Consider the following 55183-nt stretch of genomic DNA (forward strand, 5'->3'; position numbering starts at 1 on the left):
ATTTTGCCGATGTCGACATCTGCCTGATGTCCGCGGGCGGAACGGTCTCGAAGGAATGGTCGCCGAAGATCGGCGCCGCCGGTGCCGTGGTGATCGACAACTCCTCGGCCTGGCGCATGGATCCGGACGTGCCGCTGATCGTGCCGGAGGTGAATGCCGATGCCACCGCCGGCTTCAACAAGAAGAACATCATCGCCAATCCGAACTGCTCGACCGCGCAGCTCGTCGTCGCGCTGAAGCCGTTGCACGACAAGGCGACCATCAAGCGGGTGGTGGTGTCGACCTATCAGTCGGTGTCGGGCGCCGGCAAGGACGCGATGGACGAGTTGTTCTCGCAGACGAAGGCCGTCTACACCAACGACGAACTGGTCAATAACAAGTTTCCCAAGCGCATCGCCTTCAACGTCATTCCGCAGATCGACGTCTTCATGGAAGACGGCTTCACCAAGGAAGAGTGGAAGATGATGGCGGAGACCAAGAAGATCCTGGATCCGAAGATCAAGCTCACCGCGACCTGCGTGCGCGTGCCGGTGTTCGTCGGCCACTCCGAAGCCGTCAATGTCGAGTTCGAGAACCCGATCACCGCGGACGAGGCCCGCAACATCCTGCGCAACGCGCCGGGCTGCCTCGTGATCGACAAGCACGAGCCGGGCGGCTACGTGACGCCCTACGAGGCCGCCGGCGAGGACGCCACCTATATCAGCCGCATCCGCGAGGACGGCACGGTCGAGAACGGCCTCGCCTTCTGGTGCGTCTCCGACAACCTCCGCAAGGGCGCCGCGCTGAACGCGATCCAGATCGCCGAAGTCCTGATCAACCGCAAACTGATCACCGCCAAGAAGAAGGCCGCCTGATAAAGTCACCGGTGCGCCCCCTCTCCCGCAAGCGTCCGGCCATCGCATATGACAATCGAAGTGTTGTGATCATCTGTCTCTAAGTCGTCATGGCCGGGCTTGTCCCGGCCATCCACGCGGTTCGGCGCGCTGAGAACGACGTGGATGCCCGGGACAAGCCCGGGCATGACGGAGTAACTAATCAGAAGGGTCATTCGCCGGGACAGTCCTGGTAGGACGACCGAGCGGTTTCTGGGTGGGGTCGAAATTGGCTGAGAGCAGCAAGACCGAGCCGGCGGCGGGGCAAGTACCCGTGACGGCCAAGCACGCACCCGGTCCGCTCGAGCGCGGGCTCGAAGGCTTCCTGTTCAAGAGCCGCTGGCTGATGGCGCCGTTCTATGTCGGCCTCATCGTCAGCCTCGTGGTGCTCTTGTTCAAGTTCGCGCTGCTGCTGTGGGAGAGCGTGGTCCATCTGCCCACCGCCAAGGAGAGCGACATCATCCTCGGCGTGCTCAGCCTGATCGACGTCTGCCTGACCGGCAATCTCGTGCTGATCGTGGTGTTCTCCGGCTACGAGAACTTCGTCTCGCGCATCGATCCCGGCGGCCATCCGGACTGGCCGGAATGGATGACCAAGGTCGATTTCGCCGGGCTGAAGCAGAAGTTGCTGGCCTCGATCGTCGCGATCTCGGCGATCCAGCTGCTTAAGGCGTTCATGAATCTCGACGCCGGCTACGACTCGGTCAAGCTCGGCTGGCTGGTCGGCGTGCACATGACCTTCGTGGTGTCGACGGTTATGCTGGCGCTCTCAGACCGGTGGTCGGGAGATCATTGATGAGGGGCGAGTAGCGAAGGGTGACGACCGTCGACCAGCGTCTCGCTCCTCCCGCCTCGCTACGCGACGGTCCGCGCGCTCTTGAATTCCTTGCTCGCCTTGTCGAGCACGAACAGCGATCCCTCGGACACACCGAAATAGGCGCCGTGCAATTGCAGGTCGCCGGCCTCGACGCGGCTGCGCACGAACGGGAAGGTCATCAGGTTCTCGAGGCTGCGGAACACCGCCGCCTTCTCGATCCGGGTGACGAAGTCCTGAAAGCTCTCATGGTCGCGTTGCTCGACGACCTCGCCCGGCTTGATGAACATCGACATCCAGCGGCCGATGAAGTCGCCCGGCGACAGCGGCGCCGCCTTGTCGACGAAGGCGCGGATGCCGCCGCATTGGGCATGGCCGAGGATCACGATGTGCTTCACCTTCAGCACCGTGACGGCATATTCCAGCGCGGCCGACACGCCGTGGGCGTTGGCGTCGGGCTGATAGATCGGCACGAGGTTGGCGATGTTCCGGAGCACGAACAATTCGCCGGGGCCGACGTCGAAGATCACCTCGGGCGAGACGCGGGAATCGCAGCAGCCGATCACCATCACTTCGGGCGACTGGCCGCGTTCGGACAGCTCCAGATAGCGGCTCTGTTCGGTGGGGAGCCGCTGGGTGGTGAAGGCGCGATAGCCTTCGAGCAGACGTTGCGGAAACGAGATCATGGGCCCTGCCTTAAACACACGTGGCCTGCGGGAACAAGCCTTCCGGCCCGGTGGCCGAAATGGTATCGCGGGCCGGCTCAATAAACCAAGGGAAACGCCGAAATGATCCGCCCCCGCCGCAGTCTCCTGTTCATGCCCGGCTCCAATGCCCGCGCGCTGGAGAAGGGACGGAACCTGCCGGCCGATGGGCTGATTTTGGATCTTGAGGATTCCGTGGCGCCCGACGCCAAGGCCGCCGCGCGTGAGCAGATCGCCAAGGCGGTCGCCGCCGACGGTTACGGCAAGCGCGAGCTGCTGATCCGCATCAACAGCCTTGATACGCCGTGGTGGAGCGATGACGTCGCGATGGCCGGCCAGACCGCGACCGACGGCATCCTGGTTCCCAAGGTCTCGACCGTCGATGATTTGCGCCTGGTGACGAGCCGCCTCGCCGAGGTCGGCGCCGATCCGGCGCTGAAAGTGTGGGCGATGATCGAGACCGCGCGCGCCGTGCTCGACGCCGACTTGCTGGCGGCCACCGTGCATGAGGAAGGCTCACGGCTCGCCGGCTTCGTGTTCGGGCCGAACGACATCTCGCGCGAGACCCGCATCCGCATGGTGCCGGGCCGCTCGACCATGCTGCCGATGATCAGCCACTGCATCCTGGCGACGCGCGCGCATGGGCTGGAAATTCTCGACGGGCCCTACAGCGACTTCGCCAACACCGACGGCTTCTCGGAAGAGTGCATCCAGGCCCGCGATCTCGGTTTCGACGGCAAGACGCTGATCCATCCCGGCCAGATCGACACCTGCAACGCGATCTTCACGCCGCCGACGGCCGAGGTCGCCGAGGCCCGCAAGATCCTCGCCGCCTTCGAGCTGCCGGAGAATGCCTCGCGCGGCGCGATCCAGATCGACGGCCGCATGGTCGAGCGGCTGCATGCCGAGATGGCCAGGCGCACGATCGCGATTGCCGACGCGATCGCCGAGATGGCGAAGTAGGAGGACCGGGCCTCAGCTCCGCTTGAGGCTGAGGATGTAGTTGACGAGGTCGCCGCGCTGCTCGGCCGTCAGGATGACGTTCGGCATCGTCGGGTGGCTGCTCTGGAGGAAAACCTTCAGCGCCAGCTCGGTGGTCGACGGCATGTTGGCCACCGCGACGAAATCCGGCGCCGTCGCGGTCTGGCTGCGTGCACCGCTCGCATCGATGGCGTGGCACTGGCTGCACCAGGCTTCCGCCAGCTTGCGGCCGGCCTGCACGCTGTCGGCGGCTGGCGTCGCGCCGTTGGCATAGTGCAGCCGGATGAGGAGCATCGCGGCGAGCGCGAGCACGATCGCGACGCCGACATGGAGCCAGGTGTGGCGGCGCAGGTTGGGCATGCTCATCGCTGTGCTCCGTCGAGAGGAGGGCGATCAGTGCTTGACGACTTCCGCGCCCAGCCGGTCGATGGTCGGTGCGTTGAGGCAGTATTCCTCGTAATGCTCGCTGGACGTCCCGTGCGCGAGATCGCGATGGCAGCGGATCTTGTCCTTGCACATCGCGCAGACCCGCTCCATGTCGCGCAGCACCAGCGGCTCGGCGCGCGCCAGTGCGGCCTCGTCGATGCCGAGCGCCTTGAGCATCAAGGGCAGCTCGTCGGCCGCATGCTCGCCATGGCGCACAAGTTCGTCGAGATCGCCAGGCGTGACCTGGAGGTCCATCGCGATGCGCGCGAAATCGCCGCGGTCGAGCTGCCTGAGCTCGCTCAGCTCACGCCGATGCTTCAGCCACTGCGCGAACGTGTCGATCAGGAATTGCACGCGCGGATAGGGCTTGGTCTGGGCGGTCATGGCTCGTCTCCGATGATTGGGAACACTCAATCACCAGGCCGGCCATCTGACGTTGCGGTAGATCAAGCAGCGCATCGGCCCTGCGGCAGCCGCAGGACTTCAGGCGCCGAAGCGGTCGACCGCCCAGCGGTAGAGGCTGCCGGGGATCGGCGCCTCGCCGCCGCGGCCCTTGGGCGAGATGTGCAGACCGATGATGCCGGGGTCGCCGATCAGGCCGGAGAAGTCGCTGGGGTCGAAGAACGCCTTCGGCTCGGCATGGACCGCATAGAAGCTGCGCTTCGGCAGCGCATGGCGGAGCGAGCCGTGGCGGCGTGCCAGCGCGGTCAGCGCCGCCGGCCCGAAGATCGCGACGCGGATGTCGGACAGCCGGTCGGAGCCGCCGCGCAGGCGGCGAGCTGCGAAGGTGATGCGGTGGCGCAGCGAGAGCCAGTTCGGAGTCAATTCGCCCTGCGCCATCAGCGCGTCGAACTCAGCGACGATCGGATCGTCCGGCGGCAGGTACAGCACCGAGTTGCCGAGCTGCCGTGGCCGCTCCCAGGCGAAATAGGGCAGCGCCGGATCGATCTCGACCGGGCGCAGCAGCAGCACGTCGGCATCGAGCCAGAGACCGGCGCGTTGCGCCATCAGCCGCATGCGGAAGAAGTCGCTGAACTGCAACGTCGTCCAGTCGCGCCAGCTGCCGTCGGGCTGCGCCGGCCGCAGCCGTTCGGAGAACGCATAGGGCAGGACCGCCTCGGCCGCTTCATTGCGGATGCCGTCGGGCAGGCCGGGCAGCGGATCGAAGCTGTAGACGGTAACCTTGTGGCCGGCGGCCAACTGCGAGCGCAGGCAGGTCTGGCGCAGCCGGTCGAGCGGTCCGCGCCAGAAGGTGACGACTTCGGGCAATACGCGCGTCAACGGCGGACCTGTGCTCGGGATGCTCTCGAAACAAGGCCCCGGACCGAGGTCCGGGGCCCGCGAACTCTGTTCGGTCAGACGGGGATCAGGCCCAGGCGCGCTCGGCCAGCTTGGCCTCGTAGCTGTCGATCGAGGCCTTCTTCTCGAGCGTCAGTCCGATATCGTCGAGCCCGTTGAGCAGGCAATGCTTGCGGAACGGATCGATCTCGAACTTGACGGTGCCGCCATCGGGGCCGCGGATTTCCTGGGCGGCGAGGTCGATCGTCAGGGTCGCGTTGGCGCCGCGCTCGGCGTCGTCGAACAGCTTGTCGAGATCGGCCTGCGACACGCGGATCGGCAGGATGCCGTTCTTGAAGCAGTTATTGTAGAAGATGTCGCCGAACGAGGTCGAGATCACGCAGCGGATGCCGAAATCGAGCAGCGCCCAGGGAGCGTGCTCGCGGCTCGAGCCGCAGCCGAAATTGTCGCCGGCGACCAAAATCTTCGAGTTGCGATAGGCCGGCTGGTTGAGCACGAAATCCGGATTCTCGCTGCCGTCGTCCTTGTAGCGCTGCTCCGAGAACAGGCCCTTGCCGAGGCCGGTGCGCTTGATGGTCTTCAGGTACTGCTTGGGGATGATCATGTCGGTGTCGACATTGATGATCTTCAGCGGCGCGGCGACGCCTTCCAGCGTAGTGAACTTGTCCATCGGGGAGCACCTTCGAGAATATCGGGCAGGCCGCTGTTTAGCCCGAACGGCGGGGCGGATAAAGTCAAATTGCCCGGAAAATCGGCCGTGCCGGTCAGTCGGCGGCGGCCTCGATCGCCTCCATGTCCTCGTCCGACATCCCGAAATGATGGCCGATCTCGTGGATCAGGACGTGGCGGACGATGTGGCCGAAGCTCTCATCGTGCTCGGCCCAGTAGTCCAGGATCGGGCGGCGGTACAGCCAGATCATGTTGGGCAGGCGCGGCAGGTCGTCATTGCTGCGGAATGGGAGCCCGGTGCCCTGGAACAGGCCGAGCAGGTCGAACTCGCTCTCCGCCTCCATCTCGTCGAGCACCTCCTCGGTCGGGAAGTCGTCGACCCGGATGATGACGCCCTCGCACATCCCACGGAAATGCGCGGGCAGACGCTCGAACATCTCGTGCGCCATGGCTTCCATGTCGGCGAGCGAGGGGGCTTTCAGATCGGTCCACATTGCCGCCTTCTAGCCCGGCTTTGATCATCTTGCATCCAGGTTCTATGCGATGTGTGGCCGCGCGCCGGTTGACGCAGGGGATGAAAACGGCGACCGTCGCAACGCGCGAATTGGGGGTTTGGGACACATGAGACAGACGTCGATGATGCTCGCCGGGACGGCGTTGGCAGCGATGGTCGCGATCTCCATTCCGGTGGCCGCGCGAGCGGAGCAGGGCGCGCGCCCCGCCGTCGAGCGCGAGGCAAGCACCGATGTCTCCGCGCAGCGCCGGCAGCGGCGGATCCAGATCTATCCGCGCTATGAAGGTCATTGGGAGCCGGACGTGGTGCCGCGTTACAATCCCGGTCCGAACGCCGTGCGGGTTTGCAATGCCAGCTATGTTCCGGAGCATCGCCCGAGCGGCACCGTGATCGTCCCGCATGTGAGCTGCGTCTGGCGCCGTGGCTGACAATCGTCTGCCGAGTCGATTCTACGAATCAAGCCTGATTCGCGCGGTCTGTTGCGTGTGACTCCGCCGACGCAGTGCGGATATGTCGCGCGGTGCGGCGGAACCGCGCGCGACATTTGCGCATTCTGCCCTCGCGCAGGTCTTCATCCCCCATTCACGTCGCTCGTTCGAGACTGACCTGCGTCGCGCTGCTGCGGCCGCCCTTCAGGAAGCTGACGCGGCGGATATGTGGTGCCCGACGTGAGGTCAGGCGATCGAAGGAGAAGTTCATGACTGTGACAAAGCTGTTGGGCATCGCGGCCATTGGTGCCGTTCTTGCGATGGCTGCGCCGGCCGAACGCGCGCAGGCGCTGTCGCTCATCAATCCCGGCGCCGCGACGGCGGTGCAGCAGGGCACGACGCAGGAGACGACCCAGGCGCATTGGCATGGCCGTCGCCATTGGCATCCTCGCCGTCACTACTGGCATCCTCGGCGTCATTGGCACCCGCATCGCCACCATTGGCGTGGGCACCACGGGCGTGGACACCACCGCTGGTGAGCGGATGGTCGCTGCTTTGCAGTCCATGATCGAAATCAAACAGGCCCGCGTCGCGGGCCTGTACCTTGATGGCGGGCTGGTAAGGGAGTCCGCCATGAAAACCTCCATCAGCAAAACCTGGCTTGGGATAGGCATCGTCACGCTGTCGATGCTGCTTGCAAGCTCGGCTGCGACTTCGCCGCCGTTGGCTGCGTCCTTCGGAGTAGATGCGAGCCACTCCGCGGCCGCAGCTGCGTTCGGCGCGCGCCAGCACGATCGTTCGTCGCGAGTTGCCCGATCGACCGCGCCGCCGCCGCGCTACTACGGACGCCCGATCGCGTACGCACCCGCTTATCCGCCGGGACCTTTCGTGCTGTTCACGCCCTTCCTCGACTGAGGCCGCCATCGCTGCGATGCGTTCGCTGAGCGCATGACCGCGCTCAGGTGCGAAACCCCTGCACGAGCAGCACGACCGACTGAGCGCCCGCTTCGCGATCCCTCGCGATCTCACGATATTCGGGTGACTCCGCCCAGGCACGAAAATCGTTCGCATCCGGAAACGACATCAGCACGACCTTGTCGCCGTCCCAATCGCCTTCGATCAAGACCGGTGCTTCGTCGGCCGCGAGCAGACGGCCGTTGAACTTTCGGAACACGTCGAAGAAGCGCGCCTGATAACGATCATAGGCAGCGCGGTCGGTCATCTTCAGTTGCACGACGACATAGACATTCATGCGCTGGTCCTCTGCCGCGACGCCACGCCGCAGATGCCCGCGCAGCGTGCATCATTCATGCCGCATTCACGTCGCTATCTCTACGTTCATGTTGGGGGTGCGCCAAGCCACCGATCGGACGACCAGCAAGGGCGCTGCATGGGTCCATCGCTATTTCACGGCATTCAGGGAGAAGGGACCATGATGAGGATGAAGGACCAGCATGCTGGTCTTGTTCGTCGCCTCAGTCTTGCGGCGGCGGCACTGTTTGTATTTGCGGGTGCGTCCGGCCGGCCGGCTTCGGCCATGTCGCCCGTGAGTCCCGGCGCTCGGCCTGTGACGCAGGCCGCGCCTGATGCGTTGACCATCCAGGTGCGTGGCGGCTTCGGTCATCATGGTGGCGGTGGCTTCCATGGTGGCGGAGGCGGCTTCCACGGTGGCGGTGGTTTTCATGGCGGTGGCGGTGGTTTCCACGGCGGAGGCGGCGGCTTTCATGGCTTCCGCGGTGGCGGAGGTGGTCACGTCTTCCACGGTGGCGGAGGTCATCACTTCGGAGGCGGCGGTCCGCGTCCCGTGTTCCACGGCGGAGGCCCGGTGTTCCATGGTGGCGGCGGTCCGCGGCCGGTCTTCCATGGCGGCGGCTACCATCATTATCCGCATTACGGCTATCGGCCGTACTACCACCATCATCGCCGGCACTTCTACGGCTATCGCAGCTACTACACCCCGACCTACACGACGGCCTACTACTACCCGTATCGCCGTTGCCGGATCGTCTACACCTATTACGGCCCGCGCCGCATCTGCCATCACCGGCACTGGCGTGGTCATCACTGGCGCCATCATCACCGTTGGCACCATCGTCACCACCGCCATCACTGGCGCTACTACTGACGAACTGACGGCCTGATCGAGACGACGAAGGACGCCGAACGGCGTCCTTCTGTCGTTTCAGCGGGATGAATTCGGCGCAGCGCTCAGAGCCAATCCTTGAACTGCCAGTTCTTCACCGTCAGCTTCCACGGCACAAGCGTCTCGATCCGCCATTTGGCAAACCGGCCGGGCGGCCAGTTCGACAGCCGGCGCTCCTCCTTCGGCTCTTCGGCCTTGGCGATGATCTTGGCGGGCGGCGTCTTGCGGCGCTGACGCGTCGCATCACGGATGAGGTCGACGTATTCCGGCTTCTCGGCCATCACGGGCTCCTCGGCACGTTCCTCCGCCGGCGCGGTGCGTCCGGCGGTAGGATTGTGCGTGAAGAGCTTTAAGGAGCTCTTGCCGATCAGCATCGACGTTGAGTCGAAATGAAAACGCGACGGCTTCTTTCGAAGCCGCCGCGTTCGTCTCAAGCTCAGTCGCCGTGCAGCTCTGCTGCGCCGGCGAAGACAGATCTCAGCGCCAGTCGCGCACGTCGACGAAGTGGCCGGCGATCGCGGCGGCCGCGGCCATCGCGGGCGACACCAGATGGGTGCGGCCCTTGAAGCCCTGGCGGCCCTCGAAGTTGCGGTTCGAGGTCGAGGCGCAGCGCTCTTCCGGCGCCAGCTTGTCCGGGTTCATGGCGAGGCACATCGAGCAGCCCGGCTCGCGCCATTCGAAGCCGGCCTTGATGAAGATCTTGTCCAGACCTTCAGCCTCGGCCTGTTCCTTCACGATGCCCGAGCCCGGCACGACCATCGCGTTGACATGACCGGAGACGGTCTTGCCCTCGGCGATCTTGGCGGCGGCGCGCAGATCCTCGATGCGGCCGTTGGTGCAGGAGCCGATGAAGACGCGGTCGAGCTTGATGTCGGTGATCTTCGTGCCCGCGGTCAGCCCCATGTATTTCAGCGCGCGATGCTTGGAGATGCGCTTGGCTTCGTCAGCGATCTTGTCCGGATCCGGCACCATGCCGGTCACCGAGATCACGTCCTCGGGCGAGGTGCCCCAGGTCACGATCGGCGGCAGCTTGGCGGCGTCGAGCCGCAGCTCGTGGTCGAAATGGGCTCCCTCATCGGAACGCAAGGTCTCCCAATAGCGCATCGCCGCATCCCAGGCCGCGCCCTGCGGCGCCTTGGGACGACCGCGCAGGAAGTCGTAGGCCTTCTCGTCCGGCGCGACCAGGCCGGCGCGGGCGCCGCCCTCGATCGACATGTTGCAAACGGTCATGCGGCCTTCCATCGACAGCGCGCGGATCGCCTCGCCGGCATATTCCAGCACGTAGCCGGTGCCGCCCGCGGTGCCGATCTCGCCGATGATGGCGAGGATGATGTCCTTGCCCGTCACGCCGTCCGGCAGCTTGCCGTCGACGGTGACGCGCATGTTCTTCGCCTTCTTCTGGATCAGCGTCTGCGTCGCCAGCACGTGCTCGACCTCGGAGGTGCCGATGCCGTGCGCCAGCGCGCCGAACGCGCCATGCGTCGAGGTGTGGCTGTCACCGCACACGATCGTGGTGCCGGGCAGCGTAAAACCCTGCTCCGGGCCGATGACGTGGACGATGCCCTGGCGGCGATCGAACTCGTTGTAGTACTCGATGCCGAAGTCCTTGGCGTTCTCGGCCAGCGTCTTGATCTGCTCAATGCTCTCCGGGTCCGGGTTCGGCTTGGAGCGGTCGGTGGTCGGCACGTTGTGGTCGACCACGGCCAGCGTCTTTTCCGGCGCATGCACCTTGCGGCCGGTCATGCGCAGGCCCTCGAAGGCCTGCGGCGACGTGACCTCGTGGACCAGGTGGCGGTCGATGTAGAGCAGGCAGGTGCCGTCCTCGGCTTCGTGCACCAGATGGTCGTTCCAGATCTTGTCGTACAGGGTGGTCGGCTTCGACATGAGCGAATGCTCCCGGGAATGAAGGTTTGAAACTGAGCGCGTGACCGGCACGCGCGAACAAGCAGGACGAGGCGCTGCGGCTTACAGCGCGCGCCTAAGCTCGGAGGTCGCCGACGTCGCGAACCGTCCGAAGAACCGCCCGGGCAGCCGGCTATGATCGTCGATGACGACGCGACGGCAGGCCATGCTGGTGCGATCTAGAACCATTTCAGGGAGATATATAGCACGCGAGCGGCGGAGTGCGAGATGCGTTTCTATCGGCCGTCATTGCGAGCGAAGCGAAGCAATCCAGAGTCCTTGCTCGGCCCTGGATTGCTTCGCTTCGCTCGCAATGACGGCAGGGCAGCACAAAACAAAAAAGCGCGGGGCCAGCCCGCGCTTTTCGTCAATCCATCGGAAGCAACGATTACTCGTTGACGGCGGTCTGGCGGTCCTGCTTCTCGACGATGCGGGCCGACTTGCCGCGCAGCTGGCGCAGGTAATACAGCTTGGCGCGACGCACCTTGCCGCGGCGCACGACCTTGATCGAGTCGATCATCGGGGACAGGATCGGGAACACGCGCTCCACGCCCTCGCCGTAGGAGATCTTGCGGACGGTGAAGCTCTCGTTGATGCCACCGCCGGAGCGGCCGATGCAAACGCCTTCATAGGCCTGCACGCGGGTGCGCTCGCCTTCGACCACCTTCACGTTGACGATCACGGTGTCGCCCGGGCCGAACTCCGGAATGGTCTTGTTGGCGGACAGCTTGTCGAACTGCTCTTTTTCGAGCTGCTGAATCAGGTTCACGGGTAAATCTCCATCGGCGGCGCGCCCAGCCGGGTCACGCGGGCTGCGCTTGTTCCTGCCGTCACTTGCGGAATTGGGCGCTCCTATAAGGCAAAGCGCGAGGCTTGTCACCCGTCTGTCGTGCTTTTTGGCGCTTTTTGGCTGGTCCTCGTTTGTTCTCTGGGCCGTCGCGCCTGCCATTCGGCCCATAAATCCGGCCTGCGCGCTTCCGTCAGGGCCTCGGCCTGCGCGCGACGCCACGCGGCGACCTTGGCGTGGTCGCCGGAGGTAAGCACATCCGGAATGGTACGGCCCTCGAAGACCTGCGGCCGGGTGTATTGCGGATATTCGAGGAGACCGTCGGAAAAGCTCTCGTCGGTCCCGGATTCGAGCTTGCCCATCACGCCCGGCAGCAGCCGGACGCAGGCGTCGATCAGCACCAGCGCCGCGACCTCGCCGCCCGACAGCACGTAGTCGCCGATCGACACCTCGATCAGCTCGCGGGCGTCGATGACGCGCTGGTCGATGCCCTCGAACCGGCCGCAGACGATCAGCGGTCCGGGGCCAGCGGCGAGCTCGCGCACGAAGGCCTGGGTCAATGGCCGACCGCGCGGGCTCATCAGCAGCTTCGGCCGCTCCGGTGCAGTGGCGGCGCCGTCGATGGCGGCTGCCAGCACATCGGCACGGAGCACCATGCCCGGGCCGCCGCCGGCCGGCGTGTCATCGACGCTGCGGTGCTTGTCGGTGGCCGAGGCCCGGATATCGCGCGCTTCCAGCGACCAAATGCCTGATGCCAGCGCGCGGCCGGCGAGGCTCACGCCGAGCGGCCCGGGAAACATCTCCGGAAACAGCGTCAGCACAGTCGCGCGCCACGGCGCGGTAGGAGAGGGCGAGGTGGTCATTGCGCTCTGTTACGGCAGCGGCGAAGCAAGATCGAGCCCCGATCAATGCGGCGCCGTTATCTCGCGGCCGATGCTCCACCACCGGAGTTGTCCCGGACAAGCCGTGACGCGCGTCAGCGCGTCGCGGCGCCGATCCGGGACCCATACCGCGCGATGTCGGAAAGTGGCACGCGGCCAGTTCCGCGCATGCCAATCAGCCGCGGTGGCTATGGATCCCCGCTTTCGCGGGGATGACGAGCTGAGTTTTGGGCGGCAGCATCGTCCCCAGCCGACGCCGATTCATCGGCCGAAGCTTGATCCTCGCCGTCAATCTCATCAGGCAACTCGATAATCACCCGCCCGCCCGCGAGATCCACCGTCGGCACCACGGCGTTGGTAAACGGCAGCATCAAGGTGCTGCCGGAGGGCGGGGCGATCTCGATGATGTCGCCGGCGCCGAAGTTATGGATGGCGAGCACGCGGCCGAGCGGTGCGCCCGCCGTGGTCTCGGCGGCAAGCCCGATCAGATCGGCGTGGTAGTATTCGTCATCATCCGTCTCGGGCAGCCGATCGCGCGGCACGTAGAGCTCGAGCCCGTTGAGGCGCTCGGCGGCATTGCGGTCGGTAACGCCCCTGAAGCTGGCGACGAGATGATCCTTGGCCTCGCGCGCCTTGGCGACCTCGAACGAGCGGCTGCCGTCCTTGGTCGTCAGCGGGCCGTAATGCAGCACGGCCAGCGGATCCTCGGTGAAGGTCCATAAGCGAACCTCGCCGCGCACGCCGTGCGCGGCGCCGATCCTGGCGACGCAGATCAGCTTGGACATCAGCAGGCCTCGTCCTTCGAGACGCGCGCAACGGCGCGCTCCTCAGGACGAGGAGCCAGATCCTCATGCTGAGGAGCACGGCGCAAGCCGTGCGTCTCGAAGCATGAGGCCACGATCGTCAACGGACCTTAGCCCTTCGCGGCGGCTTCGGCCTGCGCCTTGCGCTCCTTGCGCGGCACGGCCTTCTCGGGGTTGTTGCGGGCTTCGCGCTTCTTGACGCCGGCGGCATCGAGGAAGCGGGCGACGCGGTCGGACGGCTGCGCGCCCTTGGCGAGCCAGGCCTTCACCTTCTCCATGTCGAGCTTGAGGCGCGCCTCGTTGTCCTTCGCCATCAGCGGATTGAAGTAGCCGAGACGCTCGATGAAGCGGCCGTCGCGGGGGAAGCGCGAGTCGGCGACGACGACATGATAGACCGGGCGCTTCTTGGTGCCGGCACGGGCGAGACGAATGACGACGGACATGAAAGTTCTCCTGAGTGTCGATTGAAGTGTTGGGTGTCAGCTAGGCCGTCATTCCGGGGCACCGCGCAGCGGTGAGCCCGGAATCCATACGCACGATCGTGGTTATGGATTCCGGGCTCGCGCTGCGCGCGCCCCGGAATGACGGGGTGAGAGAGGGACGAAACGTCCTCATTTCTTCTTCCCCGGAGGGAGCCCAAGGCCCGGTAGCGTCGGCTTGCCGCTGAGCCCGGTGAGACCCGGCAGATTGGGCAAACCGCCGCGCAGTCCGGCGGGAAGATCCTTCGGCAAATTCGGCAGGCCGCCGGGCATGCCGCCCGGCATCTTGTCGGCGAGCGCCTTGAGCTGCTCGGGCGAGGGCATGCCGCCACCGCCGCCGAATCCCATCGCCTGGGCGATGCCGGCGAGCGGGCCGCGCTTGCCGGAGCCCATGGCCTTCATCACGTCGGCCATGTTCCGGTGCATCTTGAGCAGCTTGTTGACGTGCTCGACGCTCTGGCCGGAGCCGGCCGCGATGCGCTTCTTGCGGCTCGCCTTGAGCAGGTCGGGATGTTTGCGCTCCTCGCGCGTCATCGAATCGATGATTGCGACCTGGCGCTTGAGGATCTTGTCGTCGATCCCGGCCGCCGCGATCTGGTTCTTCATCTTGGAGATGCCGGGCATCATGCCCATGAGACCGCTGATGCCGCCCATCTGCGACATCTGCAACAGCTGCTCGCGCATGTCGTTGAGGTCGAACTGACCCTTGCGCATCTTCTCGGCGGCGCGCGCGGCCTTCTCGGCGTCGATGTTCGCCGCGGCCTTCTCTACCAGCGAGACGATGTCGCCCATGCCGAGGATGCGGCCGGCGATACGCGAGGGATAGAAGTCTTCCAGCGCGTCGGTCTTTTCGCCGGTGCCGAGCAGCTTGATCGGCTTGCCGGTGACCGCGCGCATCGACAGTGCGGCACCGCCGCGGCCGTCGCCGTCGATACGGGTCAGCGCGATGCCGGTGAGGCCGACGCGCTGGTCGAACGAGCGGGCGAGGTTGACGGCGTCCTGGCCGGTCAGCGAGTCCGCGACCAGCAGCACCTCGTGCGGGTTGGCGACCGCCTTGATCTCGGCGGCCTCCTTCATCATGTCCTCGTCGAGCGTGGTGCGGCCGGCGGTGTCGAGCAGCACCACGTCATAGCCGCCGAGCTTGGCGGCCTCGATGGCGCGGCGCGCGATCTGCGGCGGCATCTGGCCGGCGACGATGGGAAGGGTCGGAATGTCCAGGTCGCGGCCGAGCACCGCGAGCTGCTCCATGGCGGCCGGACGATAGACGTCGAGCGAGGCCATCAGCACCTTGCGCTTGTCGCGCTGGACCATGCGGCGCGCGAGCTTGGCCGTCGTGGTGGTCTTGCCGGAGCCCTGCAGGCCGACCATCATGATCGGCACCGGCGGCACGGCATTGAGGTCGATGGTCTGGCCCTCGTCGCCGAGCGTCTTGACCAGCTCGTCATGGACGATCTTCACGACCATCTGGCCGGGCGTGACCGACTTGACGACGGTGGCGCCGATCGCCTGCTCGCGCACGCGCTCGGTGAAGCTGCGGACAACCTCCAGCGCGACGTCGGCCTCGAGCAGCGCCCGGCGGACCTCGCGCATCGCGGCGTCGACATCGGCTTCCGAGAGCGAACCGCGCCCCGTCAGCCGATCGAGAATGCCGCCAAGCCTTTCCGACAGATTGTCGAACAATGCCGTTATCCTTTGCCCTTGTCGGGCGCCCGCTTCGTTGCCGCCCGTCATCGCCGCTTGCTGCGGCCCATGACGAGCATATAGACCTCGGCCCGTCGGCCGAAACCGTCAGTCCAAACACCTTTGCGCCCGAGGGCGCACAGCGCTGTCGGGCGTTGACCTCCGGCCTCCAGGACCGGGCGGTGGCTCGAAAAGACGAAACTTTCCGAAATTCGGCCGCGTTAAACCCCCCGCAGGTGGAAAAGTCAAGGAAACTTGCTTCCCGCGGGGCCGTTGCCGGACCCTAGGACGCTGCTTACCTCCTGCGCCAGTTGAGCTTTCCCGTGTCAGCTTTCCTTGCGAGGACACCCTTGCTGCGCCGTTCCAGGACCTATTCCGGCCCCGTCACCGACCATTTCGACGGCAAGCGCTTCTACGATCCCGACGGCGTTCCGCCCAAATCCCTCGGCCAGGTGCTGCGCTGGCAGTTCGACCGCAACGGCAAGCGCTCGAAATGGCCCGCGTGGGCGCCGAGCCCGCATGCCGATACCCCGCCGCACCGGATCGATGGCGAGACGGTGCGGCTGTCCTTCATCGGCCATGCCAGCTGGCTGGTCCAGACCGGCGGGCTCAACATCCTGATCGATCCCGTCTGGTCGGAGCGTGTCTCACCATTCTCCTTCGCCGGCCCGCGCCGGCACAACGACCCCGGCATCGCCTTCGAGGCGCTGCCGCATATCGACGTCGTGCTGGTGTCGCATGGGCACTACGATCATCTCGACATCCGCACGCTGTCGAAGCTGACCGCGCGCTTTTCGCCGCGCGTCGTGACGCCGCTGGGCAACGACCTGACGATGACCGATGCCGATGCGAAGATTCGCGCCGAGGCCTATGACTGGCACGACCGCGTGACGCTGAACGACGAGGTCGCGGTGACCCTGGTCCCGACGCGGCACTGGACGGCGCGCGGCATCTTCGATCGTAACAAGGCGCTGTGGGCGAGCTTCGTCCTGGAGACCCCGCGCGGCAAGCTCTACATCGTCTGTGATTCCGGCTACGGTACGGGCAAGCATTTCCGCCGCGTCGCCGAAGCGCATTCACCGATCAGACTGGCGATCCTGCCGATCGGCGCCTACGAGCCGCGCTGGTTCATGCGCGACCAGCACATGAACCCTGAGGATGCCGTGCAGGCGCTGCAGGATTGCGGGGCCGAAACCGCGCTGGCGCATCATCACGGCACGTTCCAACTGACGGACGAGGCGATCGATGCGCCCGTGCACGCCCTGCATGCCGCGCTCGATTCCGCCGGCATCCCGCGCGAGCGGTTCGGTGTACTCAAGCCGGGGCAGGTCGTGGAGATCTAACTACACCGTCGCAACACCAACGGTGTCGTCCCGGGCAAGTCCGGCGGCGCGAAGCGCCGGTGGACGCCGACCCGGGACCCATAACCACCGACCTCAGTTTGACGAAGGCTGGCAGCTCCATCTCGCGCGACAACATCCGCCGCGGAGTCTGGGTCCCGGCTCAAGGCTGGGACGACACCGAGCTTGTAGTATCGCCGTCGGCTCACATTCGCTTGCGAATGCGCCGAGCTCACGTAAGCGCGCCTTACTGCCCCGCCTTGATCGCCCAGGTCACGCTCACCGTGACCGACAGCGTCTCCTCGCCCTGCGCGACCGGCGTCGGTGCCCCCGCAGCCATCGGCGCCGCAAACGTCTTAGCGCGGAACACCGGCGTCGGTGCGCCGTCCTCGGCGATGTTGAGCGGCTGTCCGAGCGTGACGCCGGCGGCCTTGGCGTAGATTTCGGCCTTGCGGCGGGCGTCAGTGACGGCCTTCTCGCGCGCCTGGTCGAGCAGCTTGGACGGCTCGGCGACGCTGAAGAAGACGTTGCCGACATCATTGGCGCCAGCGGCCACCACCGTATCGATCACGTTCGCCACCTTGGCGACGTCGTGAAGCTTGATGGTGACGCGATTGCTCGCACGATAGCCGGTCACGGCCGGCTGGCCCGGCCGGTTCTGGGCATATTGCGGCTGCAGCGACAGCCGCGAGGTCTGCACATCCTTGTCGGCGATCCCCGCCGTCTTCAGCGCTTGCAACACCCTGGCCATCGCGGTGTTGTTGGCCTCGGCAGCCTCGCGCGCGGTCTTGGCGTCGGACGCGACGCCGGCGTCGATCTGCGCGAGATCCGGCGGCGCCGTCACGCTGCCTTCGCCGCTGACCGTGATCGCCGGCGTGTCCTGCCGGGCGATGTCATCCGCCAGCACCGGCAGATCGGTTGACGCTACGAGCGCGGCCACGAGCAGCGGTCTGATCATGATGGCCCTCACTTCAGCGGCACGTAGACGTTGATGACGAGCTTGTCCTCGGCCGTCTTGAGGGGATCGGTCAGGTACTCCTCGATGAAGGTGTCCTTGGCCTCCAGCCGGCGCTCGTCGAGATGGTTGGTGATCGCCTCGTAGGTGTTGTCCATGTTGTCGTAGGAGCCACGATGCACGAATTTCAGCGCCTTGCCCTCGGGCGACTGGCCGATGCTCATGCCCTTGCCGAGCGCCTTCGGCTCCTGCTCGATCGGGATCTCGGCGAAGAAGGTGAAGCCGTTGTCGTCGGTCGAGGTGTAGACGATCATGCCGTTGCCGGCGGGCTTGACGCCCTGCTTGTCCAAGGTGGTCGACAGCGCCTTGAACGAGTCGATCAGCGTATCGAACGCATTGTCCCAGTTCGCGGTGCCCTTGATCTGGACGACCTTCTTGGCCTCGAGCTTGATCTCGTCGCCGAAGGCGTCGGCGCTCTGCGCGGGGGCGGCGGCCGGCGGCGTCGTGGGAGCCGGCGCCTGGGCGGCGGCGGGCGACGATGACGGCGACGGGCTGGCGCTGGCGGCCGGCGACGGGCTGGCCGCGGGAGCCGGACTCGCGGATGCAGCGGGAGAGGCGGCGGGCGCCGGCATCGCGCTCGGGGCAGGGGCCGGCGAGGCCGCCGGAGCCGGGGAGGCCGACGGTGCCTGCGCCCGGGCCAGCGGGCCACCCAGCGCCAACGCGACCGAGCCCACGGCCAGAACGATGCGGAAAGTGCTGAGATTCATGCGACTATTCTCCAGTGCCGTGCTGCTCCTGCGCAGGGCGCGTGCCGGCGAACGGTGCGGTCCTAACATGCTCGGCGGCGCGGCGTCCCATGACAGATGCGTCATGTCCCCCTGCGGACTGGTCAATGCGGCGCCATTCGCCATATAAGACGGACACAATTTGGATATTTTCATGAGCCCGCTGGCCAACCACAGCTTCGTCAAGATGAACGGGATCGGCAACGAGATCGTCGTGCTGGACCTGCGCGACGTGAAGCATGTCGTCACGCCGGACGAGGCGCGGGCGGTTGCGTCCCGCGTTCCCTACGACCAGTTGATGGTGCTGCAGCGGCCGCGCTTCGACGGTACCGAGGCGTTCATCCGGATCTACAACAATGACGGCTCGGAGTCGGGCGCCTGCGGCAACGGCATGCGCTGCGTGGTGAGCCAGGTGTTCGGCAAGACCGGCCAGACCAGCGCGACGTTCGAGACCCGCGCGGGCCTTTTGAACTGCTGGCAGGGGCCGTCGGCCGAGCTCTACACCGTCGACATGGGCGCGCCGAAGTTCGGCTGGCAGGAGATCCCGCTGGCGGAGGAATTCCGCGACACCCGCTACATCGAGCTGCAGATCGGGCCGATCGACGCGCCGATCCTGCATTCGCCGTCGGTCGTCAGCATGGGCAATCCGCACGCGGTGTTCTGGGTCGACAATGACGTCAATTCCTACGACCTCGAACGCTTCGGGCCGCTGTTGGAAAACCACCCGATCTTCCCGGAGCGCGCCAACATCACCCTCGCCCAGATCGTCGACCGCGACCACATCACGATGCGCACCTGGGAGCGCGGCGCGGGGCTGACCAGGGCCTGCGGCTCGGCGGCGTGCGCGACGGCTGTCTCCGCCGCCCGGCTGAAGCGCGCCAACCGGCTCGTGCACATGACGCTGCCAGGCGGCGAGCTGACGATCGAGTGGCGCGAGCGCGACGATCACGTGCTGATGACGGGCCCCGCGACATTCGAGTTCGAGGGACGGTTCGAGCCAGAGCTGTTCGCCAGCGTCGCATGAGCGTCGATGTCGTCACCTTCGGCTGCCGGCTCAACGCGTTCGAATCCGAGCTGATCGCGCGCCACGCCGAGGCTGCGGGCGCGGACGATATCGTCGTCATCAACAGCTGCGCCGTGACCAACGAGGCCGTGGCGCAGGCGCGGCAATCGATCCGCAAATTGAAGCGCGAACGTCCCGCGGCGCGCATCGTCGTGACCGGCTGCGCGGCGCAGACGCAAAGCGCGATGTTCGCCGCGATGCCCGAGGTCGATCGCGTCATCGGCAATGACGACAAGCTGCAGCCGGAGGCGTGGCGCTCGACGGCGCAGGCGCTTGCCGCGCCGCGCTTCGGCATCGATGCGTCGGAGAAGGTCGCGGTGTCCGACATCATGGCTGTCAGGGAGATGGCGCCGCATCTCGTCGACGGATTCCAGCGCGGCCTGCCGCGCGTGTTCGTGCAGGTGCAGAACGGCTGCGACCATCGCTGCACCTTCTGCATCATCCCGTTCGGCCGCGGCAATTCACGCTCGGTGCCTATGGGGGCCGTGGTCGATCAGGTGCGGACGCTGGCCGAGCGCGGCCATGCCGAGATCGTGCTGACCGGGGTCGATCTCACGAGCTATGGCGCCGACTTGCCCGGCACGCCGAAGCTCGGCCGGCTGGTGAAGCGGATCCTGCGTCACGTGCCCGAGCTGAAACGGTTGCGCATCTCCTCGATCGATTCGATCGAGGCGGATTCCGATCTGCTCGATGCGCTCGCCGAGGATGCCAGGCTGATGCCGCATTTGCATCTGTCATTGCAGGCCGGCGATGACCTGATCCTGAAGCGGATGAAGCGAAGGCACGCCCGCGCCGACGCGATCGCGTTCTGCAATCAGGTGCGGAAATTGCGGCCGGACATCGCGCTGGGCGCCGATCTGATCGCCGGCTTTCCGACCGAAACGGAGGAGATGTTTTCCCGCTCGCTCGACCTGGTCGAGGAGTGCGGCCTGACCTTCCTCCACGTTTTTCCCTATTCGCCGCGCCCCGGCACTCCGGCGGCGCGCATGCCGCAGGTGGATGGCGCCGTCATCCGCGACCGCGCGCGGCGGCTGCGCGCGGCAGGAGAAGCGGCATTGCGGCGGCGGCTGGATGCCGAGATCGGCCGCGAGCGTGAGGTGCTGATCGAGAGCGCGACGCAGGGCAGGACGGAGCATTATCTGCCGGTGTCAGTCACGGGTGCCGAGCCGGGCTCCGTGCAGCGGCTGGTAGTCGCCGGCCATGATGGCGAGAAGCTGTCAGCCCCACCCTCGGTGTCATCGCCCGGCTTGACCGGGCGATCCAGTACGCCGCGGCCTTTCGGTCAGCAATAACCGCCTCTGGAATACTGGATCGCCCGGTCGAGCCGGGCGATGACAGCTGTGGTGTGGGCGAGAGTGCAGGGTCTCACATGCGCCTGAGCCACGTCACTCCCCGTTCCAGCCGCAAAGTCTCAGCCGCTCGTGCATGTGCAGCGGTGCCGGCGCCACGACGTGAATCGGCGGTTTGTTCTTCGATAGCGGAATCGAAATCTCGCGCGCATGCAGGTGCAGCCGCGGCTCGCCGAAGCGCGGGCCGTTGCCGTAGATGTTGTCGCCGAAGATCGGCCAGCCGGAGGCGGCGGAGTGCACGCGGAGCTGGTGGGTGCGGCCGGTGATGGGTTCCATGGCGAGCCAGGTGAGCCGGACGCCGTGAGTCGGAGTCACGCTCTGTCCGCCCGACAGGTGCGCTCCCTCCCCCCTTGCGGGGGAGGGCTGGGGAGGGGGGTGGCTCCGGGCGAGACTGCCTGCGGGGACCCCCACCCCCGACCCCTCCCCGCAAGGGGGAGGGGAGGCGGTGCCGCAAGAAGGAGCGGAGTGTGGGGACGCACTGGCAGGCGCGTACGACCGCCCCAGCACCCGCCATTTCGTCACCGCCGGCTGCCCGTTCGGGTCCGGCTTCTGCCACCAGCCGCGCTCCGCATTCAGCTTGGCCAGCGGCAGCTCGATCACGCCCTCGTCAGCCTCGGGGCCGCCCTCGACCACCGCCCAATACGTCTTCGAAATCTTGCCGTGCTTGAACAAAAGCCCGAGCGAGGCCGTTGCCTTGCGATGGCGGCCGAGCACGAGGCAGCCGGAGGTGTCCTTGTCCAGCCGATGCGCCAGCACCGGCGGGCGCGGCAGGCCGAAGCGCAGGGCATCGAACGAGGCTTCGAGGTTCGGTCCGCCCTTCGGTCCCTTGTGTACGGGAATGCCGGCCGGCTTGTCGATCACCAGCATCAGCCCGTCGCGGTGGAGCACGCGGGCGAGCATCTCCTCATCGGTGGGTTGGTTAATGTCCATGGAAACCGTATTGCGGGTGCAAGGCTTTCGTTTGCGGGAGGAAAGGGCTAACACCACGCCATGAACGATACCACCTCCGAAACACCCAAGCGGTCGTGGTGGCGGCGGCTGTCGGACGGCCTGAAGCGCACCTCCGGCGCGCTCGGCACCGCCGTGGCCGATCTCGTCACCAAGCGCAAGCTCGACCGTGCGATGCTCGACGACATCGAGGACGTACTGCTGCGCGCCGATCTCGGCACCAGCGTAGCGGCGCGGATCGCCGAGGCCGTCGGCGCCGGCCGCTACGACAAGGCGATCAGCGCCGACGAGGTCAAGACCGTGGTCGCGGCCGAGGTCGAGAAGGTGCTGTCGCCGGTGGCGAAGCCGCTGATCGTCGAGGCCGGACACAAGCCGTTCGTCATTCTCGTCGTCGGCGTCAACGGCTCCGGCAAGACCACGACCATCGGCAAGCTCGCGCAGAAATTCGCCTCCGAAGGCAGGCAGGTGATGCTGGCCGCGGGCGACACCTTTCGCGCCGCCGCGATCGAGCAGCTCAAGGTCTGGGGCGAGCGCACCAAGGCGCCGGTCATCGCCGGGGCGCAAGGCTCGGATTCCGCGAGCCTCGCCTTCACCGCCATCACCGCCGCGAAGGAGCAGGGCCGCGACATCCTGCTGATCGACACCGCCGGCCGGCTGCAGAACAAGGCCGAGCTGATGAACGAGCTCGAGAAGGTGGTGCGTGTCATTCGCAAGGTCGACGCCTCGGCCCCGCATGCGGTGCTGCTCGTGCTCGATGCCACCGTGGGACAAAATGCGCTGTCGCAGGTCGAGGCGTTCCATCGTACGGCTGGCGTCACGGGCCTGGTGATGACCAAGCTCGACGGCACGGCGCGCGGCGGCATCCTGGTGGCGCTGTCGGAGAAGTTCAAGCTGCCCGTGCACTTCATCGGCGTCGGCGAAGGCGTCGAGGATCTGCAGCCGTTCGCCGCCAAGGATTTTGCCCGGGCGATCGCCGGCATCGAGGATTGACGCCGCCGTGCTCCGGCGCGGTGGTATCGAAGACGACGAGATCAGCTGCGTCGCCGCTGACGACAGCCAACAGGACATGGAATGGACAAGACCCAGCCGCATCCGCTGTTCAAGCTGGCCACCGAACTCGGTCCGCTGATCGTCTTCTTCTTCGTCAACGCCAAGTTCAATCTGTTCGCCGCGACCGGCGCCTTCATGGTCGCGATCATCGCGGCGCTGATCGCCTCCTACGTCGTGACGCGGCACATTCCGCTGATGGCGCTGGTCACCGCGGTCGTCGTGATCGTGTTCGGCACGCTGACGCTGGTGCTGCACGACGAGACCTTCATCAAGGTCAAGCCGACCATCATCTACGGCCTGTTCGCGGCCGTGCTGGGCGGCGGGCTGCTGTTCAATCGTTCCTTCATCGCGATCATGTTCGATCAGGTGTTCAATCTGACGCCCGCGGGCTGGCGCATCCTCACCTTCCGCTGGGCGCTGTTCTTCGCCGCGATGGCGGTGCTGAACGAGATCGTCTGGCGCACGCAGAGCACGGATTTCTGGGTCGGCTTCAAGGCCTTCGGCGTGCTGCCGCTGACCATGATCTTTGCGATTGCCCAGATGCCGCTGATCAAGCGCTACCACCAGGACCCGGCCTCGCTGGCCGCCAGCGATGCGGCTGAAGGTGATGTGAGCAAGGGGTAGTCTCTCGGCGCCGTCATTCCGGGGCGCGCCGCGTAGCGGCGCGAGCCCGGAATCCATAGCCACGAAATCGCATGTGACGCGAGATGGTCGTGGCGCTGGTCTTCACCACATAACCGCTCGTGGTTATGGATTCCGGGCTCGTCGCTTCGCGCCGCCCCGGAATGACGGGAGGAGAGAGCGGGGCCGACATTTCGATTCGGAGTCCGCCGTCATCGCAGCATCGCTTGCACCGTGGGCCGACTAACCCCCCGCCTTCAGCGCCTTCTCGATCTCCGGCTTCAGCACCGCATCGATGTTCTGCGCCGTGATCGGCCCCACCAGCTTGTAGACGATGGTGCCCTCGCGTCCCACCACGAAGGTCTCGGGCACGCCGTATACGCCCCACTCGATTCCGGCGCGGCCGTTGCCGTCGACGCCGACGACGTCATACGGGTTGCCGTAGCGGCCGAGGAAGCGGCGGGCGTTGTCGGCGGCGTCCTTGTAGTTGATGCCGATGATCTGGAAGCGCTTGTCGCGGCCGAGATCGACCAGCAGCGGCGCCTCGTCGTGGCATGGCACGCACCACGACGCCCAGACGTTGACGATGCTGACCTTGCCCTTCAGCACGGCCGGGTCGAGTCCAGGCACGGCAGTGCCGTCCTTGGCGAGCTCCGGCAGTGGCGGCAGCGGCGTTGCCGGCGCCGGACGGCCGATCAGCGCGGAGGGAATCCGCGACGGATCGCCATTGCCGAGCCGGAACCAGAACAGCGCCGCCAGCCCGAGAAACACCACGAGCGGCAACAGCATCAACAGCGAGCGCCGGCGCGGCGCGGCCTCGGGGGCGGTCTGATCGGTCATGGCATGTCCGTGGCGGCGCGGCCGGAGCGGCGGCTGATGCCGCTCTCCTCGAGCGCGCGCAGTCGCGCCTTCTGGGTGCGGTAGTCGATCGCGATCCAGGCGATCAGCAGCACGACGACCAGCGCTGCGGCGAGATAGGAGGTGGCGATGAAGGAGGTGTAGGGGCCGAGGTCCATCTTTAGGCGGCTCCCACGGCCTGGCTGGTCGCGCCGCCGGACGGCGCACTGCCTTGATACGCGCGCGCCTGCATCATCTGCAGGCTGCGCACGCGCCGGCGCAGGATCTCGTTGCGCATCGCCGCGACATGCAGCGTCACGAACAGGAACGAGAAGCCGATCGCCATCACCAGCAGCGGGATCAGGAACGACTTGTCGAGCGCCGGGCCGCCCATCCGCATCACCGAGGCCGGCTGGTGCAAGGTGTTCCACCAGTCGACCGAGAACTTGATGATCGGCAGGTTGATGGCGCCCACCAAGGTCAGCACGGCGGCGGCGCGGGCGGCGCGGGTGGGATCCTCCACCGAGCGCCACAGCGCCATCAGGCCGAGATACATCAGGAACAGGATCAGCACCGAGGTCAGCCGGGCGTCCCATTCCCAATAGGTGCCCCACATCGGCCGGCCCCACAGCGAGCCGGTGAGCAGGGCGAGGAAGGTGAAGCTGGCGCCGATCGGCGCGGCCGCCTTGGCGGCGACGTCGGCAAGTGGATGCCGCCACACCAGGGTGCCGAGCGAGGCGATGCTCATGACGCCCCAGACGAACATCGACAGCCACGCATTGGGCACGTGGATGAACATGATCTTGACTGTCGCGCCCTGCTGGTAGTCGTCCGGCGCCAGCGCCGACAGGTACAGTCCGGCGCCCAGCAGCACGACGGTGACCAGCGCCAGCCACGGCAAGAGGCGCGCGGCGAGCGCAAGGAACCTGGTCGGATTGGCGAGGTCGATCAGCGACATGAAAACCTTGTTAAAGGCGGAAGCGTTTGCAGTCCATCAGCACGGCATAGCTCGGCAAGAGTTGATCATGGTCAAACCCCGCCGGTGTTCCGTTAGTCCAGGCCGTTGCGCAGGCTGATTGCAGCCGCGAACGGGCCGATCACGAAGCTGACCAGCGATAGCGCGCACAGGATCGAGAACGGCGCCCCGAACGGCAGCGGGCCTGTGATGGCGGCCTGCGAGGCCGCGACGCCGAAGATCAGGACCGGAATGGACAGCGGCAGGACCAAAACGGCCAGCAGCAACCCGCCGCGCGACATCGTCACCGCAAGGGCCGCGCCGATCATGCCGATGAAGGTCAGCGCCGGCGTGCCGGCGAGCAGGGTCAGGGCGACGGCGCCGGTCGCCGTGGCGTCGAGATTGAGCAGCAGGCCGAGCACGGGGGTCGCGATCACCAGCGGCAGCCCGGCGGCGAGCCAATGCGCCAGCGCCTTCGCGGCGCAGGCGAGCTCCAGCGGTGTCCGACTCATGATGATCAGGTCGAGCGAGCCGTCCTCGTGATCGGCGGTGAACAGCCGGTCGAGCGTCAGCAGGCTGGCGAGCAGGGCGCCGAGCCAGAGAATGGCCGGGCCGAGGCGGGTAAGCAGGGCGAGGTCGGGGCCGACGGCGAACGGCATCAGCACGACCACGGTGAGGAAGAACAGCACGCCGATCAGCGCACCGCCGCCGATGCGCAGCGCGATCCGGATGTCGCGGCGGATGAGGGCACCGAGGGCGGTCATGCGGGACGGGCCTTGACGAGAAATGCTTGGGACCGACGCTGCGGCTCCGAGCTCGCTGCGCTCCCCTCCCCCTTGCGGGGAGGGGTCGGGGGTGGGGGTCCCAGCAAAGACTGCCCGTGTGGGCCCCCACCCCCAACCCCTCCCCGCAAGGGGGAGGGGAGCGCAGCGGCGCCGTGGCGAAGAGTTGCCTGTCCCATAAACATCAGCTCAATTTCCAATCCGCAGCTCTCGCGTGTCGATGCCCAGCGGGCCATGCGTGGCTGCGACGATCAGTCCGCCCCCGGCGAGATGCTCGCGCATCAGGCCGGCGAACATCGCCTGGCCGGCAACGTCGAGTGCCGCGGTCGGCTCGTCGAGCAGCCAGAGCAGGCGGGGCACCGCCAGCAGGCGGGCCAGGGACAGGCGGCGGCGCTGGCCGGCGGAGAGATAGCCCGCCGGAAGATCGATCGCGTGGGCGATGCCGACGGCGGCCAGGCAATCCGGAATTGGCCGCGTCATTCCGCCGCCGAGGAAGTCGGCCCAGAACGTCAGGTTCTCGCGCACACTGAGCGCCGGCTTCAGCGCGTCGCGGTGGCCGAGATAATGCGCCTGCTCGGGCACCGTCAGCTCACCCTCGCCGCCCTCGATGGCGATGGTGCCGCCGGCCGGCAGCAGGAGGCCCGCGATCAGCCGCAGCAGCGAGGTCTTGCCCGCGCCATTGTGCCCGGTCACGGCGAGCGCCTCGCCCGAGCGCGCCTCGAAGGCAAGGCTTGAGAACACCTCGCGGCCGCCGCGCACGCATCTGACGTCGTGTCCGAACAGCCTCGGAGACGGTGGTGGAGACTGCTGCATGGCGCGTCGTGACAGCCCTTACGAAATTGATGGCTAGCGTGCGAGAATTTGTGGGTGATGCCACGCCAGGACTTGATTGTCTCTGTAGCGACGCAGTTAGAAAGCTTCTATAAGCCCGACCTTGATGCAGCACACAATCGCCCGCTGCAAGCCATCCGGCGCCTCGCGCTGACGGTTCGAAAATACCCCCTCAGGGTATACAGATCAATTGGGATTCCCACGCATGACCTCGCTCGACAGCTTCAAGTGTCGCAAGACCCTCAAGGTCGGAACGAAGAGCTACATCTATTACAGCTTGCCCACAGCCGAGAAGAACGGTCTCAAGGACATCTCGAAGCTGCCGTACTCGATGAAGGTGCTGCTCGAGAACCTCTTGCGTAACGAGGACGGCCGCACCGTCACCAAGGACGACATCGTCGCGGTCTCGAAGTGGCTGCGCAAGAAGTCGCTGGAGCACGAGATCGCCTTCCGCCCGGCCCGCGTGCTGATGCAGGATTTCACCGGCGTCCCGGCGGTCGTCGATCTGGCCGCGATGCGCAACGCGATGCAGGCGCTCGGCGGCGACGCCGAGAAGATCAACCCGCTGGTCCCGGTCGACCTCGTCATCGACCACTCGGTGATCGTGAACTACTTCGGTGACAACAAGGCGTTCGGCAAGAACGTCGCCGAGGAGTACAAGCAGAACCAGGAGCGCTACGAATTCCTGAAGTGGGGCCAGAAGGCGTTCTCGAACTTCTCCGTCGTGCCCCCGGGCACCGGCATCTGCCACCAGGTCAACCTCGAATATCTGGCGCAGACGGTCTGGACCAAGAAGGAGAAGATGACGGTCGGCCGCACCAAGGGCACCTTCGAGGTCGCCTATCCGGACTCGCTGGTCGGCACTGATTCGCACACCACCATGGTCAACGGTCTCGCCGTGCTCGGCTGGGGCGTCGGCGGCATCGAGGCCGAGGCCTGCATGCTCGGCCAGCCGCTGTCGATGCTGCTGCCTGACGTCGTCGGCTTCAAGCTGACCGGCGCGCTGAAGGAAGGCGTCACCGCCACCGACCTCGTGCTGACCGTGACCCAGATGCTGCGCAAGCTCGGCGTGGTCGGCAAGTTCGTCGAATTCTTCGGCCCCGGCCTCGACCATCTGTCGGTCGCCGACAAGTCGACCATCGCCAACATGGCGCCCGAATACGGCGCGACCTGCGGCTTCTTCCCGGTCGACACTGCGACCATCGACTATCTCAAGACGTCGGGCCGCAAGGGACCGCGCGTCGCGCTGGTCGAAGCCTATGCCAAGGCGCAGGGCCTCTTCCGTACCGCCAAGTCGCCGGACCCGGTGTTCACCGAGACGCTGAATCTCGATCTCGGCGACGTCGTGCCGTCGATGGCCGGTCCGAAGCGTCCCGAAGGCCGCATCGCGCTCCCCGCCGTGGCCGAAGGCTTCGCCACGGCTCTGGCCGGCGAGTACAAGAAGCCGGATGCCGCCGAGCAGCGCTTCCCGGTCGAGGGCAAGGACTTCGACATCGGTCATGGCGACGTCGTCATCGCCGCCATCACCTCCTGCACCAACACCTCGAACCCGAGCGTGCTGATCGGCGCCGGCCTGTTGGCCCGCAACGCCGCCGCCAAGGGCCTCAAAGCCAAGCCGTGGGTGAAGACCTCGCTCGCCCCGGGCAGCCAGGTGGTTGCCGAGTACCTCGCGAACTCCGGCCTGCAGAAGGACCTCGACAAGGTCGGCTTCAACCTGGTCGGCTTCGGCTGCACCACCTGCATCGGCAATTCGGGTCCGCTGCCGGAGGAGATCTCGAAGTCGATCAACGACAATGGCGTCGTCGCGGCGGCGGTGCTGTCGGGCAACCGCAACTTCGAAGGCCGCGTCTCGCCGGACGTGCAGGCGAACTACCTGGCCTCGCCGCCGCTGGTCGTCGCCTACGCGCTCGCCGGCACCGTGACCAAGGACCTCGCCGTCGAGCCGATCGGCATCGGCAAGGACAAGAAGCCGGTCTACCTGAAGGATATCTGGCCGACGACGAAGGAGGTCAATGACTTCGTCAAGAAGTTCGTCAAGGCCTCGATCTTCAAGAAGCGCTATGCCGACGTGTTCAAGGGCGACACCAACTGGCGCAAGATCAAGACCGTGGAGAGCGAGACCTATCGCTGGAACATGTCGTCGACCTACGTGCAGAACCCGCCGTATTTCGAGGGCATGAAGAAGGAGCCGGAGCCGATCAAGGACATCGTCGAGGCCCGCGTGCTGGCGCTGTTCGGCGACAAGATCACCACCGACCACATCTCGCCGGCCGGTTCGATCAAGCTGACCTCGCCCGCCGGCAAGTTCCTCAGCGAGCACCAGGTCCGCCCGGCCGACTTCAACCAGTACGGCACCCGCCGCGGCAATCACGAGATCATGATGCGCGGCACCTTCGCCAACATCCGCATCAAGAACTTCATGCTCAAGGGCTCCGACGGCAACATCCCCGAGGGCGGCCTGACCAAGCACTGGCCCGACGGCGAGCAGATGTCGATCTACGACGCCGCCATGAAGTACCAGGAAGAGGGCGTGCCGCTGGTGGTGTTCGCCGGCGCCGAATACGGCAACGGTTCGTCGCGTGACTGGGCCGCCAAGGGCACCCGCCTGCTCGGCGTCCGCGCCGTGATCTGCCAGAGCTTCGAGCGCATCCACCGCTCGAACCTGGTCGGCATGGGCGTGCTGCCGCTCACCTTCCAGGAAGGCACGTCGTGGTCGTCGCTGGGCCTGAAGGGCGACGAGAAGGTCACCATCAAGGGCCTCCAGGGCGACTTGAAGCCGCGCCAGACCCTGACCGCCGAGATCATCTCGGCCAACGGTGCGGCGCAGCAGGTGCCGCTGCTCTGCCGGATCGATACGCTGGACGAGCTGGACTACTACCGGAACGGCGGCATCCTGCACTACGTGCTGCGCAAGCTCGCCGCTTAACCACAGCGCGATGCGACAGTTTGGCTCACTCTGAAGTGAGTAGCGGGTGATGAAGGAGGCGGCCTATGACAAGGGCCGCCTCCTTTGCATTTTCGGTTTGTTAACTACGAGGACGGCATCGCGGATAGGGTGATGCGCTAGGGCGCAGCGGACGGTGGTCCAGACGGGACAGTGGCGATGAGTGGACAGATGTCGTGGTGGTCGCGCGCGGCGCTGGGTGTCTGTGCGGTCATTGCCTTCGTCCGGCCGGCGGCCGCCGACCCGCGTGCGGTGATCGAACTCTTCACGTCGCAGGGCTGCTCGTCCTGTCCGCCGGCCGACAAGGTGCTCGGCGACCTCGCGCGCGATCCCACCATCATCGCGCTGTCTCTGCCGATCGATTACTGGGACTATCTCGGCTGGAAGGACACGCTGGCCGATTCCCGCTTCACGGCGCGGCAGCGCGCCTATTCGCGGGCGCGCGGCGACCGTGAGGTCTACACCCCGCAGGCGGTGGTCAACGGCTCCGTGCATGTGATCGGCAGCGATCGCGACGCGATCGAAGGGGCGATCGAGGAAACGGCCCGAGGTGGTGCGGTGATGTCGGTCCCGGTCAGCCTGTCGATCGAGGGCCAGGAGCTCACCGTGGCGGTGGCCGCTGCCGGCGAACACGCGCCGCGCAAGCATGGTGAGGTCTGGGTCGGCTCGATTGCCCGCGTCGTCCCGATCCAGGTCGCGCGCGGCGAGAATGGCGGCCGGGAGCTCACCTATTACAACGTGGTCCGTGGCTTGATGAAGCTGGGCGACTGGAATGGGTCGCCGATGAACTGGAGCGTTCCGCTTGACAAGATCGCCCGTGAGGGCGTCGATGGCGCCGTGGTCTATCTGCAGGATGGCAGCCGCGACCGGCCGGGTCTGATGCTCGGCGCTGCCCTTTCCGATCTGCCGCCGCTGGTGAGCCGGGCGTCGGCGACGGCGCGCGCTCCCGAGCGCTGAGACCTCTCCCCGATCCATCTTTGCGGCGCATCTGCCTGCGGAAGGTTCCGGTCCATCCGCGGCGGCCGGTCCGCATCGCAGCATGAAGCCTTGGGCTCGATCCATGGGCTCGCGCCAAAAAGCAAAAGGACCAACTTGCGTTGGCCCTTTGCCTTACTTGTGAATAGACCCGATCCTGACGACCCCGGGGGGCTGGGGGCTGAGGAATCCGGAACCGAAAGGACCGGGCCAACGCACACGAATCTTATGCCCAGGATCGGGGGCGGTCCGTAGGCGGAAACGCGGCGCGATTATGATTCCGCTAACGATCCCGTGACGCCTGCGTGTTCGTGGAACTCGCGTTCGACGCAGACGCCGCGAAGTTCGATAATGAAAACGGCCCCTTGCGGCTTCCGCCGGTTGGCGCGATCATGTCACACGGATGACAGGAGGACGCTCATGAACCTCACCCCGGAGGATGCCGACCCCAGCGAGAATCGCGCGGCGGCGCGCAACGCGGCCGCAGCGCCGACCCGGGTGACGTTCGACCGCCTCGAGCTGAACCGCATCCTCAATCTCTATGGTCGTATGGTCGCCGATGGCGAATGGCGCGACTACTCGATCGACTTCCTGCGCGACCGGGCCGTGTTCTCGGTCTTCCGCCGGGCGTCCGAGGTGCCTCTCTACCGTATCGAGAAAGACCCGCGGCTGGCCCGCAAGCAGGGCATGTACAGCGTGATTTCGGCGACCGGCCTGATCCTGCGCCGCGGCCACGAGCTGGAGCGGGTGCTGCTGGCGATCGCGCCGAAGCCGGCGCTGGTCTGAGCCGCCTCTCCCGCCGATCGAGGTTACCTAGGCCGGGACGTCGCTGCTGCCGGTGCCAAGCGGCCGCTGCATCATGACCGTATCGAGCCAGCGGCCGAATTTCAGGCCGACACTCGGATGGGTGCCGATCATCTCGAAACCGCAGGCGGTGTGCAGCCCGACCGAGCCGGCATTGGCGGAGTCGCCGATGACGGCGATCATCTGGCGGAAGCCGCGCTCCTCGCACGCCTCGATCAAGGCCCGCATCAACCGCATCCCGATCCCGCGGCGCTGGCTGGCCGGCGCGAGATAGACCGAGTTCTCGACCGTGAAGCGATAGGCGGGGCGCGGACGGTAAGGTCCGGCATAGGCATAGCCCACCACGTCGCCGTCCAGAAGGGCGGCGAAATAGGGGAAGCCGCTGTCGCTCAGCGCCCGGAAGCGCCGGGTCATCTCCGCCAGATCCGGCGGGTCGAGCTCGAAGGTGGCTGTGCCCTCGCGGACGGCCTGGCCGTAAATGGCGGTGATGGCGGGAAGGTCGGCCTCCTGGGTGGGCCGGATCTCGATGTCGGACATGGGTGGAACAATACCAGGGCGAAGCAGCCGATCAACATCGTCGCAGCATGGCTGCCGCTCCCGGCGCGAGCCATGCTCTCAGTCGTCTGGACAAACGAAAAGCCCCGGCGCTGAGGCCGGGGCTTCGAAGGTCGCTCGTGTTGCGAGCCGATGGATCAGTCGCGCTGTCCGAGGAGCTGCAGCAGCAGCGTGAACAGGTTGATGAAGTTCAAGTACAGCGACAGGGCGCCGGTGATCGCTGCGCGCTCGGCGATGTCGCCGCCCGCGGAGGCGTAGCCGTAGATGTACTCGTTCTTCAGGCGCTGCGTGTCCCAGGCGGTCAGGCCGGCGAACACGAACACGCCGATCACCGACACGATGAACTGCAGCATCGAGCTCGCCAGGAACAGGTTCACGAGGCTCGCCAGCACGATGCCGATCAGGCCCATGAACAGGAACGAGCCCATGCCCGTCATGTCACGCTTGGTCGTGTAGCCGTACAGGCTGAGCGCGCCGAACGTCGCCGCGGTGATGAAGAACACCCGCACGATCGAGGTGTGGGTGTACACCAGGAAGATCGACGACAGCGAGATGCCCATCAAGGCCGAGAACACCCAGAACAGGATCTGCGCGGTCGACGGCGCGAGGCGGTTGATGCCGGCCGAGATCGCGAACACCATGACCAGGGGGGCCAGGATGAACAGCCATTTCAGCGGGCTCACGAACATCGCGTAGCCGAACTGCGTCAGATAGGCGTTGCCGAACTTGAACACGCCGGCCGCCGGATCGCCGGTCACCGACGCCATATAGACGCCGAGCGCCGCGAGGCCGGTGATGGCCAGGCCGATGCTCATGTAATTGTAGATGCGCAGCATGTAGGCGCGCAGACCGGCGTCGACGGTCGCGGCATCGGCGCGCCCGGCCACCCGGCCAAAGGGTGAAGCATAGTTGCGGTCTAGGTCCGACATGGTCGAATTCCCGTTGGTTGCCCGGCGCTCCGGTCCTGGCAGGACCTTCAGCCGGTTCTCGAAAAACCCTATCTCATCAAAGCTGCCATCGATATTAAATTTGCGTCATCGGCAAATTCGCCATCTTTTGGCAGATCTCTTTGGCAGCCTTCTGAGCCCATTCCCTAAATGGGAAACTAGCATATTTGCTGCAAGCTTCCACGCGCGGCTGAATGTCGCTCCGCGCGCGTTTGCGCCGTGAAAATCCCGTTAACCGTGCGGCATGAACGCACAATAGCACGAACGTCCGGGGCCTAAAGGTTCCTCAGAACCGTTGCCGGCTTCTGGTTGAGCGCCAGCAGCGTGCCGGCGAGGCCGAGACCCACAGTCACCACCAGCGCGGCGAGCACGACCAGCGCGGCGCTGCCGGCCTGCCAGGCGAAGCTCAACGTCATCAGCCGCGTCACGATCAGCCAGGCGGAGACGGAGCCTGCGATCACGCCGAACGCCGCGGTGGCAAATCCGATCATCAGATATTCGAGCGCGTAGGCGCCGAGCAGGCGCAGCCGCGTGGCGCCCAGCGTCTTCAGGATGACGGCGTCGTAGACGCGATGGCGATGTCCGGCGGCGAGCGCACCGCCCAGCACGAGGATGGCCGAGATCAGCGTCACCGCGCTGGCGCCGCGGATCGCGAGCGCGAGGTTGGAAACGACTGATCCCACCGTCTCCATCACCTCGCGGACCCGCACGCTGGTCACCATCGGGAAGGCGTCGGCTACCTTGCGGATGACGCGAGCGTCCTCGGCGGCATCGGAGCTGGCCTCGGTCAATGTGGCGACGTGCGTGTGGGGCGCGCCCTTGAACGCATTCGGCGAGAACACCAGCACGAAATTGATGCCCATGCCCTGCCAGTCGATCGTCCGCATGTTGCCGATCTTCGCCGTGATGTCGCGCCCGAGCACGTTGACGACGATGTCGTCACCGAGCTTGAGGCCGAGTCCATCGGCGATCCGCTTTTCGATCGAGACCAGCGGCGGGCCGCTGTAATTGTCGCCCCACCATTCGCCTTCGACGACCTTCGAGCCCTTCGGGATCTCGCCGGTATAGGTCAGGCCGCGGTCGCTCTGCAGCACCCATTCGGTGTCGGCGGTCGCCTTGAGATCCTCGGCGCGCACGCCGCGCGCGGAGACGATCCGGCCGCGCAGCATCGGCACGTTGTCGACGGTGGATTGCGGCGCGAGACCCTTGAGGAAGTCCCGGAAGCGGTCAGCGTCGCCGGAGGGCACGTCGATGAAGAAGAACGACGGCGCCTGCTCCGGCAGCTGCGCCAAAAATTGCCGCCTGAGATTGCCGTCGATCTGGGTGATGGTGACCAGCACCGCGAGCCCCAGTCCGAGCGACAGCACCACCGACGGTGTCAGCGCGCCGGGGCGGTAGATGTTGCTGACCGCAAGCCGCAGCATCGGAAAGCGGCTGCGCGGCACGGCCCGCGCGATTGCCATCACGACAGCCGCGATCCCGCGCAACAGCACGAACACCAAAGCGGCGGCGAGCACGAACACCGCGGCGATCTTCTTGTCGTAGGACAGGCCGACGACGACCGCGATCAGCAGCGCGACCGTGCCGGCGATCAGGGCCAGATAGCTCCAGCGCGGCCGGTGCCATTCGGCGATGACCGCCTCGCGGAACAGCGCCGCCACCGGCACGTCGCGGACGCGCCCGAGCGGCCACAGAGCGAATGCCAGTGCGGTCAGCAGGCCGTAGAGGAACGACAGCGCCAGCTCGTCCGGATGGACAGCCGGGATCACCGGCAGCGGCAGGATCTTGCCGAACAGGCCGACGATGGCGAAGGGCAAGGCGGCGCCGGCGCAGAGTCCGATGATCGAACCGATCGTCGCCAGCACCATCACCTGCACGAGATAGATCCCGAACACGTCACGGCTGGTGGCGCCGAGCGCCTTGAATGCCGCGATCACCTCGGTGCGGCGGTCGACATGGCTCTTCACGGCGTTGGCGACGCCGACGCCGCCGACCAAGAGCGCGGCGAGGCCGACCAGGGTCAGGAACTGCGTGAAGCGGCCGATCGTCCGCTCCAATTGCGGCGAGGCGTTGCTGCGGCTGCGGATTTCCCAGCCTGCCGACGGCAACGTCTGGCGGGTGTCGGCGATGAAGGACGCGGCGGCCCGGTCGTCGGTGGCGTTGTCGGGCAGCCGGACCCTGTAGGTCCAGCGCACCAGGCTGCCTGGTTGTAGCAGCGGCGTGGCACGCAGGCCGGCTTCGCTGACGAGGAAGCGCGGCCCGAGGCCGATGCCGCCGGACAGCTTGTCCGGCTCGGCCTGCAGCGCGCTGCGGATCTGGAAGCGGACCGTGTCGATGTTGACGATGTCGCCGACCTTGAGGCCGAGCCGCGCCAGGAGCGCCGGATCGGCGGCGGCGCCGAAGATGCCGTCCCGTTCGGCCAAAATGTCGGCGAGCGGCAGATCGGGCTGCAGCTCGGCCTTGCCGAGCAGCGGATAGGCGTTGTCGACGGCCTTGAGCTCGACCAGCGCCAGCTTGGAATCGGCCGCCCGCACCATCGCGCGCAACGTGGCCGCCAGCGAGACCTGGCCGCGTTGGCGCAGGAAGGCGATCTCCTCCGGCTTGGCCTCGCGCTGAAACAGCGAGAAGGCGACGTCGCCGCCCAGCAAGGTCCGGCCCTCGCGGACCAGCCCGTCGTTGAGGCTCGCCGCCACCGAGCCGACGCCGGCGATGGCGAGCACGCCGAGCGCGATGCAGGCGATGAAGACGTAGAAACCGCGCAAGCCGCCGCGCAGTTCCCGCAAGGCGTAGCGCACGGGCAGCGCCGCCATGCGACGGCCAGGGATCGGCTCAGCCATCGTGCTCATGCGTCGGCGGGCTCGTGCGCGCCGTCAGCCTCGATCCGGCCTGAACGCAGCCGCACCACGCGGTCGCAGCGGTGCGCGAGGCCGCTGTCATGGGTCACCAGCACCAAGGTCATGCCGCGCTCGGCATGCTTGGTGAACAGGAGGTCGACGATCTGCCGCCCGGTCGTCTCGTCGAGATTGCCGGTCGGCTCGTCCGCGACCAGGATCGCGGGATCTGGCGCAAGCGCGCGGGCCAGCGCCACGCGCTGCTGCTCGCCGCCTGACAGTTGCGTCGGATAGTGATGCAGCCGGTGGCCGAGCCCGACCTGCTCCAGCTCGCGGGCGGCGCGCTCGGCGGCGCCGGAATGGCCGGCCAGCTCGAGCGGCACCGCCACGTTCTCCAGCGCGGTCATGGTCGGGATCAGATGGAAGGACTGGAAGACGATGCCCACCTGGCGGCCGCGGAACCGGGCCAGGGCGTCCTCGTCGAGGGCATTGAAAGCGGTGCCGTTGACCACCACCTGACCGCTGTCCGGACGTTCCAACCCCGCCATCACCATCAGCAGCGTGGACTTCCCCGATCCCGAGGGGCCGATCAGGCCGATCGTCTCGCCCTGTCCCACCCGCAGGCTGATGTCCTTGAGGATATGAACCCGCGCCGCGCCGGTGCCGAGCGAGAGGTTGACGTTCGAGATGGTAATGGTGTCCGGCGCGGTGCCGGCCAAACGCGAGGTTTCGATGAGACTGTCCATGGCTCGGTCATATGGCAACTCCGCAAGCCGGGTCGAGGGGCGCGGACGCATCTTCGTGCACATACTCGTGTTGATGCTCGCCTTGATGACAGCCGGACCGGTGTTCGCGGGCGCCGACGCCGGGAAGCCCATCAAGCTCGTCGTGCTCGGTGACTCCTTGAGCGCCGGGCTCGGCCTCTCGGCGTCGGATTCCTTTCCGTCCAAGCTGCAAAAGGCGTTGCAGGCCAAGGGGCTGGCGATCGACCTGACCAATGCCGGAGTGTCCGGCGACACCTCGTCGGGCGGTCGCGACCGGCTCGACTGGTCGGTGGCCGACGGCACGGAGGCCGTCATCGTCGAGCTCGGCGCCAACGACGCGCTGCGTGGCATCGATCCTGCCGTCACGCGCAAGGCGCTCACCGAGATCGTCACCAGGCTGAAGGCGCGCGGCATCGCCGTCATGCTGTGCGGCATGCTGGCGCCGCCTAATTACGGCAGCGACTACGCTGCGAAATTCAACGCGATCTATCCCGATCTCGCCAAGGAGTTCGGCATCCCGCTCTATCCGTTCTTCCTCGACGGCGTCGCCGCCGACGCCAAGCTCAACCAGGCGGACGGCATTCACCCCACGGCTGCCGGCGTCGACATCATCGTGTCCCGGATGCTGCCTACGGCGGAAGCATTCCTGCGTCCGCTTCGTGGGCAATGACGGAACGAAGCCGCCGGCCGGACATTTGCGATAACCTTAAGGACCGGGTTTTCCGCAGGTTTTCACGGCGTTAACGCTGCTTCCGTCGCGGAGTCATATAAGTTCGGTAGGAATGTTGCATCGGCGATTCGTCGTCGATCATCTCGTCAAGGCATGATCTCGTCACCTTTCGAGATCAGCCTCCAGCATCGGGAGTCCTGAAACGATGCCGCGTCTGTTTACTGGACTGGAGATCCCGGCCGAAGTCGGCCAGACCCTCTCCACTCTGCGGGGTGGCCTTCCCGGCGCCCGCTGGATCGATCCTGAAAATTATCACGTGACCTTGCGCTTCATCGGCGACATCGACGGCGCCTCCGCCAACGAGATCGCCGCGATGCTGTGGCGGGTGAACCGCAAGCCGTTCGAGGTGACGGTGCAGGGGCTCTCCAGTTTCGGCGGCCGCAAGCCGCGCGCCGTGGTTGCCAACATCGCGCCAAGCCGGCCGCTGATCGAGCTGCAGGCCGAGCTGGAGCGGATGATGCAGCGGATCGGGCTCGACCCGGAGGGCCGCAAGTTCGTGCCCCATGTCACCTTGGCGCGGCTGCACGATGCCTCCAGCCAGGATGTCGCCGACTATCTCTCGGTCCGCGGCTATTTCCCGAGCCGGGTGTTCATGGCCGAGCGTTTCGTGCTGTTCTCGTCCCGTGCTTCCACGGGAGGCGGGCCCTATGTCGTCGAGGACGCCTACGATCTGTGCGCCGCCTGAGGTTGCGGCTGACGCGAGCCAGATTGACGGAAGCCAGACGTCGTTAGCCGCGGACTAACTCCCGCGCTGGCGTTTGCGTGCCATATACCACGATCCCACGGCCCGGCTGCATGGCGGCTTCCACCATTTGCGGATTGCATTTTCCGTTAGTCTCATGACCTAGAGTGGGCTCATGCTGTCCACTCCCTCAGACGCGTTCCGCGCGCAATATCAGTCGCTGGTCGACACCGGCGCGATCGAAGCCGATCCGGCCCAGGCCGAGGTCGCTGATGCCCTGGCGGCGCTGGAGCGCCGGCTTTCGACATACAAGCCCGCACGCAAGCAGAGCCTGTTTGGTCGCCTCTTTTCCGACAAGAGCGAGCCGCCGAGCGGCCTCTATGTCCATGGCGAGGTCGGCCGCGGCAAGACCATGCTGATGGACCTGTTCTTCCAGAACTGTCCGGTCGAGCACAAGCGCCGCGCGCATTTCCACGAATTCATGGCCGAGGTGCACGAGCGCATCTACGGCTATCGCCAGAACATCGCGCGCGGCGAACTCGCCGACGCCGACGTTATCGCGCTTACCGCGCAGGCGATCTTCGACCAGGCCTGGCTGCTCTGCTTCGACGAATTCCACGTCACCGACATTGCCGACGCGATGATCCTGGGTCGGCTGTTCGCCAAACTGTTCGAACTCGGCACAGTCGTGGTCGCGACCTCCAACGTCGCGCCGGAGGATCTCTACAAAGGCGGCCTCAACCGCGCATTGTTCCTGCCCTTCATCAAGCAGATCGCCGATCACATGGATGTGGCACGGCTGGATGCGCGGACCGACTTCCGGCTGGAGAAGCTGGCCGGCGTGAAGATGTGGCTGGTGCCGGCCGACGCCGCTGCGCGCGCCGCGCTCGACAAGGCCTGGGGGAGGCTGACCGGCAACGCGCCGTGCAAGTCACGCGACATCACCATCAAGGGGCGTCTGCTGCACGTGCCGTGCTCGGCCAATGGCGTCGCCCGCTTCGGATTTGCGGACCTTTGTGAGAAGCCGCTTGCGGCGTCCGACTATCTGCGGCTCGCGCACGACTATCACACCATCCTGGTCGACCACATCCCGGTGATGGACTACGCCGAGCGCAATGCCGCCAAGCGTTTCATTACCTTCATCGACACCTTGTACGACAACGCCGTCAAGCTGATCGCCTCGGCGGATGCGGACCCGATCTCGCTCTATGTCGCCGCCGACGGCATCGAGGCCATGGAGTTCAAGCGCACGTCGTCGCGCCTGATCGAGATGGGCTCGGAGTCCTATCTGGCCCTGCCGCACGGTCGCAAGGACTCGGCCGCTTCCGGGACTTCTACGGGGCTGGTCGAAACCTGACAAACACCGGAGTTCGGCAGCGCCCGGCTCCGGGCACACAGCCGCGAAAAGGCCACGTCAATCATGCTGAAAGGATCATCAGCACCCGTCGCCCGGTCCTGATCGAAATCAAGGCACGCCCGTCAATTGGCCATAGCGTGACTTGAACGGCCCGGGCGAAAGGGATAACCACCCACTCGACTTTTCAACCTCCCCACCCCTTCGGGTTCAAAGGAAAATTTGCCATGGCGCGCGACAAGATTGCTTTGATTGGCTCCGGTCAGATCGGCGGAACGCTGGCTCACCTCGTCGGCCTCAAGGAGCTCGGCGATGTCGTGATGTTCGACATTGCCGAAGGCGTTCCGCAGGGCAAGGCACTCGACATCGCGCAGTCCTCACCGGTCGACGGCTTCGATGCCCACTACTCCGGCGCCAACTCCTACGAGGCGCTCGACAACGCCAAGGTGTGCATCGTCACCGCCGGCGTGCCGCGCAAGCCGGGCATGAGCCGCGACGATCTGCTGTCGATCAACCTCAAGGTCATGGAGCAGGTCGGCGCCGGCATCAAGAAGTACGCTCCCGACGCCTTCGTCATCTGCATCACCAACCCGCTCGACGCGATGGTCTGGGCGCTGCAGAAGGCTTCGGGCCTTCCGGCCAAGAAGGTCGTCGGCATGGCCGGCGTGCTCGACAGCGCGCGCTTCCGCTACTTCCTGGCCGATGAGTTCAACGTCTCGGTCGAGGACGTCACCGCCTTCGTGCTCGGCGGCCATGGCGACACGATGGTGCCGCTGACCAAGTACTCCACCGTCGCCGGCATTCCGCTGCCCGACCTCGTCAAGATGGGCTGGACCTCGCAGGCCCGTATCGACGAGATCGTCGACCGCACCCGCAATGGCGGCGCCGAGATCGTCAACCTGCTCAAGACCGGCTCGGCCTACTACGCGCCGGCGGCGTCGGCGATCGCGATGGCCGAGAGCTATCTGCGCGACAAGAAGCGCGTGCTGCCCTGCGCCGCTCACCTCAATGGCGAGTTCGGCGTTAAGGACATGTATGTCGGCGTTCCCGTCGTCATCGGCTCGAAGGGTGTCGAGCGCATCGTCGAGATCGAGCTGGCCGGCAAGGACCGCGAAGCCTTCGACAAGTCGGTCGCCGCTGTCCAGGGCCTGGTCGACGCCTGCAAGAAGATCGCGCCCGACCTGCTCGGCCGCTGAAGGGTGCAGGGCGGGCGGTCAGCCCGCTCCGATGAGTTGCAGGATGCTTGGTATATGGTATACCAAGCATCCGCAAAACACTTTTAGACGTCACCACCCCAGCGGGGGTTCGGGGAGCAAGCGCTTATGAACATTCACGAATATCAGGCCAAGGCACTGCTGCACGAGTTCGGCGTGCCGATTTCCAAGGGCGTGCCGGTTCTCCGTCCGGAGGACTCCGATGCCGCGGCGAAGACGCTCGGCGGTCCGGTCTGGGTCGTGAAGAGCCAGATCCACGCCGGCGGCCGTGGCAAGGGCAAGTTCAAGGAGGCCTCGGCCGGCGACAAGGGCGGCGTCCGCCTTGCCAAGTCGATCGACGAGGTCAATGCGTTCGCCAAGCAGATGCTCGGCGCGACCCTGGTGACCGTGCAGACCGGCCCGGACGGCAAGCAGGTCAACCGCCTCTACATCGAGGACGGCTCGGACATCGACAAGGAATTCTATCTGTCGCTGCTGGTCGACCGCGAGACCTCGAAGGTCGCGTTCGTGGTGTCGACCGAAGGCGGCGTCAACATCGAGGACGTCGCGCACAGCACGCCTGAGAAGATCATCACCTTCTCGGTCGACCCGGCCACCGGCGTCATGGGCCATCACGGCCGCGCCGTCGCCAAGGCGCTGAAGCTCACCGGCGACCTCGCCAAGCAGGCCGAGAAGCTCACGACCCAGCTCTACACCGCGTTCGTCGCCAAGGACATGGCGATGCTCGAGATCAACCCGCTGGTCGTGACCAAGCAGGGCCAGCTCCGCGTTCTCGACGCCAAGGTGTCGTTCGACTCCAACGCGCTGTTCAAGCATCCGGAAGTCGTCGCGCTGCGCGACGAGACGGAAGAGGACGCCAAGGAGATCGAGGCCTCCAAGTACGACCTCAACTACGTCGCGCTCGACGGCACCATCGGCTGCATGGTCAACGGCGCCGGCCTCGCCATGGCGACGATGGACATCATCAAGCTCTACGGCATGGAGCCCGCCAACTTCCTCGACGTCGGCGGCGGCGCCAGCAAGGAGAAGGTCGCGGCGGCCTTCAAGATCATCACCGCCGACCCGAACGTGAAGGGCATCCTGGTCAACATCTTCGGCGGCATCATGAAGTGCGATGTCATCGCCGAGGGCGTCGTGGCCGCGGTGAAGGAAGTCGGCCTGAAGGTGCCGCTGGTGGTGCGCCTCGAAGGCACCAATGTCGATCTCGGCAAGAAGATCATCAGCGAGTCCGGTCTGAACGTGCTGCCCGCCGACAATCTCGACGACGCCGCGCAGAAGATCGTCAAGGCCGTCAAGGGAGGCTGAGCGCCGGTTCTGGCGCTCGCTTCGTCCTCACCGCAACGCTTTTAGAGAAAGCACGATGTCCATTCTCATCGACAAGAACACCAAGGTCATCTGCCAGGGCTTCACTGGCAAGAACGGCACCTTCCACTCCGAGGCGGCGATCGCCTACGGCACCAAGATGGTCGGCGGCACCTCGCCGGGCAAAGGCGGCTCGACCCATCTCGGCCTGCCCGTGTTCGACACCGTGAAGGAGGCCCGCGAGGCCACCGGCGCCGACGCCTCGGTGATCTACGTGCCGCCGCCGGGCGCGGCCGATGCGATCTGCGAGGCGATCGACGCGGAAGTGCCGCTCATCGTCTGCATCACCGAGGGCATCCCGGTGCTGGACATGGTCCGCGTCAAGCGCTCGCTCGTGGGCTCCAAGTCGCGCCTGATCGGGCCGAACTGCCCGGGCGTCATGACCGCCGGCGAGTGCAAGATCGGCATCATGCCGGCCAACATCTTCAAGCCCGGCTCGGTCGGCATCGTGTCGCGCTCCGGCACCCTGACCTATGAAGCCGTGTTCCAGACCACCTCCGAGGGCCTCGGCCAGACCACCGCGGTCGGCATCGGCGGCGACCCGGTCAAGGGCACCGAGTTCATCGACATGCTCGAGATGTTCCTGGCCGACCCCAAGACCGAGTCGATCATTATGATCGGCGAGATCGGCGGCTCGGCCGAGGAGGACGCGGCGCAGTTCATCAAGGACGAAGCCAAGCGCGGCCGCAAGAAACCGATGGTCGGATTCATCGCCGGCGTCACCGCCCCTCCCGGCCGCCGCATGGGCCATGCCGGCGCGATCATCTCGGGCGGCAAGGGCGATGCCGGATCCAAGACCGCGGCGATGGAAGCCGCTGGTATTACGGTCTCCCCGTCGCCTGCACGCCTCGGCAAGACGCTCGTCGAAAAGTTGAAGTCCTGATTCAGGGTTTAGTACTTTTCGGGGCGCATCTTTACAAAGAATAAGGTAAACCGTCCTAACCCGAGCCTGACCCCTTCCACGGGGTCAGGCATTGCGCCGTTTTTGATGGGCGCATCGAAATTACCAGGACGCTACCATGTCTCGCCAAGATGCGAACGCCGCCTTCGCCCTGTCGTCTTTTCTGCAGGGCACCAATGCCACCTACATCGATGAGATCTACGCGCGCTACGAGAAGGACCCCGCTTCGGTCGACCCGGAGTGGCAGGAGTTCTTCAAGAGCCTGAAGGACGCGCCGGCCGACGTTCAGAAGAACGCCTCGGGCCCCTCCTGGGTGCGCAGCAACTGGCCGGTCTCCCCTCGCGACGAATTGACCTCGGCTCTGGACGGCAACTGGGCCGTGGTCGAGAAGAAGGTCGGCGAGAAGATCGCGGCCAAGGCCCAGACCAAGGGCGTCGAATTGTCGCCGGCCGACGTCAACCAGGCCACCCGCGACTCTGTCCGCGCGTTGATGCTGATCCGCGCCTACCGCATGCGTGGCCACTTTCACGCCAAGCTCGACCCGCTCGGCATCGAGGCGCCGAAGAATCGCGAGGAGCTCGACCCGCGCTCCTACGGCTTCACCGAAGCCGATTACGACCGCAAGATCTTCCTCGATCACGTGCTCGGCCTCGAATACGGCTCGCTGCGCGAGATCGTCGCGATCTGCGAGCGCACCTACTGCCAGACGCTCGGCGTCGAGTTCATGCACATCTCGAACGCCGCGCAGAAGGCCTGGATTCAGGAGCGCATCGAGGGGCCGGACAAGGAGATCTCGTTCACCCGCGAGGGCCGTCGCGCCATCCTGCAGAAGCTGGTCGAGGCCGAGGGCTTTGAGAAGTTCTGCGACGTCAAGTTCACCGGCACCAAGCGCTTCGGCCTCGACGGCGGCGAGTCGCTGATCCCGGCGCTGGAGCAGATCATCAAGCGCGGCGGCAATCTCGGCGTGAAGGAGATCGTGCTCGGCATGCCGCATCGCGGCCGCCTCAACGTCCTCACCCAGGTCATGGGCAAGCCGCACCGCGCGCTGTTTCATGAGTTCAAGGGCGGCTCGGCCAATCCCGACGCGGTCGAGGGTTCGGGCGACGTCAAGTATCACCTCGGCGCCTCGTCGGACCGCGAGTTCGACGGCAACCGCATCCATCTGTCGCTGACCGCCAACCCGTCGCATCTCGAGATCGTCGACCCCGTGGTGCTCGGCAAGGTCCGCGCCAAGCAGGACCAGCACGGCGATCCGCCCGACATGCGCATCTCGGTGCTGCCGCTCTTGATGCATGGCGACGCGGCCTTTGCCGGCCAGGGCGTCGTGGCCGAGTGCTTCGCGCTGTCCGACCTGAAGGGCTACCGGACAGGTGGCTCGATTCATTTCATCGTGAACAACCAGATCGGCTTCACGACCTATCCGCGCTACTCGCGCTCGTCGCCGTATCCGTCCGACGTTGCCAAGATGATCGACGCGCCGATCTTCCACGTGAACGGCGACGATCCGGAAGCGGTGGTGTTCGCGGCCAAGGTCGCGATCGAGTTCCGGCAGAAATTCCACAAGCCGGTCGTGATCGACATGTTCTGCTATCGCCGGCATGGCCACAACGAAGGTGACGAGCCCGCGTTCACCCAGCCGGTGATGTACAAGAAGATCGCCGGCCATGCGACGACCCTGGAGATCTACTCCAAGCGCCTGGTCGCCGAGAGCGTGATGACCGAGGGCGAGGTCGACAAGGCCAAGGCCGACTGGCGCGCCCGTCTCGACGCCGAGTTCGAGGCCGGCACGTCCTATCGTCCGAACAAGGCCGATTGGCTCGACGGCAAGTGGGCGGGCTTGAAGTCCGCCGACCAGGAAGAAGAAGCGCGCCGCGGCGTCACCGGTGTCGAGATCGACCGTCTCAAGGAGATCGGCCGCAAGATCACCAAGGTGCCGGACGGCTTCCGCCTGCACCGCACGATCCAGCGCTTCCTCGAGAACCGCGCCAAGGCGATCGACAGCGGCATCGGGCTCGACTGGGCCACGGGCGAAGCTCTGGCCTATTGCTCGCTCCTGCTCGAAGGTCACAAGGTGCGCCTGTCGGGCCAGGATTGCGAGCGCGGCACGTTCTCGCAGCGCCATTCGGTGCTGATCGACCAGGAGGACGAGAGCCGCTACACGCCGTTCAACCATCTGGCGCCCGAACAGGGCCACTTCGAGGTCATCAACTCGCTGCTCTCGGAAGAAGCCGTGCTCGGCTTCGAATACGGCTATTCGCTCGCCGAGCCGAATGCCCTGACGCTCTGGGAAGCGCAGTTCGGCGACTTCGCCAACGGCGCCCAGGTGCTGTTCGACCAGTTCATCTCGTCCGGCGAGCGCAAATGGCTGCGCATGTCCGGTCTCGTCTGCCTGCTGCCGCACGGCTATGAGGGCCAGGGTCCGGAGCATTCGTCGGCCCGTCTCGAGCGCTATCTGCAGATGTGCGCCGAGGACAACATGCAGGTGGTCTACCCGACCACGCCGGCTAACTACTTCCACGTGCTGCGCCGTCAGTTGCATCGCGAGATCCGCAAGCCGCTGATCGTGATGACGCCGAAGTCGCTGCTGCGCCACAAGCGCGCGGTGTCGCGGCTCGAGGAACTGGCCAAGGGCACGACGTTCCACCGCATCCTGTACGATGACGCCCAGATGCAGGCGGACGACAAGACCAAGCTGGTGCCGGACGATCAGATCCGCCGCATCGTGCTGTGCTCGGGCAAGGTCTATTACGACCTTTATGACGAGCGCGAGAAGCGCGGGCTGAACGACGTCTATCTGATGCGCATCGAGCAGCTCTATCCGGTGCCGCTCAAGGCGCTGGTCGTCGAGCTCGGTCGCTTCAAGAATGCCGAGGTCGTGTGGTGCCAGGAAGAGCCGCGCAACATGGGCGCCTGGCACTTCATCGAGCCGTATCTCGAATGGGTGCTGAACCAGACCGGCGGTAAGAGCAAGCGTCCGCGCTATGCCGGCCGCGCCGCGTCGGCTGCGACTGCCACGGGCCTGATGTCCAAGCACCTCGCCCAGCTCAAGGCGCTGCTCGACGAAGCCCTGAACTGAACCTGCCTTTGAAGGCGCCCCGCAGATCCTTGCGGGGCGCAAGTACCAGTCCATCGCGTTGATTGTCCGTGTCGCATCGCTTGCTCGCCGCAAGGCGATGGCGGACGGGCTGTATGACCGCACGGGTTATTGAGGATAGAGACCATGACTGAAATTCGCGTTCCGACGCTCGGTGAATCCGTCACCGAAGCCACCATCGGCCGCTGGTTCAAGAAGGCGGGCGACGCCGTCGCCGTCGACGAGCCGCTCGTCGAGCTCGAGACCGACAAGGTGACCATCGAGGTGCCCGCGCCGTCGGCCGGCACGCTCGGCGAGATCATCGCCAAGGACGGCGAGACCGTCGCCGTCGGCGCGCTGCTCGGCCAGATCAATGATGGCGCCGTCGCCGCCAAGCCGGCCGCCGCTGCTCCCGCGCCGGCTCCGGCGAAGCCTGCGGCTGCTCCGGCCGCCGCGCCCACGCCCGCCAAGGCGCTGCCTGCCGATACGCCGCAGGCGCCGTCGGTGCGCAAGCTCTCGGCCGAGAGCGGCGTCGATGCCACCACCGTTCCGGGCTCCGGCAAGGACGGCCGCGTCACCAAGGGCGACATGCTGGCCGCGATCGAGCGCGCCGCCTCGGCGCCGACCCCGGTCAATCAGCCGGCCGCCGCCGTGCAGGTGCGTGCGCCGTCGCCGGCCGATGACGCCGCCCGCGAAGAGCGCGTCAAGATGACCCGGCTGCGCCAGACCATCGCGCGCCGCCTCAAGGACGTGCAGAACACCGCGGCGATGCTGACGACCTTCAACGAGGTCGACATGACCAACGTCATGGCGCTGCGCAGCCAGTACAAGGACGTGTTCGAGAAGAAGCACGGCTCGAAGCTCGGCTTCATGGGCTTCTTCACCAAGGCCGTCGTGCAGGCGCTGAAGGACATCCCGGCCGTCAACGCCGAGATCGACGGCAGCGACCTGATCTACAAGAACTACTACCACATCGGCGTCGCCGTCGGCACCGACAAGGGCCTGGTCGTGCCGGTGGTGCGCGACTGCGACCACAAGTCGATCGCCGACATCGAGAAGGGCATCGCCGATTTCGGCCGCCGCGCCCGTGACGGCCAGCTCAAGATCGACGAGATGCAGGGCGGCACCTTCACGATCACCAATGGCGGCATCTACGGCTCGCTGATGTCTACCCCGATCCTGAACGCGCCGCAGTCGGGCATCCTCGGCATGCACAAGATCCAGGAGCGCCCCGTCGTGGTCGGCGGCAAGATCGAGGTCCGCCCGATGATGTATCTGGCGCTGTCCTACGACCACCGCGTCATCGACGGCAAGGAAGCGGTGACCTTCCTGGTGCGCGTCAAGGAAAGCCTGGAAGATCCGGCGCGGCTGGTTCTGGATCTCTGAGCCGAACAACGACTTGACCACATGAGGCGCGCTTCCCAAGAGCGCGCCTCAAACCTAACGGGGGCCATCATGACCGACAGGGTTGCAGTGATCACCGGCGGCAGCCGCGGCATCGGCCGCGCCACCGCAATCGCCGCCGCGTCGCGCGGCTTCAAGATCGTGGTCGGCTACGCATCCAACGAGGCGGCGGCGCAGAGCACGGTCGCCGCGATCGAGGCCAAGAACGGCAAGGCGATCGCGGTGAAATGCGACGTCGGCCGCGAGCACGACATTCTCGCGCTGTTCAAGGCGGCGGATAAATTCGGGACGCTCGGCGCCCTCATCAACAATGCCGGCATCGTCGGCCCGACGACCCGTGTCGACGAGATGAGCGCGGAACGCATCGAACGCTTGATGGCGGTCAATGTCACCGGCAGCATTCTCTGCGCAAGAGAGGCCGTGAAGCGGATGTCGACGCGGCATGGCGGGCAGGGTGGTGTCATCATCAACCTGTCGTCGGTCGCGGCCAAGCTGGGCTCGCCCAACACCTATGTCGACTACGCGGCCTCGAAGGGCGCGATCGATTCCTTCACCGTCGGCCTCGGCCACGAGGTTGCGAACGAAGGTATCCGCGTCGCCGCGATCAGGCCCGGCCTGATCGACACCGAAATTCACGCCTCCGGCGGTGAGCCCGATCGCGCGCATCGTCTGGCCCCGCTGGTGCCGATGAAGCGCGTCGGCACCTCCGAGGAAATCGCCAATGCCATCGTCTGGCTGCTGTCGGACGAAGCTTCTTATGTCACTTCGGCCATTCTCGACGTGTCGGGCGGACGCTGACGACCGTCGCTAACCTCTCAGACTACAAGCTTACGGAACATTCGATCATGGCTAACTACGATCTCGTCGTCATCGGCACCGGCCCCGGTGGTTATGTCTGCGCCATCCGCGCAGCGCAGCTCGGCATGAAGGTGGCGGTGGTCGAGAAGAACGCGACCCTCGGCGGCACCTGCCTCAACGTCGGCTGCATGCCCTCGAAGGCGCTGCTGCACGCCTCCGAACTGTTCGAGGAGGCCGGGCACTCCTTCGCCAAGATGGGCATCAAGGTGTCGAAGCCCGAGGTCGATCTGCCTTCGATGATGAACTTCAAGCAGCAGGGCATCGACGGCAACACCAAGGGCGTCGAGTTCCTCATGAAGAAGAACAAGATCGACGTCCTCCAGGGCAAGGGCAAGATCCTGGGCACCGGCAAGGTGCAGGTGACGGCCAAAGACGGCGCTGCGCAGACGGTCGAGACCAAGAACATCGTGATCGCCACCGGCTCGGACATCGCGCGGCTCAAGGGTATCGAGATCGACGAGAAGCGCATCGTGTCGTCGACCGGCGCGCTGGCGCTGGACAAGGTGCCGTCGAGCCTGCTGGTAGTGGGCGCCGGCGTGATCGGGCTCGAACTCGGCTCGGTGTGGCGCCGCCTCGGCGCCAAGGTCACCGTGGTCGAATTCCTCGACCGCATCCTGCCTGGCATGGACCTGGAGATCGCCAAGCAGTTCCAGCGCATCCTCGAAAAGCAGGGCTTTGCGTTCAAGCTCGGCGCCAAGGTCACCGGCGTCGACACCTCGGGCGCGACGCTGTCGGCGACGATTGAGCCGGCGGCCGGTGGTGCGCCTGAAAAGATCGAAGCCGACGTCGTGCTCGTCGCGATCGGCCGCGTGCCCTACACCGACGGCCTCGGTCTGCAGGAGGCGGGCGTGGTGCTCGACAATCGCGGCCGCGTCCAGATCGATCATCATTTCGCGACCAGCGTTCCCGGCGTCTACGCGATCGGCGACGTCGTCGCGGGGCCGATGCTCGCGCACAAGGCCGAGGACGAAGGCGTCGCGTGCGCCGAGATCCTCGCCGGCCAGGCCGGCCATGTGAACTACGACATCATTCCGGGCGTGGTCTACACCACGCCGGAGGTCGCCTCCGTCGGCAAGACCGAGGATGAACTCAAGCAGGCTGGCGTCGCCTATACCGTCGGTAAGTTTCCGTTTACCGCGAACGGCCGTTCCAAGGTCAACCAGACCACTGACGGCTTCGTGAAGATCCTCGCCGATGCGAAGACCGATCGCGTGCTCGGCGCCCACATCATCGGCCGCGAGGCTGGCGAAATGATCCACGAAGCCGCCGTATTGATGGAGTTCGGTGGCTCGGCCGAGGATCTGGCACGCACCTGCCACGCCCATCCGACCCGCTCGGAGGCCGTCAAGGAAGCCGCACTTGCAGTGGGCAAGCGTGCCATCCACATGTGATCGGCGCCCGGTGGGCGTGATCGGCAGGTGCGACAAAATGGCCTGCCGGCCACGCTGAACCAAACGGCAAGATTCGAGGTCGCATGGTCATGGCGGCCTCGCTGCTGAGGCCGGGGCCGAGATGGAGAGCCATGCTGCGCCGCCTGCTTCAGCCGTTCTGGGTCCTGCTTGCGATCATCTTCCTGATCGAAGCCTGGCTGTGGGACCATCTCGAGCCGATCGTGGCGCGCATCGTCGCCGCGATCCCGCTCCGCCGCCTGAAGCTGTGGCTGGCCGCCCGGATCGAGACGCTGTCGCCGGCGCTGACCCTGGTCGTCTTCGCCGTGCCGGTGGTGCTGCTGTTTCCGCTCAAGCTGCTCGGCATGTGGCTGTTGATGCACCATCAGTGGAAGCTGGCGCTGGTCACGATCGTGTTCGGCAAGATGGCCGGTGTCGGCATCACCGCGTTCATCTTCGATGTCACGCGAGCCAAGCTGCTGCAGATGGGCTGGTTCGCCTGGCTCTATGAAGCCGTGCTGACCTTGCGCCGGAAGGCGGCCGAGCTGGTCGACCCGATCAAGCAGCGCGCCCGCGGCATCCTCAACGACCTCATCGGCGGCAACACCGGCGGCTGGTCGTCCCGCGTCATCCGCCAGATCATGCGCTTCCGCCGCAGCGTGCAGGCGCGTTAGCGCTTCTTCATCGTCGCGGCGTCATTCGTCCCACCACGACCACCGTCATTCCGGGGCAATCGTCAGCGCGCAACCGCGCGCTGGCGATTGAACCCCGGAATCTCGAGATTGTTGAAAAAGAATGCCGCGCCACATCGAGATTCCGGGTTCAAGGCCTTTCGGCCTTGCCCCGGAATGACGGTGCTAGCGGCTCTGGGAAAGCGACTGCCTGCCGACCTCAGTGCAGATGAAGCAGATGCGGCTGGAACAGCCCGAGCATCGTCATCGCAATGCCGACCAGCGCGAGCGCGCCGGAGGCCCAGGCGAGCACCAGCATGCCGGTGATGATGGTGGCCGATGCCAGCACGATCCCGATCTGGAAGGCGGCCGACGCGAGCTCGTAGTGGTGATATTTCGCCGTGGCGAGGTCGCGCTCCTCCTCGGCATGCTTGGCGCGGGCGGCGAGCTGCTCGCTGCCTTCGCCGGTCTCCGGCTCGGAGCGATAGCGCGCGGCGTTCTTCTGCCAGTCGTCGATCTGCTTCTGCAGGCTGGCTTTTGTGGCCTCGTCGGGCAGCGCCGGGAGGTTCAGCTTGCCCTGCTCGGCCGCGGTCTGCACCACCGTGCGGCGCACCGTCTTGGCCTGGAAGAACGCCCAGAGATTGGACGCCTCGACGTTCTTGCTGATCGATTCGGTCTGCGCGCCCTTGCCGAGCGTCTCCGACAGCGCCAGGAACAGCGCGATCACCGAGATCAGCAGCGCGATCTTCTTGTTCGAGCCCGATGCGTGCTCGGCGTGCTCCGCATGCTCCATGCTTTCATGTGCGCCCATCTGTTCCCCTCCGGATCGACTGCCGGGACGATTGCCGCAACCGCCGTGGTCGCGCAAGGGAAACGATGTGACGAAACCGTGTCACCGCCGCGGATGTGCTGACGCGTAGACCTGCAGCAGGCGCTCGGAATCGATGCCGGTATAGACTTGCGTGGTCGACAGCGAGGCGTGGCCGAGCAGCTCCTGGATGGCGCGCAGATCGCCGCCGCGGGACAAGAGGTGTGTCGCGAAGGAATGGCGCAGCGCGTGCGGGGTTGCGCTGTCGGGCAGTCCCAGCGCGCCGCGCAGCCGCTCCATCGCGAGCTGGATGATGCGCGGGCTCAAGGGGCCGCCCTTGGCGCCGAGAAACATCGGGCCTTCAGGCGGCAGCGGGTAGGGGCAGAGCCGGGCGTAGTCGTCGATCAGCGCCAGCACGTTCTGCAGCACCGGCACCATCCGGGTCTTGTTGCCCTTGCCGGTCACGATCAGCACGTCGCCTTCGCCGGGCCGAGGCACCTCGCGGCGCTTCAGGCCGAGCGCCTCGGAGATGCGCAGGCCGGAGCCGTACAGCAGCGCCATGACGGCGGCGTCGCGCGCCAGCACCCAGGTCTCGCGGGCCTCGCCGGCGCGCTCGTCCGCGTCAGTGAGCCGCTTGGCGGAGTCCATCGGCAGCGGCTTCGGCAGGCTCTTGGCGATCTTCGGCGCGCGCACGCCGGAGAGGGCGCCGACCTTGCCCTGGCCCTCGCGCTCGAGGAAACGGCCGAACGAGCGCAGGCCGGCCAAGGTCCGCATCAGCGAGCGCCCGGCGATGTCGTCGGCGCGGCGCATCGCCAGGAAGGCTCTGACGTCGGCGGCCTCCAGCGCGGCGAAGCGCGCCAGCGTGACCGGCTCGCCCCAATGAGTGCAGAGGAATTGCAGGCACTGCCGAAGGTCGCGGGCGTAAGCCTCGACCGTCTTCGGAGACAGCCGCCGCTCGCTCTTCAGATGCGCCAGCCACTGCATCATCGCGCGGACGACGCCGTCGTCGGCGCCGATGAGGTCGGGGAGCTCGGACGCGTTGTCAGTCGCTTTTGCCGTCTTTGCCATGGCCTCGTGCTCGCGATTGGATCGGCGTCTGATGGAGCGAAGATCCTCGCGGCGGGCTCGGTCTCAACCTCTCCCCGCCAGGGCGAAGCGAAGCTTCGCTAGGGCGGGGAGAGGTCGGATTGCGAAGATGCAATCCGGGTGAGGGGGGCCTCCGCGGGGACGGTGTGAACCACCCGAGGGGTTGCCCCTCACCCCAACCCTCTCCCCGTAAAGAACGGGGAGAGGGAGCGCACCGGCCTCGCAGCGACAGGCTCGATCCCATCTCTTCGAGTCAGATATATCGCATCGTCGACCTTTACCGTTCGCTAACTTTGCCGGGCGGCTTTCGCTTCCGTCCGCGCAAGGCTATCTCCGCCCCATGAACCGCCCGACCGATCTCTTTCCAGATGCGACCAGCACGGCCGGCGTGGTCGACGTGCTGGTTCCGGTCGCGCTCGATCACACCTATTCGTACCGCGTGCCGCGCGGCATGGCGCTGAAGCCGGGCGACGTGGTCGGCGTGCCGCTGGGCCCGCGCGAGGTTCTGGCGGTGGTGTGGGCGGAGAACGCCAATCCCGATCCGCGGCTGCACAACCGGCTCAAGGACGTCAGCGAGAAGCTCGACGTGCCGCCGCTCAAGCCCGAGCTGCGGTCGCTGGTCGACTGGGTCGCCAATTACACGCTGTCGCCGCGCGGCATGGTGCTGCGGATGTGCCTGCGCATGGGCGAACATCTCGGGCCTGAGCGCGTCCGGCTCGGCGTGCGGCTGGTCGGCGATCCGCCGAAGCGGCTGACGCCGGCGCGGCGGCGGGTGATCGAAGCGGTGTCGGACGGGCTGCTGCACGGCAAGTCCGACCTCGTCCGCGAGATCGGCGTCTCCAGCGGCGTGATCGACGGCCTGGTCGACGAGCGCACCCTCACGGTCGAGGCGATGCCGCGCGCATTGCCGCCTCCGACGCCCGACCCGTCCTTCGCCCAACCGGAGTTTTTCGATGCCCAACTCGTCGGCGTCGAGGCGATGCGCGAACTGGCTGCCAATGGCGGCTTCCAGGTCGCGCTGCTCGACGGCGTCACCGGCTCCGGCAAGACCGAGGTGTATTTCGAGGCCGTCGCCGAGACCGTCCGCCGCGGCCGCCAGTCGTTGATCCTGATGCCGGAGATCGCGCTCACCGGGCAATTCCTCGATCGTTTCTCGCGCCGCTTCGGCGTCCGCCCGCTGGAATGGCATTCCGAGCTGACGCCGCGCACGCGCCAGCGCAATTGGGCGGCGATCGCCGCCGGCGAGGCCCCGGTCGTGGTCGGCGCGCGCTCGGCGCTGTTTTTGCCCTATGCCGATCTCGGCCTCGTGGTTGTCGATGAGGAGCACGACCAGGCCTATAAGCAGGACGAGGGCGCGCATTACCACGCCCGCGACATGGCCGTGGTGCGCGGCCACATCGCCAAATTCCCGGTCGTGCTGGCCTCCGCCACGCCCTCGGTGGAGACCGAGGTCAATGCCCGCAAGGGCCGCTACCAGCGCGTGGCGCTGCCGTCGCGCTTCGGCGGCCAGCACATGCCGCATATCGAAGCCATTGACCTGCGCCGCGAGCCGCCGCCGCGCGGCCGCTACATCTCGCCGCGACTGGCGGGCCATATCCGCACCGCGATCGAGCGCGGCGAGCAGGCGCTGCTGTTTCTGAACCGCCGCGGCTATGCGCCGCTAACCTTGTGCCGCGCCTGCGGCCACCGCTTCGCCTGCACGATCTGCGACGCCTGGCTGGTCGATCACCGCTTCCGCCAGCGGCTGGTCTGCCATCACTGCGGGTTCTCGATGGCGAGGCCGCCGACCTGTCCGCACTGCGCGGCCGAGGAATCCCTGGTCGCCGTCGGGCCCGGCGTCGAACGGCTGCAGGAGGAAGCGGCGGCGCTGTTTCCGGACGCCCGCAGCATGGTGCTGTCGAGCGACCTGATCACCTCAATCGAGACCATGCGCGCCGAGCTGACCGAGATCGCGGAAGGCAAGGTCGATCTGATCATCGGCACCCAGCTCGTCGCCAAGGGCCACAATTTCCCGCGGCTCAATCTGGTCGGCGTGGTCGACGCCGATCTCGGCCTGGGCAATGGCGATCCGCGCGCCGCCGAGCGCACCTGGCAGCTGCTGAACCAGGTGATCGGCCGCGCCGGCCGCGAGCAGGGCCGGGGCCGCGGCTATCTGCAGACCCACCAGCCCGAGCATCCCGTGATGAAGGCGCTGATCGCCTGCGACCGCGAGGCGTTCTACACCAGCGAGATCGACGCCCGCGAACGCACCGGCTATCCGCCGTTCGGACGGCTGGCGAGCCTGATCATCTCGGCCGGCGACCGGCCCACGGCGGAAGGCTTCGCCCGACGGCTGGTGGCCTCGGCGCCGCGCGAGGAGGGCGTGCTGCTGCTCGGCCCGGCCGAGGCGCCGCTGGCCGTGATCAAGGGCCGCTACCGTTTCCGGCTGCTGCTCAAATCGGCGCGCAATTTCGATCTGTCAGATTACTTACGCCACTGGCTGGCGCATGCCGAGAAGCCCAAGGGCAATCTCAAGCTCGAGGTCGACGTCGACCCGCAGAGCTTTCTGTAGCGGTTGGCACCGCTCTCTCCGCCGTCATTGCGAGGAGCGCAGCGACGAAGCAATCCAGAGTTCCGACGAGGCTCCTGGATTGCTTCGCTGCGCTCGCAATGACGCGCGGATGGATAGCTGGCTTACGACACGACCTCGGCCGTGACGCGGCCGACGCCGGAGCGGGTCAAGCCGATGGCGCGGGCGGCGCCGGTCGAGAGGTCGAGCACACGGCCGCGGATGAAGGGGCCACGATCATTGACGGTCACGATGACGCTGTTGCCGCCATGGGTGACGCGCAGCTTGGTGCCGAACGGCAGCGAGCGGTGGGCGCAGGTCATGGCGTTGGCGTTCATGCGCTGGCCGGAGGCGGTGCGGCTGCCGGACTCGTTGCCGTAGTAGGA

57 protein-coding genes (2 of these 57 cut by a window edge) are annotated in these 55183 nt (G+C 66.3%); 27 read left to right on the top strand and 30 right to left on the bottom strand.

The features are described 5' to 3' along the window. Both ACQR0Z_RS32595 and ACQR0Z_RS32600 read left to right on the top strand, forming a co-directional pair. On the top strand, positions 1 to 854 hold the 3' portion of the coding sequence (locus ACQR0Z_RS32595) for an aspartate-semialdehyde dehydrogenase (RefSeq protein WP_434860410.1). The gene continues 181 nt to the left of window position 1, outside the view; 854 of the gene's 1035 nt are visible here — the last part of the coding sequence; its start codon lies off the left edge, out of view; the stop codon is at positions 852 to 854. 247 nt (positions 855 to 1101) lie between these two features. Then, positions 1102 to 1668, top strand: a complete 567-nt coding sequence (locus tag ACQR0Z_RS32600; RefSeq protein WP_434921367.1) for a TIGR00645 family protein — start codon at positions 1102 to 1104, stop codon at positions 1666 to 1668. A 59-nt stretch (positions 1669 to 1727) separates the two neighbouring features. Here the strand turns inward: ACQR0Z_RS32600 and ACQR0Z_RS32605 are convergent, their stop codons facing one another. Continuing rightward, positions 1728 to 2372, bottom strand: a complete 645-nt coding sequence (locus ACQR0Z_RS32605; RefSeq protein ID WP_434860408.1) for a carbonic anhydrase — start codon at positions 2370 to 2372, stop codon at positions 1728 to 1730. A gap of 102 nt (positions 2373 to 2474) precedes the next feature. Here ACQR0Z_RS32605 and ACQR0Z_RS32610 point away from each other — a divergent pair, with 102 nt between their 5' ends. Beyond that, entirely contained in the window at positions 2475 to 3353 is an 879-nt protein-coding gene (locus tag ACQR0Z_RS32610) for an HpcH/HpaI aldolase/citrate lyase family protein (protein ID WP_434921368.1), read from the top strand. A 12-nt stretch (positions 3354 to 3365) separates the two neighbouring features. Here the strand turns inward: ACQR0Z_RS32610 and ACQR0Z_RS32615 are convergent, their stop codons facing one another. The 5 genes from ACQR0Z_RS32615 to ACQR0Z_RS32635 form a co-directional block, all read right to left on the bottom strand. Next, the gene (locus ACQR0Z_RS32615; protein WP_434921369.1) at positions 3366 to 3737 is read right to left on the bottom strand and encodes a c-type cytochrome; all 372 of its coding nucleotides are present in this window, start codon (positions 3735 to 3737) and stop codon (positions 3366 to 3368) included. A gap of 27 nt (positions 3738 to 3764) precedes the next feature. After that, on the bottom strand, positions 3765 to 4181 hold the full coding sequence (locus ACQR0Z_RS32620; RefSeq protein ID WP_434921370.1) for a hypothetical protein: 417 nt from the start codon (positions 4179 to 4181) through the stop codon (positions 3765 to 3767). Between the two features lie 99 nt (positions 4182 to 4280). After that, complete coding sequence (locus ACQR0Z_RS32625; RefSeq protein ID WP_434921371.1) at positions 4281 to 5078, bottom strand: hypothetical protein; 798 nt, start codon at positions 5076 to 5078, stop codon at positions 4281 to 4283. 85 nt (positions 5079 to 5163) lie between these two features. Beyond that, positions 5164 to 5766 carry a 3-isopropylmalate dehydratase small subunit gene (gene leuD, locus ACQR0Z_RS32630; protein WP_434860403.1) on the bottom strand — a complete coding sequence of 201 codons (603 nt, stop codon included), beginning with the start codon at positions 5764 to 5766 and terminating at the stop codon, positions 5164 to 5166. 94 nt (positions 5767 to 5860) lie between these two features. After that, on the bottom strand, positions 5861 to 6259 hold the full coding sequence (locus tag ACQR0Z_RS32635) for a metallopeptidase family protein (protein WP_434860402.1): 399 nt from the start codon (positions 6257 to 6259) through the stop codon (positions 5861 to 5863). Between the two features lie 145 nt (positions 6260 to 6404). On the opposite strand from ACQR0Z_RS32635, the gene ACQR0Z_RS32640 reads away from it, so the two are divergent. Beyond that, entirely contained in the window at positions 6405 to 6707 is a 303-nt protein-coding gene (locus ACQR0Z_RS32640; protein ID WP_434921449.1) for a hypothetical protein, read from the top strand. Between the two features lie 154 nt (positions 6708 to 6861). Here ACQR0Z_RS32640 and ACQR0Z_RS32645 read toward each other — a convergent pair whose 3' ends face one another. After that, positions 6862 to 7068 (bottom strand): hypothetical protein, encoded by a 207-nt coding sequence (locus ACQR0Z_RS32645; protein ID WP_434860424.1) that lies wholly within the window; start codon positions 7066 to 7068, stop codon positions 6862 to 6864. Here ACQR0Z_RS32645 and ACQR0Z_RS32650 point away from each other — a divergent pair. Further along, positions 6977 to 7246 carry a hypothetical protein gene (locus ACQR0Z_RS32650; RefSeq protein WP_434860401.1) on the top strand — a complete coding sequence of 90 codons (270 nt, stop codon included), beginning with the start codon at positions 6977 to 6979 and terminating at the stop codon, positions 7244 to 7246. The genes ACQR0Z_RS32645 and ACQR0Z_RS32650 overlap by 92 nt on opposite strands. Then, complete coding sequence (locus ACQR0Z_RS32655) at positions 7134 to 7622, top strand: hypothetical protein (RefSeq protein ID WP_434921372.1); 489 nt, start codon at positions 7134 to 7136, stop codon at positions 7620 to 7622. Before ACQR0Z_RS32650 ends, ACQR0Z_RS32655 begins: the two co-directional genes overlap by 113 nt. 43 nt (positions 7623 to 7665) lie before the next feature. Here ACQR0Z_RS32655 and ACQR0Z_RS32660 read toward each other — a convergent pair whose 3' ends face one another. After that, complete coding sequence (locus tag ACQR0Z_RS32660) at positions 7666 to 7959, bottom strand: DUF1330 domain-containing protein (protein WP_434921373.1); 294 nt, start codon at positions 7957 to 7959, stop codon at positions 7666 to 7668. A gap of 180 nt (positions 7960 to 8139) precedes the next feature. Here ACQR0Z_RS32660 and ACQR0Z_RS32665 point away from each other — a divergent pair, with 180 nt between their 5' ends. Next, entirely contained in the window at positions 8140 to 8832 is a 693-nt protein-coding gene (locus ACQR0Z_RS32665; RefSeq protein WP_434921374.1) for a hypothetical protein, read from the top strand. An 83-nt stretch (positions 8833 to 8915) separates the two neighbouring features. Here the strand turns inward: ACQR0Z_RS32665 and ACQR0Z_RS32670 are convergent, their stop codons facing one another. The 7 genes from ACQR0Z_RS32670 to ffh form a co-directional block, all read right to left on the bottom strand. After that, positions 8916 to 9131 (bottom strand): hypothetical protein, encoded by a 216-nt coding sequence (locus ACQR0Z_RS32670; protein WP_434860397.1) that lies wholly within the window; start codon positions 9129 to 9131, stop codon positions 8916 to 8918. A 196-nt stretch (positions 9132 to 9327) separates the two neighbouring features. Next, positions 9328 to 10734, bottom strand: coding sequence for a 3-isopropylmalate dehydratase large subunit (gene leuC, locus ACQR0Z_RS32675; protein ID WP_434860396.1), 1407 nt, complete (start codon positions 10732 to 10734; stop codon positions 9328 to 9330). A gap of 406 nt (positions 10735 to 11140) precedes the next feature. After that, entirely contained in the window at positions 11141 to 11521 is a 381-nt protein-coding gene (gene rplS / locus ACQR0Z_RS32680; RefSeq protein WP_006611497.1) for a 50S ribosomal protein L19, read from the bottom strand. Between the two features lie 107 nt (positions 11522 to 11628). Then, positions 11629 to 12402 (bottom strand): tRNA (guanosine(37)-N1)-methyltransferase TrmD, encoded by a 774-nt coding sequence (gene trmD, locus ACQR0Z_RS32685; RefSeq protein WP_434921375.1) that lies wholly within the window; start codon positions 12400 to 12402, stop codon positions 11629 to 11631. 206 nt (positions 12403 to 12608) lie between these two features. Further along, complete coding sequence (rimM, locus tag ACQR0Z_RS32690; RefSeq protein ID WP_434921376.1) at positions 12609 to 13205, bottom strand: ribosome maturation factor RimM; 597 nt, start codon at positions 13203 to 13205, stop codon at positions 12609 to 12611. A gap of 128 nt (positions 13206 to 13333) precedes the next feature. Continuing rightward, positions 13334 to 13666 (bottom strand): 30S ribosomal protein S16, encoded by a 333-nt coding sequence (gene rpsP / locus ACQR0Z_RS32695; protein ID WP_434860393.1) that lies wholly within the window; start codon positions 13664 to 13666, stop codon positions 13334 to 13336. A 168-nt stretch (positions 13667 to 13834) separates the two neighbouring features. Further along, positions 13835 to 15382 (bottom strand): signal recognition particle protein, encoded by a 1548-nt coding sequence (gene ffh / locus ACQR0Z_RS32700; RefSeq protein ID WP_434921377.1) that lies wholly within the window; start codon positions 15380 to 15382, stop codon positions 13835 to 13837. A 350-nt stretch (positions 15383 to 15732) separates the two neighbouring features. Here ffh and ACQR0Z_RS32705 point away from each other — a divergent pair, with 350 nt between their 5' ends. Continuing rightward, positions 15733 to 16725 carry an MBL fold metallo-hydrolase gene (locus tag ACQR0Z_RS32705; RefSeq protein ID WP_434921378.1) on the top strand — a complete coding sequence of 331 codons (993 nt, stop codon included), beginning with the start codon at positions 15733 to 15735 and terminating at the stop codon, positions 16723 to 16725. A 244-nt stretch (positions 16726 to 16969) separates the two neighbouring features. Here ACQR0Z_RS32705 and ACQR0Z_RS32710 read toward each other — a convergent pair whose 3' ends face one another. Together ACQR0Z_RS32710 and ACQR0Z_RS32715 are read right to left on the bottom strand one after the other, a co-directional pair. Then, positions 16970 to 17680 (bottom strand): SIMPL domain-containing protein, encoded by a 711-nt coding sequence (locus tag ACQR0Z_RS32710; protein WP_434879300.1) that lies wholly within the window; start codon positions 17678 to 17680, stop codon positions 16970 to 16972. A gap of 8 nt (positions 17681 to 17688) precedes the next feature. Further along, entirely contained in the window at positions 17689 to 18444 is a 756-nt protein-coding gene (locus ACQR0Z_RS32715; RefSeq protein WP_434879299.1) for a GyrI-like domain-containing protein, read from the bottom strand. A 172-nt stretch (positions 18445 to 18616) separates the two neighbouring features. Here ACQR0Z_RS32715 and dapF point away from each other — a divergent pair, with 172 nt between their 5' ends. Together dapF and mtaB are read left to right on the top strand one after the other, a co-directional pair. Further along, positions 18617 to 19486, top strand: a complete 870-nt coding sequence (gene dapF, locus ACQR0Z_RS32720) for a diaminopimelate epimerase (RefSeq protein WP_434921379.1) — start codon at positions 18617 to 18619, stop codon at positions 19484 to 19486. Next, positions 19483 to 20817 (top strand): tRNA (N(6)-L-threonylcarbamoyladenosine(37)-C(2))-methylthiotransferase MtaB, encoded by a 1335-nt coding sequence (gene mtaB / locus ACQR0Z_RS32725; protein ID WP_434921380.1) that lies wholly within the window; start codon positions 19483 to 19485, stop codon positions 20815 to 20817. Before dapF ends, mtaB begins: the two co-directional genes overlap by 4 nt. Positions 20818 to 20910: 93 nt before the next feature. Here mtaB and ACQR0Z_RS32730 read toward each other — a convergent pair whose 3' ends face one another. Continuing rightward, the gene (locus ACQR0Z_RS32730; RefSeq protein WP_434921381.1) at positions 20911 to 21804 is read right to left on the bottom strand and encodes an RluA family pseudouridine synthase; all 894 of its coding nucleotides are present in this window, start codon (positions 21802 to 21804) and stop codon (positions 20911 to 20913) included. 60 nt (positions 21805 to 21864) lie between these two features. Here ACQR0Z_RS32730 and ftsY point away from each other — a divergent pair, with 60 nt between their 5' ends. Together ftsY and ACQR0Z_RS32740 are read left to right on the top strand one after the other, a co-directional pair. Further along, on the top strand, positions 21865 to 22812 hold the full coding sequence (gene ftsY, locus ACQR0Z_RS32735) for a signal recognition particle-docking protein FtsY (protein ID WP_434921382.1): 948 nt from the start codon (positions 21865 to 21867) through the stop codon (positions 22810 to 22812). An 81-nt stretch (positions 22813 to 22893) separates the two neighbouring features. After that, positions 22894 to 23496 (top strand): septation protein A, encoded by a 603-nt coding sequence (locus ACQR0Z_RS32740; RefSeq protein ID WP_006611642.1) that lies wholly within the window; start codon positions 22894 to 22896, stop codon positions 23494 to 23496. A 240-nt stretch (positions 23497 to 23736) separates the two neighbouring features. Here ACQR0Z_RS32740 and ACQR0Z_RS32745 read toward each other — a convergent pair whose 3' ends face one another. The 5 genes from ACQR0Z_RS32745 to ccmA all read right to left on the bottom strand — a co-directional run bounded on the left by ACQR0Z_RS32745 (position 23737) and on the right by ccmA (position 26880). After that, a complete protein-coding gene (locus ACQR0Z_RS32745; protein ID WP_434921383.1) occupies positions 23737 to 24333 on the bottom strand; it encodes a DsbE family thiol:disulfide interchange protein in 597 nt (198 codons plus the stop codon). Further along, positions 24330 to 24509: a heme exporter protein CcmD gene (gene ccmD / locus ACQR0Z_RS32750; protein WP_434921384.1), complete on the bottom strand. Its 180-nt coding sequence runs from the start codon at positions 24507 to 24509 to the stop codon at positions 24330 to 24332. Before ccmD ends, ACQR0Z_RS32745 begins: the two co-directional genes overlap by 4 nt. Positions 24510 to 24511: 2 nt before the next feature. Then, entirely contained in the window at positions 24512 to 25288 is a 777-nt protein-coding gene (locus ACQR0Z_RS32755; protein WP_434921385.1) for a heme ABC transporter permease, read from the bottom strand. Positions 25289 to 25380: 92 nt separating this feature from the next. Beyond that, positions 25381 to 26049: a heme exporter protein CcmB gene (gene ccmB / locus ACQR0Z_RS32760; RefSeq protein WP_434921386.1), complete on the bottom strand. Its 669-nt coding sequence runs from the start codon at positions 26047 to 26049 to the stop codon at positions 25381 to 25383. A gap of 207 nt (positions 26050 to 26256) precedes the next feature. Beyond that, complete coding sequence (ccmA, locus tag ACQR0Z_RS32765; RefSeq protein WP_434921387.1) at positions 26257 to 26880, bottom strand: heme ABC exporter ATP-binding protein CcmA; 624 nt, start codon at positions 26878 to 26880, stop codon at positions 26257 to 26259. A 223-nt stretch (positions 26881 to 27103) separates the two neighbouring features. Between ccmA and acnA the strand changes: the two genes are divergently transcribed. From acnA to ACQR0Z_RS32780, 3 genes are all read left to right on the top strand, one after another. Further along, positions 27104 to 29824, top strand: coding sequence for an aconitate hydratase AcnA (gene acnA, locus ACQR0Z_RS32770; protein ID WP_434921388.1), 2721 nt, complete (start codon positions 27104 to 27106; stop codon positions 29822 to 29824). Positions 29825 to 30013: 189 nt separating this feature from the next. Beyond that, entirely contained in the window at positions 30014 to 30799 is a 786-nt protein-coding gene (locus tag ACQR0Z_RS32775) for a DUF1223 domain-containing protein (RefSeq protein ID WP_434860421.1), read from the top strand. 438 nt (positions 30800 to 31237) lie between these two features. Next, positions 31238 to 31603 (top strand): DUF2794 domain-containing protein, encoded by a 366-nt coding sequence (locus tag ACQR0Z_RS32780; protein ID WP_006609304.1) that lies wholly within the window; start codon positions 31238 to 31240, stop codon positions 31601 to 31603. A 27-nt stretch (positions 31604 to 31630) separates the two neighbouring features. Here ACQR0Z_RS32780 and ACQR0Z_RS32785 read toward each other — a convergent pair whose 3' ends face one another. The 4 genes from ACQR0Z_RS32785 to ACQR0Z_RS32800 all read right to left on the bottom strand — a co-directional run bounded on the left by ACQR0Z_RS32785 (position 31631) and on the right by ACQR0Z_RS32800 (position 36700). Next, on the bottom strand, positions 31631 to 32158 hold the full coding sequence (locus ACQR0Z_RS32785) for a GNAT family N-acetyltransferase (protein WP_434860379.1): 528 nt from the start codon (positions 32156 to 32158) through the stop codon (positions 31631 to 31633). Positions 32159 to 32313: 155 nt separating this feature from the next. Then, complete coding sequence (locus tag ACQR0Z_RS32790) at positions 32314 to 33105, bottom strand: Bax inhibitor-1/YccA family protein (protein WP_250172563.1); 792 nt, start codon at positions 33103 to 33105, stop codon at positions 32314 to 32316. A gap of 293 nt (positions 33106 to 33398) precedes the next feature. After that, entirely contained in the window at positions 33399 to 35969 is a 2571-nt protein-coding gene (locus ACQR0Z_RS32795; RefSeq protein ID WP_434921389.1) for an ABC transporter permease, read from the bottom strand. Beyond that, positions 35966 to 36700: an ABC transporter ATP-binding protein gene (locus ACQR0Z_RS32800; RefSeq protein WP_434921390.1), complete on the bottom strand. Its 735-nt coding sequence runs from the start codon at positions 36698 to 36700 to the stop codon at positions 35966 to 35968. Before ACQR0Z_RS32800 ends, ACQR0Z_RS32795 begins: the two co-directional genes overlap by 4 nt. Positions 36701 to 36755: 55 nt before the next feature. Here ACQR0Z_RS32800 and ACQR0Z_RS32805 point away from each other — a divergent pair, with 55 nt between their 5' ends. The 11 genes from ACQR0Z_RS32805 to ACQR0Z_RS32855 all read left to right on the top strand — a co-directional run bounded on the left by ACQR0Z_RS32805 (position 36756) and on the right by ACQR0Z_RS32855 (position 50358). Then, complete coding sequence (locus ACQR0Z_RS32805) at positions 36756 to 37388, top strand: arylesterase (RefSeq protein WP_434921450.1); 633 nt, start codon at positions 36756 to 36758, stop codon at positions 37386 to 37388. A 205-nt stretch (positions 37389 to 37593) separates the two neighbouring features. After that, a complete protein-coding gene (thpR, locus tag ACQR0Z_RS32810) occupies positions 37594 to 38133 on the top strand; it encodes an RNA 2',3'-cyclic phosphodiesterase (protein WP_008964385.1) in 540 nt (179 codons plus the stop codon). Positions 38134 to 38305: 172 nt separating this feature from the next. Beyond that, on the top strand, positions 38306 to 39487 hold the full coding sequence (zapE, locus tag ACQR0Z_RS32815) for a cell division protein ZapE (protein WP_434921391.1): 1182 nt from the start codon (positions 38306 to 38308) through the stop codon (positions 39485 to 39487). A gap of 224 nt (positions 39488 to 39711) precedes the next feature. Then, the gene (gene mdh / locus ACQR0Z_RS32820) at positions 39712 to 40680 is read left to right on the top strand and encodes a malate dehydrogenase (RefSeq protein WP_434860375.1); all 969 of its coding nucleotides are present in this window, start codon (positions 39712 to 39714) and stop codon (positions 40678 to 40680) included. Between the two features lie 126 nt (positions 40681 to 40806). After that, positions 40807 to 42003: an ADP-forming succinate--CoA ligase subunit beta gene (gene sucC, locus ACQR0Z_RS32825; protein WP_257170051.1), complete on the top strand. Its 1197-nt coding sequence runs from the start codon at positions 40807 to 40809 to the stop codon at positions 42001 to 42003. A gap of 55 nt (positions 42004 to 42058) precedes the next feature. Further along, a complete protein-coding gene (gene sucD / locus ACQR0Z_RS32830; protein ID WP_009031544.1) occupies positions 42059 to 42943 on the top strand; it encodes a succinate--CoA ligase subunit alpha in 885 nt (294 codons plus the stop codon). 136 nt (positions 42944 to 43079) lie between these two features. Then, a complete protein-coding gene (locus ACQR0Z_RS32835; RefSeq protein ID WP_434921392.1) occupies positions 43080 to 46037 on the top strand; it encodes a 2-oxoglutarate dehydrogenase E1 component in 2958 nt (985 codons plus the stop codon). A gap of 144 nt (positions 46038 to 46181) precedes the next feature. Beyond that, positions 46182 to 47420, top strand: coding sequence for a 2-oxoglutarate dehydrogenase complex dihydrolipoyllysine-residue succinyltransferase (gene odhB, locus ACQR0Z_RS32840; protein WP_434921393.1), 1239 nt, complete (start codon positions 46182 to 46184; stop codon positions 47418 to 47420). A gap of 69 nt (positions 47421 to 47489) precedes the next feature. Continuing rightward, positions 47490 to 48236 (top strand): SDR family oxidoreductase, encoded by a 747-nt coding sequence (locus ACQR0Z_RS32845; protein ID WP_006609290.1) that lies wholly within the window; start codon positions 47490 to 47492, stop codon positions 48234 to 48236. Positions 48237 to 48283: 47 nt separating this feature from the next. Then, a complete protein-coding gene (gene lpdA, locus ACQR0Z_RS32850) occupies positions 48284 to 49687 on the top strand; it encodes a dihydrolipoyl dehydrogenase (protein WP_434921394.1) in 1404 nt (467 codons plus the stop codon). A 131-nt stretch (positions 49688 to 49818) separates the two neighbouring features. Further along, positions 49819 to 50358: a hypothetical protein gene (locus ACQR0Z_RS32855; RefSeq protein ID WP_434879282.1), complete on the top strand. Its 540-nt coding sequence runs from the start codon at positions 49819 to 49821 to the stop codon at positions 50356 to 50358. A 217-nt stretch (positions 50359 to 50575) separates the two neighbouring features. Here ACQR0Z_RS32855 and ACQR0Z_RS32860 read toward each other — a convergent pair whose 3' ends face one another. Next, positions 50576 to 51166, bottom strand: coding sequence for a DUF4337 domain-containing protein (locus tag ACQR0Z_RS32860; RefSeq protein WP_172184327.1), 591 nt, complete (start codon positions 51164 to 51166; stop codon positions 50576 to 50578). 81 nt (positions 51167 to 51247) lie between these two features. After that, positions 51248 to 52150 carry a tyrosine recombinase XerC gene (locus tag ACQR0Z_RS32865; RefSeq protein ID WP_434921451.1) on the bottom strand — a complete coding sequence of 301 codons (903 nt, stop codon included), beginning with the start codon at positions 52148 to 52150 and terminating at the stop codon, positions 51248 to 51250. A gap of 439 nt (positions 52151 to 52589) precedes the next feature. On the opposite strand from ACQR0Z_RS32865, the gene ACQR0Z_RS32870 reads away from it, so the two are divergent. Then, positions 52590 to 54800 (top strand): primosomal protein N', encoded by a 2211-nt coding sequence (locus ACQR0Z_RS32870; protein WP_434921395.1) that lies wholly within the window; start codon positions 52590 to 52592, stop codon positions 54798 to 54800. 122 nt (positions 54801 to 54922) lie between these two features. On the opposite strand, the gene ACQR0Z_RS32875 is transcribed toward ACQR0Z_RS32870, so the two are convergent. Then, positions 54923 to 55183, bottom strand: the final stretch of a protein-coding gene (locus tag ACQR0Z_RS32875) for a septal ring lytic transglycosylase RlpA family protein (RefSeq protein ID WP_434860366.1). It continues 288 nt past the right edge of the window; the window shows 261 of its 549 coding nt (coding positions 289–549); its start codon lies off the right edge, out of view; the stop codon is at positions 54923 to 54925.

The organism is Bradyrhizobium sp. HKCCYLS3077, from assembly GCF_051167555.1.
In the GTDB taxonomy this organism is placed as follows: Bacteria; Pseudomonadota; Alphaproteobacteria; order Rhizobiales; family Xanthobacteraceae; genus Bradyrhizobium.

Bases quoted from the DNA above. Each gene is read 5' to 3' on its own strand.
- ACQR0Z_RS32860 (WP_172184327.1), bottom strand. From the start codon at position 51,166: ATGGGCGCACATGAAAGCATGGAGCATGCGGAGCACGCCGAGCACGCA.
- ccmA (WP_434921387.1), bottom strand. From the start codon at position 26,880: ATGCAGCAGTCTCCACCACCGTCTCCGAGGCTGTTCGGACACGACGTC.
- ACQR0Z_RS32780 (WP_006609304.1), top strand. From the start codon at position 31,238: ATGAACCTCACCCCGGAGGATGCCGACCCCAGCGAGAATCGCGCGGCG.
- ACQR0Z_RS32715 (WP_434879299.1), bottom strand. From the start codon at position 18,444: ATGAATCTCAGCACTTTCCGCATCGTTCTGGCCGTGGGCTCGGTCGCG.
- rimM (WP_434921376.1), bottom strand. From the start codon at position 13,205: ATGTCCAAGCTGATCTGCGTCGCCAGGATCGGCGCCGCGCACGGCGTG.
- ACQR0Z_RS32605 (WP_434860408.1), bottom strand. From the start codon at position 2,372: ATGATCTCGTTTCCGCAACGTCTGCTCGAAGGCTATCGCGCCTTCACC.
- acnA (WP_434921388.1), top strand. From the start codon at position 27,104: ATGACCTCGCTCGACAGCTTCAAGTGTCGCAAGACCCTCAAGGTCGGA.
- zapE (WP_434921391.1), top strand. From the start codon at position 38,306: ATGCTGTCCACTCCCTCAGACGCGTTCCGCGCGCAATATCAGTCGCTG.
- ACQR0Z_RS32740 (WP_006611642.1), top strand. From the start codon at position 22,894: ATGGACAAGACCCAGCCGCATCCGCTGTTCAAGCTGGCCACCGAACTC.
- ACQR0Z_RS32755 (WP_434921385.1), bottom strand. From the start codon at position 25,288: ATGTCGCTGATCGACCTCGCCAATCCGACCAGGTTCCTTGCGCTCGCC.
- ACQR0Z_RS32730 (WP_434921381.1), bottom strand. From the start codon at position 21,804: ATGGACATTAACCAACCCACCGATGAGGAGATGCTCGCCCGCGTGCTC.
- ftsY (WP_434921382.1), top strand. From the start codon at position 21,865: ATGAACGATACCACCTCCGAAACACCCAAGCGGTCGTGGTGGCGGCGG.
- ACQR0Z_RS32640 (WP_434921449.1), top strand. From the start codon at position 6,405: ATGCTCGCCGGGACGGCGTTGGCAGCGATGGTCGCGATCTCCATTCCG.
- ACQR0Z_RS32785 (WP_434860379.1), bottom strand. From the start codon at position 32,158: ATGTCCGACATCGAGATCCGGCCCACCCAGGAGGCCGACCTTCCCGCC.
- ccmB (WP_434921386.1), bottom strand. From the start codon at position 26,049: ATGACCGCCCTCGGTGCCCTCATCCGCCGCGACATCCGGATCGCGCTG.
- ACQR0Z_RS32620 (WP_434921370.1), bottom strand. From the start codon at position 4,181: ATGACCGCCCAGACCAAGCCCTATCCGCGCGTGCAATTCCTGATCGAC.
- thpR (WP_008964385.1), top strand. From the start codon at position 37,594: ATGCCGCGTCTGTTTACTGGACTGGAGATCCCGGCCGAAGTCGGCCAG.
- ACQR0Z_RS32865 (WP_434921451.1), bottom strand. From the start codon at position 52,150: ATGATGCAGTGGCTGGCGCATCTGAAGAGCGAGCGGCGGCTGTCTCCG.
- ACQR0Z_RS32710 (WP_434879300.1), bottom strand. From the start codon at position 17,680: ATGATCAGACCGCTGCTCGTGGCCGCGCTCGTAGCGTCAACCGATCTG.
- sucC (WP_257170051.1), top strand. From the start codon at position 40,807: ATGAACATTCACGAATATCAGGCCAAGGCACTGCTGCACGAGTTCGGC.
- ccmD (WP_434921384.1), bottom strand. From the start codon at position 24,509: ATGGACCTCGGCCCCTACACCTCCTTCATCGCCACCTCCTATCTCGCC.
- ACQR0Z_RS32855 (WP_434879282.1), top strand. From the start codon at position 49,819: ATGCTGCGCCGCCTGCTTCAGCCGTTCTGGGTCCTGCTTGCGATCATC.
- ACQR0Z_RS32870 (WP_434921395.1), top strand. From the start codon at position 52,590: ATGAACCGCCCGACCGATCTCTTTCCAGATGCGACCAGCACGGCCGGC.
- ACQR0Z_RS32615 (WP_434921369.1), bottom strand. From the start codon at position 3,737: ATGAGCATGCCCAACCTGCGCCGCCACACCTGGCTCCATGTCGGCGTC.
- leuD (WP_434860403.1), bottom strand. From the start codon at position 5,766: ATGGACAAGTTCACTACGCTGGAAGGCGTCGCCGCGCCGCTGAAGATC.
- ACQR0Z_RS32790 (WP_250172563.1), bottom strand. From the start codon at position 33,105: ATGTCGGACCTAGACCGCAACTATGCTTCACCCTTTGGCCGGGTGGCC.
- leuC (WP_434860396.1), bottom strand. From the start codon at position 10,734: ATGTCGAAGCCGACCACCCTGTACGACAAGATCTGGAACGACCATCTG.
- ACQR0Z_RS32795 (WP_434921389.1), bottom strand. From the start codon at position 35,969: ATGAGCACGATGGCTGAGCCGATCCCTGGCCGTCGCATGGCGGCGCTG.
- ACQR0Z_RS32775 (WP_434860421.1), top strand. From the start codon at position 30,014: ATGTCGTGGTGGTCGCGCGCGGCGCTGGGTGTCTGTGCGGTCATTGCC.
- ACQR0Z_RS32645 (WP_434860424.1), bottom strand. From the start codon at position 7,068: ATGAGCGACAGCGCCTGCGCGCGTTCGGCCGGCGCAGCCATCGCAAGA.
- ACQR0Z_RS32845 (WP_006609290.1), top strand. From the start codon at position 47,490: ATGACCGACAGGGTTGCAGTGATCACCGGCGGCAGCCGCGGCATCGGC.
- lpdA (WP_434921394.1), top strand. From the start codon at position 48,284: ATGGCTAACTACGATCTCGTCGTCATCGGCACCGGCCCCGGTGGTTAT.
- ACQR0Z_RS32665 (WP_434921374.1), top strand. From the start codon at position 8,140: ATGATGAGGATGAAGGACCAGCATGCTGGTCTTGTTCGTCGCCTCAGT.
- odhB (WP_434921393.1), top strand. From the start codon at position 46,182: ATGACTGAAATTCGCGTTCCGACGCTCGGTGAATCCGTCACCGAAGCC.
- trmD (WP_434921375.1), bottom strand. From the start codon at position 12,402: ATGACCACCTCGCCCTCTCCTACCGCGCCGTGGCGCGCGACTGTGCTG.
- sucD (WP_009031544.1), top strand. From the start codon at position 42,059: ATGTCCATTCTCATCGACAAGAACACCAAGGTCATCTGCCAGGGCTTC.
- ACQR0Z_RS32835 (WP_434921392.1), top strand. From the start codon at position 43,080: ATGTCTCGCCAAGATGCGAACGCCGCCTTCGCCCTGTCGTCTTTTCTG.
- rpsP (WP_434860393.1), bottom strand. From the start codon at position 13,666: ATGTCCGTCGTCATTCGTCTCGCCCGTGCCGGCACCAAGAAGCGCCCG.
- ACQR0Z_RS32800 (WP_434921390.1), bottom strand. From the start codon at position 36,700: ATGGACAGTCTCATCGAAACCTCGCGTTTGGCCGGCACCGCGCCGGAC.
- ACQR0Z_RS32650 (WP_434860401.1), top strand. From the start codon at position 6,977: ATGACTGTGACAAAGCTGTTGGGCATCGCGGCCATTGGTGCCGTTCTT.
- mtaB (WP_434921380.1), top strand. From the start codon at position 19,483: ATGAGCGTCGATGTCGTCACCTTCGGCTGCCGGCTCAACGCGTTCGAA.
- ACQR0Z_RS32655 (WP_434921372.1), top strand. From the start codon at position 7,134: ATGGCCGTCGCCATTGGCATCCTCGCCGTCACTACTGGCATCCTCGGC.
- ACQR0Z_RS32635 (WP_434860402.1), bottom strand. From the start codon at position 6,259: ATGTGGACCGATCTGAAAGCCCCCTCGCTCGCCGACATGGAAGCCATG.
- ACQR0Z_RS32670 (WP_434860397.1), bottom strand. From the start codon at position 9,131: ATGGCCGAGAAGCCGGAATACGTCGACCTCATCCGTGATGCGACGCGT.
- dapF (WP_434921379.1), top strand. From the start codon at position 18,617: ATGAGCCCGCTGGCCAACCACAGCTTCGTCAAGATGAACGGGATCGGC.
- ACQR0Z_RS32745 (WP_434921383.1), bottom strand. From the start codon at position 24,333: ATGACCGATCAGACCGCCCCCGAGGCCGCGCCGCGCCGGCGCTCGCTG.
- ACQR0Z_RS32610 (WP_434921368.1), top strand. From the start codon at position 2,475: ATGATCCGCCCCCGCCGCAGTCTCCTGTTCATGCCCGGCTCCAATGCC.
- ACQR0Z_RS32660 (WP_434921373.1), bottom strand. From the start codon at position 7,959: ATGAATGTCTATGTCGTCGTGCAACTGAAGATGACCGACCGCGCTGCC.
- mdh (WP_434860375.1), top strand. From the start codon at position 39,712: ATGGCGCGCGACAAGATTGCTTTGATTGGCTCCGGTCAGATCGGCGGA.